This window comes from Frigoribacterium sp. PvP121, assembly GCF_017833115.1.
GTDB lineage: Bacteria > Actinomycetota > Actinomycetes > Actinomycetales > Microbacteriaceae > Frigoribacterium > Frigoribacterium endophyticum.
In genome coordinates, this window is record NZ_JAFIBR010000001.1 from 1477780 (window position 1) to 1533445 (window position 55666).

Here is a 55666-nt window from a genome sequence, read left to right on the forward strand (position 1 = left end):
CCTCGGCGGCTTCGGCGAGGACCGCATCGAGACCGCCGAGAACGGCGAGTACGTCTCGCCCCGCGACGGCGACAGCCACGGCTCGCACACGGCCAGCACGGCTGCTGGCAACGCCGACGTGCCCGTGACCATCAACGGCCGTGACTTCGGCGTCATCTCCGGCGTCGCCCCCGACGCCAAGGTCGCTGCCTACAAGGTCTGCTGGACGGGCAAGGTCTCGGCGAACGTCGCCGACGGCTGCGCCACGGCCGACCTGCTGAGCGCCATCGACGCGGCCACGGCCGACAACGTCGACGTCATCAACTACTCGATCGGCGGCGGCAGCGCCACGTCGACGAACTCGCTGACCGACCAGGCCTTCTACAACGCGGCCGCCGCGGGCATCTTCGTGGCCGCCTCGGCCGGCAACTCCGGCCCCGGCGCGTCGACCCTCGACAACGCCGCCCCGTGGATCACCACCGTCGCCGCCAGCACCATCCCGAGCTACGACGCCACCGCACAGGTGACCGGCCCCGACGGCGTCGTCACGAACTACCTCGGCGGCTCGACCTCGCTCTCGACCGACCCGGCCGGCGTGACCGGCCGCTTCGTCGACGCGCTGTCGTCCGGCCTGCCCGGCGTCGACCAGACCGCCCTGTCGTACTGCACCGGCGGCACCCTCGACCCGGCGCTCGTCACGGGCACCGTCGTGCTCTGCGACCGCGGCGTCACCGACCGCACGGCCAAGTCGGCCGAGGTGCAGCGCGCCGGCGGCATCGGCATGGTCCTGGTCAACAAGACCCCGAGCTCGGTCGACGTCGACGCCCACGTCGTCCCGACCGTGCACGTCGACGCCGGCGCCGGCAACGTGAACTACACCGCGCTGCACGCCGCCGCCGCCCCCGGCACCTCGACCGTCACGCTCCTCGACGGCAACCCGACCGGCCAGCCCGAGCCCGCCACCCCGCAGGTCGCCGGCTTCTCGTCGCGCGGCCCGGTCGAGGCCGACGGCGGCAACGTGCTGAAGCCCGACGTGGCCGCCCCCGGCGTCGCCATCCTCGCCGCCGGCGCGAACGCGGAGGGCGCCGCGGCGACCTACGAGTTCCTCTCCGGCACGTCGATGTCGTCGCCCCACGTGGCCGGCCTCGCGGCGCTCTACCTCTCGGTGACGCCCACCGCGACTCCCATGGAGGTGAAGTCGGCCATGATGACCACCGCCGGCGACACCGTCGACACCACGGGTGCGCCCTCGCAGGACGTCTTCGCCCAGGGCGCCGGCCAGGTGCAGCCCGCCGACATGTTCGACGCCGGCCTGCTCTACCTGAGCGGCGTGGCCGAGTGGGACAGCTACATCGCCACCCTCGGCAGCGCCGAGGGCTCGCAGCTCAACCAGGCCTCCATCGCCGTCGGCGCGCTGCTCAACTCCACGACGGTGACCCGCACCGTGACGTCGACCGGGGCGGGCACGTACACCGCCCAGCCCGTGTCGCTGCCCGGCGTGGCCACCACCGTGTCGCCCTCGACCCTGTCGTTCACGGGCGCCGGCCAGACCGCCTCGTACGAGGTGACCTTCTCCCGCACCACCGCCGCGTACGACCAGTACACGACGGGCTACCTGACCTGGACGGACGGAGGCGCCCACACGGTGCGCAGCCCGCTCGCGGTCCGCCCCGTGGCCGTCGACGTGCCGAGCGACATCACCGGCACCGGCGTCACCGGCAGCGCCGAGGCGCCCATCACCTCGGGCGGCGACCAGACCCTGGCCCTGTCGGCCGAGGGCCTGGTGAAGGGCGAGCGGACGAGCGGCAGCGGCACGGTCGGCGACTTCGACTACGTCGACGTCACGGTCCCGGCCGACACGCAGTTCGTGCGCTACCAGCTGACGGCCGGCGGAGCGGACGCCCCCGCGGTCGACGAGCCCGTCGACTTCGACCTGACGCTCTACGAGCTCGACGCGACGGGCACCCCCGTGGCGATCACCGCGACCTCCGCGACCTCGGCCGCGGACGAGCAGATCGACATCACGGAGCCCGAGGCCGGCAGCTACCTGCTCGAGGTCGCGTACTACTCGGGCGGCGAGACGATGACCTACGACCTCGACGCGTACACGCTGATCCCGTCGGCGTACACCGGGTCGTTCGCGGTCTCGCCGACCACCCTGACGCTGGCCTCGAACCAGGAGGCCGTCGTGACGGCGTCGTGGACGGGCCTCGAGCCGGAGTCGCAGTACCTCGGCCGCATCGTCTACGGGGCCACCGGGCGCGTCACCTACGTGACGGTCGACTCCGGCCCCGCGGTCACCGCGCCCGTCGACCCGGGCACGCCCGCCCCGGCGCCCGGCGACCCCGGTGCCGGTGCCCCCGGCACGGGTGCTCCCGGCGCCGGCGGAGCGGGCGGCACGGGCGGCGGGAACGCCGCGCCGGCCGCCAGCGACCTCGCCTTCACCGGCCAGGACGTCGCCCCGATGATCGCCGCGGGCGTGGCCCTGCTGCTCGCCGGCCTCGCCGCCGCCGTGATCGGCCGACGCCGCCTCCGCAGCGTCGCCGTGACGGAGCGCACGCCGGAGGCGTAGCGGCCCGACGGCCGACGGCCTGAGGGCCTGACGGCCGACGCGACCGGAGGCGGTCCGCAGCTCCCTGGGGGAGGTGCGGGCCGCCTCCGTCGTGTGTCGGGCCGACCACGCTGTCCTCCGCGCGCAGCCTGCACCTGGTGGAAACATCGAGGGACTAGGTTCGTCACTCGTGGACGACGAGACCGGCAACACGATGCGCGTGGTGAGCTACAACCTGCGCGAGCACACCGCCAAGCACGAGATCCAGGCCCTCGCGGAGGACCACACGGCCGACGTGCTGTGCCTCCAGGAAGCCGACACGAACGACATCCCCGAGTCGTTCGGCGCGTACACGCTGGCCGCGTCGACGCGCAACAACCGGCTGGGCCTCGCGGCCTACTACCGCGCCGAGCGCTTCGAGCTGCTCGGCACCAACGTCTACGCGTTGAAGAAGTCGATGCACGACCGCGTCATGTCGCCCGCGCACGAGCGCCTGCTGGCCATGCACCTGCACGACCGCCTGTCGGGGCAGGACGTCCTGATCGGCTCGTTCCACGCGGCGCCGCTCACCGCGACGAACGGCCTCCGCAAGAAGCAGGTCGAGTCGGCGCACCAGCTGATGCGGGCGCTCGCCCCGGGCGTGCCGATGCTCATGGTCGGCGACTTCAACTACCCGTGGTTCCACGGCGGGCTGAAGAAGCGCATCGAGCGCGACGGCTTCACGCTGACCCGCAGCAGCACCCCCACGTACCTGGGCTACCGCTACGTGAAGGGCCACTTCGACTTCGCGACGAGCTACGACCTCACCATCGAGGACGTCGTCACGCTGCCGGCCGGGGTCAGCGACCACCGGCCGATCCTCGTCCGCGCGCGGGGGCTGGCGACCGCCTGACCGCCGCGCCCGCACGCACGACGCCGCCCGCCCCGATCTCGTCGGGGCGGGCGGCGTCGTGTCGGCCGGGGGCCGTGGTCGGTGCCCCCTCGGGGGCGCGACCGGCGTGCGGGAGGCGCGGGGCGACTCCCGCAGGAGCGGCTAGGCCGCCAGCGCGAGCGCGCCGGTGCTCACGGCGTACGCCTGCACGATGGTGCGGCTCGGCTCGCGGCGCCAGCTGCGGCCGGGGATGACCCAGCCCTGGGCGCCCTCGACCGTGACGGCCGAGCCGACGCGGACGGCGTCGGTGACGACGTCGGCCCAGGCGCGGACGACGAACTCGGCGCCGCGGTCGTCGACGACGACGAACTCGACGAGGCGGGGGGTGGACGGGGAGGGCTCGGTGGTGACCGTGCCCGAGACGGTGATGATGTTCTCGTTCATGATGTGTTTCTCTCGGTGCTCTTGCTCTGTGGCACGCAGCGCGGGGCGTGCGTGGTCCGCCGTTCTCGGCGGGTCGGACGGTGCGTCCGCAGGTCGGTGACCTGGTCGGGCCTCGCTCTCGAGCGACGGACCGGTGAGTAGGCGAGCTGGTGAGGCCCGGACCGGTGGTGCTCGTGAGGCTGTTCGATCCGGCCTGCGTGTGGACGACAGGCCGTGGATCGGGGACGATCTGAGAGGATCATCGCCAAGCGACTCATGACTGTACCACGACGCGGCCGAGAGAACCAGGGGCGTTGGCCGGGACGCCGTCGGGCGCGAGTGGTTGCCTGGTGTGCATGACCACGATCCCCACCATCACCCTGAACAACGGCGTCGAGATCCCCCAGCTCGGCTTCGGCGTCTACCAGATCGAGCCCGACGAGACGAAGGACGCGACGCTCGCCGCCCTCGAGGTCGGCTACCGCCACATCGACACCGCCGAGATGTACGGCAACGAGGCCGGCGTCGGCGAGGCCCTCCGCGCCTCCGGCCTCGACCGCTCCGAGGTGTTCGTCACCTCGAAGCTCAACAACGGCTTCCACCGCCGCGACGACGCGCTGAAGGCGTTCGACGGAACGCTCGACGCCCTCGGCAGCGACTACGTCGACCTCTTCCTGATCCACTGGCCCCTGCCGACCACCGACGTCGACTACCTCGAGACCTGGAAGGCCCTCGAGGAGATCCACGCGACCGGCCGTGCCAAGGCCATCGGCGTCTCGAACTTCCAGCAGGCGCACCTGCAGCGACTGCTCGACGAGTCCGACGTCGTGCCCGCCGTCAACCAGATCGAGGTGCACCCCTACCTCACGAACGACTCGCTGCGCCTCTTCGGCGTCGAGCACGGCATCCACACCGAGGCCTGGTCGCCCATCGCCCAGGGCAAGGTGCTCGACGACCCGACCCTCGTCGAGATCGCGGAGCGCGTCGGCAAGTCGACCGCGCAGGTCACCCTGCGCTGGCACGTGCAGCGCGGCGACATCGTCTTCCCGAAGTCGGTCACGCGCAAGCGCGTGGAGGAGAACTTCGCCCTCTTCGACTTCGAGCTGAGCGACGCCGACGTGGCCGCGATCACCGACCTCGACAAGGGCGAGCGCACGGGCCCCGACCCCGACACGTTCGACTACATCCCGTCCTGATCCCGCCCGGGGCCCGCGACCGCGGGCCCCTCGCGGCGTCGATCGCACCAGCGCCGACCGGGCGCGGCACCCGTGCCGCACCCGGTCGGCGCTAGTACGCTCGTCGTCTCCGCCGCTGCCGGACCGGGCCGCGGCAGGTCGCCGAAGGAGAACCGTCGAAGTGCGTCACGTCGTGGGGGGCCTGCGCCTCCTGGCCGCCGCCGTGGGCCTCGTCGCGCTCGTGGGCAACTTCGTCTACGTGCTCGGCTTCTCGACCTTCACGTCGTTCAACTACTTCAGCTACTTCACGCAGCAGAGCAACATGTCGAACGTCGTGGTGCTCGTCGGCTCGGGCGTGGCGGCCCTCCGCGGCCGGTCGGAGTCGCCGCTCTTCGTCTCCGTCCACGCGCTCGTCACGACCTACGTGATCGTCTCGGGCATCGTCTACGGCATCATCGTCGCCGAGTCGCTGGCCAACGGCTACGCGATCGGCGTGCCCTGGTCGAGCCAGGTGCTGCACTTCTGGATCCCCACCTACGTGCTGGTCGACTGGGTGCTGGCCCCGGGGCGCAGCCGCATCAGCTGGAAGGTGCTCGGCGTCGTCCTCGTCTACCCGGTGGTCTGGGGCGTGGCCACGATCGTGCGCGGCGCCGACGTCGGCTGGTACCCCTACTTCTTCCTCGACCCGGCGCAGGTCTCGTGGCCCGGCGAGTTCCTGATGTACAACGCGATCGCGCTCGGCACGATCGTCGGCGTGCTGACCGGCCTGATCGCGCTCAGCCACCTGCGGCCCCGGGGCCCGCTGGCCGGCACCGCGCCTCCGCCCGGGCACGCCGACAAGCCCGGGGGCGGGTCAACGGTCGGGGCGGCCGGGCCGGCCGGGGCGGTCGGGCCTCAGGAGGCGGGGGTCGCGCCGGGCGCGGAGCCCTCGTCCGGCTCGGTGCCGGCACCGTCGTCGCCCGGGTCGTCGAGCAGGTCGAGGTAGGGCTGCAGGCTCGCCATCGCCTGGGCGACGGCCTCGTCGTCGTCGAGCTCCAGGGTCGCCAGGGCCGCGTCGCCGCCCGTGAGGGCGACGAGCACCGGCTCGCCCGTGACCGGCTCGAGGTTGAGGAAGACGCGCCAGCGGGCCGTGTCGTCGGCGACGACCCAGACCGTGGCCGTGGTCGACCAGAACGCCCGCTCGAAGCGCAGCCAGAGCACCTCCTGGTGGCCGACGCCGAGGGCGTCGATCGCGTCGAGGTGCTGCTGCGGGAGCCCCGGCGAGAACTCGACCGACGCCTCCTTCAGCACCCCCAGCGGGACGGTGACGACGGCGCGGTCGGCGGAGAGCGACTCGCCGGTCGCCGTCCGCAGGCCGACGCCCTCGTCGCCGTGGCGGATGCGCACGACGTTGCTGTCGCGCAGCACGTCGAGGCCGCGCAGCTGGGCGGTGACGAACGACGAGAAGCCGCCGGTGACGAGCGCGGCGTCGGCCGGCAGGACGAGGTCCGAGACGCCGGAGGCGCCGCCGGCGTCGAGCTCGCGGGCGGCCAGGGCCGAGGCGCCCGCGCCGAATCGGACCGGCAGCACCTCGTCGACCACGACGGCGAGCCGGTCGGCGTCGGAGACCCCCGAGGCGTCGGGCTCGGCCGACACCTGGTCGGCCCCGGAGCCGGCCAGCGCCTCGGCGAGGGTGGGGGAGCCGGCGCGGCCGAGCGCCCACTCGGCGGCCCGGGCGAGGGCGGAGGCGGTCGTCGCGTCGAGCACGGGCCCGTCGGTGACGAGGGCGGCCCCCTCGGCGGCCCGGGCCTCGACGGTGGGCTCCAGCCGGGTCAGGGCGACCCCGCCGAGGGCCAGGGCCGCGCGGAGGGCGACGGCCGCGTCGCCGAGGGGGACGCCGGCGCCGAGCTCGACCGGGAAGGGCCAGTCGTCGCCGTCGACGCTGTGGACGCGGCCCCCGACGCGGTCCCTGGCCTCGATCACGACGACCTCGAAACCGCGGTCGGCCAGGCTGCGCGCGGCCGTGGCCCCGGCGACGCCGGCGCCGACGACAGCGATGCGCTCGCCCGGCTGTGCGACGTCGGCCACGGCGTCGGCCACCTCGAACCCGCTCGCGCGTGCGCCGGAGACGGTGCCGGGCGACACCGACGCCGTGGCCTCCCCGGCGAGGAAGACGCGGTCGCCGAGGGGCTCGCGGAGCGTCCGCCGGCTGTCGGGCCCGGCGTCGGGGGTGAGGTGGCTCGTGGCGCCGAGGGCGTACGGGTCGCGGGCCCAGTCGCTGCGCCGGAAGGCCACCGGGGCCACGCCCTCGGGCAGCGGGGTCGGCGTGGGCGTCGGGGTCGCCGTGGGGGTGGGGGTCGCAGTCGGCGGCGGGGCGTCGGTCGTGCAGGCGGCCAGCAGGAGCACGGCCCCGGAGACCGAGCCCGTCAGGAACGCGCGACGACTGATGCCCATGGTGCGTCCATCATCGCAGCGACGGGCGGCCGTGTCGCGCTCCGCGGGCGCGTCGCGTCCGTCGAGCGCGTCGAGCGTTCAGGAGCGGCCGGCGCGAGCGGCCCGTCGCGGGGCGCCCCGCGCGGCTGCCTCCTGAACCGTCGACGCCGGGGCGGCGCGCTGACGCGCCGGGGCGCTCAGGCGTCGACGGCCTCGAGGAAGGTCCGCAGCAGGTCGGTCACCTGGTCGACCGGCTGCAGCGACGACGCGTGGTCCTGGCCGACGAGCTCGTAGAACGCGGCCTCGGGCATGCGGCGTGCGGCGTCCTGCGACTCGCGGTGCCGCTCGACGTCGCGGGTGCCCGCGAGCAGCAGCGTCGGCACCGTCACCGAGTCGAGCTGCTCGGCCGTGAGGCCGCCGCCCGTCTCGGCGGCGGTGAAGAACGCCGCCAGCGCCTCCGGGTCGTCCTGGCGGAAGGCGAGCCGCGTGCCGGGGTCGAGCGGGCGGCCCATCGCGAGCTCCCACCCGGCGATGAACGAGTCCATGCCCCCGGTCGTGAGCCGCTCGTGCCAGTCGGGCGTGAAGGTCGCGCCGATGTTGCCGTTCATCGGCGCCCAGCTGCCCCCGATCGTCGTCAGGGTGCGGAGCAGCTCGGGCTCGTGGGCCGCGATCGACAGGCCGACGCGGGCGCCGAACGAGTACCCGACGTAGTGCACCGGCGCGAGCCCGGTGGCGTCGAGCACGGCGGCGACGTCGCCGCGGTGGTGGGCCATCGAGTACGCGGCAGGGTCGTGGGGGCCGCCGCTCCGGCCGTGGCCCCGCAGGTCGAGGGCGACGACGGTGAAGTCGCGCTCGAGGTCGCGGAGGTAGCCGAGCCCGCGCCAGCTGCCCTTCGACAGGCCCGAACCGTGCACGAGCAGCAGCGGGGCGCCGTCGCCGGCCACCTCGTAGGCGATCGCGGTGCCGTCGACGGGGTTGTGGGCCTCAGAACGCATCCGGCCAGTCTGGCAGGGAGGCGCGCCCGCGTGCCCGGACCGGTCCGTTCGTGCCCGGATCGCCCCGGTCTCGGTCTCCTCCCCTCGGAACGAGCGCGGGAGGCGCGGGTCGGCCACGATGGACGCCATGGTCCACGGATGGTCGGCAGAGCAGGTCAGGGCGGCCGAGGCGCCGCACCTCGAGGCGGGCGAGCCGCTGATGCAGCGCGCGAGCGACGGGCTGGCGGAGGCGGTGCGCGGTCTGCTCCGCGACTCCGGCCGGTGGCCCGCCCCCGTGGTGTTGCTCGTCGGCAGCGGCTTGAACGGCGGTGACGCGCTCTTCGCCGGGGCGGCGCTCGCGGCCGACGGCTGCCCGGTGACCGTGGTGCCGACCGGCTCCCGCGTGCACGAGGCCGGCCTCGCCGCGGCGACCGCGGCCGGCGCGGCGACCGACGACGGCCCCGCATGGGCCACGCCCCACGGAGCGCGTCGACGGCTCGACGAGACCGGCGCGGCCGTGCTGCTCGACGGCCTCGTCGGCACGGGCACGAGCGCCGACCCCGCCCTGCGCGGCCGGGCACGCGACGTCGTCGAGGCCCTGCTGCCCGCCCTGCGCGAGCCGGGCGCGCCCGCCGTGGTCGCGGTCGACGTGCCCAGCGGCATCGGCCCCGACGACGGCAGCGTGCCCGACCCCGCCGTGCTCCCGGCGACCCTGACGGTCACCTTCGGAGGGCACAAGGCCGGGCTGCTGCTCGAGCCGGCGGCCGGCCTCGCGGGCGAGGTCGTGCTGGTCGACATCGGCCTGCTGCCCGACCTCGCCCGGATGACGCCGCTCGTCACGCGCTGACGAGCGGCGCCGGGCGCTCAGGACCGGGGCTTGACCACCGACAGCGGGCTGGTGATCGCCTCGAGCGACTTCCGCTCGGCGGCCACGCCGAAGACGAACGCGATCACGCCGCCGACCAGCATGATGCCCGCGCCGAGGAAGTAGCCGAAGGTCAGCGGCCCCCGGTCGGTGCCGTCGCCGATGAGGGCGCCGTAGAGCGTCGGGGCGACCGCGCCCGCGATCTGGCCGAGGGCGAAGAAGTAGCCGATGACCTGCCCGCGCAGCTCGAGCGGGAAGATCTCGCTCACCGTGAGGTACGCCGAGGAGGCGCCCGCGGACGCGAAGAAGAACGACACGCACCAGAAGATCGTCTGGGTCGTCGCGCTCAGCACGTCCATGTGGAAGAGCACGGCCGACACGGCCAGCACCACGGCCGAGACGCCGTAGGTCAGGAAGATCATCTGCCGGCGGCCCCAGGTGTCGAAGAGGTGGCCGAGCAGCAGCGGGCCGAGCAGGTTCCCGATCGCGAACGGGAAGAAGAAGTACTGCGTCGACGCGGGGTCGGTGCCGTAGAAGTTCTGCAGCACGAGGGCGTAGGTGAAGAAGATCGCGTTGTAGAGGAACGACTGCGTGATCATCATCGTCGCGGCGACGAGGGTGCGCTTCGGGTAGTCCTTCACCAGGGTGCGGAAGATGACGCTGAACGGGATCCGGCCGTCACCGGCGATCTCGAGCGCCTGGTCGTCGTCGACGGGCTCCAGGTGCCGGCCCTCCGCCTCCACCCTCTTCTCGATGTCGGTGACGGTGGCCTCGGCCTCCTCCTCACGGCCGTGGGTCATCAGCCAGCGGGGGCTCTCGGGGATGTGCCGGCGCAGGTAGATGATGATCAGCCCGAGCACCGGGCCGATGAAGAAGCCGATGCGCCAGCCGACGTCCTCGGCGAAGTAGTCGGTGTTCAGCAGGAAGAGGTTGGCGGCCGAGCCGAGGGCCGCACCGCCCCAGTACGTGCCGTTGATCGCGATGTCGACGCGGCCGCGGTAGCGCGACGGGATGATCTCGTCGATGGCCGAGTTGATCGCGGCGTACTCGCCGCCGATGCCCATGCCGGCGATGAATCGGAACACGGCCAGGAAGGCGAAGTTCGGCGAGAGCCCGGCGAGGCCGCTGGCGACGAGGTAGATGGCCAGCGTGAGGATGAAGAGCTTCTTGCGGCCGAGCGTGTCGCTCATGCGCCCGAAGATCAGGGCACCGGCGACCTGGCCGAGCAGGTAGATCGTGCCGAGGTAGCCCACCTGCGCGGCCGTGAGGCCCAGGTCGGCCTGGAACCCGGCGGAGGCGACGATCTGGATCTCGAGGCCGTCGAGCACCCACGAGAAGCCGAGGCCGACGACGATCGTCCAGTGGAAGCGGGTCCACGGCAGCCGGTCCATCCGGGCCGGGACGAGGCTGCGCCGGGGTGCCCCGGTCGCCCCCTCGGCGGTGGTGGGCGTGTTCGACATGGGTGCCTCCCCGGGTGCTGCGCTCGACGTGCGGAGCGGCCGCGGCGCAGGTGCCGTCGGCCGGTCGAGGAGTGCAGGCGCTGCAGGAGTGCAGCCTCTGCACGGGCCGCGACCGGTCGAAGCTACTCCCCGCCCGGGGCCGGCGACCGGTGCCTCGGAAGGGCTCGCGGGGAGGCGTCGAGCGTTCAGGCAGGACCGGCGCGGCGGGGCGCCCCCGGCCCCCGGACGCGGCTGACGCCTGAACGCTCGACACGAGGTCGGGCGCGCAGGCGTCAGGGGGGCGGGGCGGGCCGGCAGCGGCCCTGGGGCGGTGCACGGGGAGGCGGCGCACCGAGGAGGCGCGGGCCGGGGAGGCGGCGGGGCGCCTCGAGGAGTGTCGCCTAGTGCGCGACCACCTTCTCGGCGCCCTCGACCACCGGCGGGCGGCGGACGAAGAACGAGCCGACCACGGCGAACACCGAGATGACCGCACCGACGAGGAAGGCGGCCCGCACGCCGCTGCTGGCGGCCGCGACGTCGCCCGCGCCGCCGGAGGCTGCCGTGGTCGCGGCGAGGGTCATCACGGTGACGAAGACCGCCGTGCCGGCGGCGCCGGCGACCTGCTGCACCGTGCCGACGACGGCGCTGCCGTGCGAGTAGAGGCGGCCGGGCAGCGAGCCGAGGCCCGACGTGAAGAGCGGCGTGAACATCAGGGCGAGGCCGATGCTCAGCGCGACGTGCGCCCCGAGCACCATCGGGATCGGCGTCGACTCGGAGACCGTCGACAGGAACCACAGCACGGCGCTGACCAGGGCAGTGCCGGGCACGAGCAGGACGGTGGGTCCGTACTTGTCGAAGAGGCGCCCGACGATCGGCGACAGGAGGCCCTGGACGAGCCCGCCGGGCAGGAGCAGCAGGCCGGTCGCGAGCGGGTCGAGGCCGTGCACGTTCTGCAGGTAGATCGGCAGGACGATCAGCGTGCCGAACAGGGCGATCATGCCGATGCCGAGCACGAGGGTCGACATCGTGAAGGTGCGGGAGGCGAAGGTGCGGAGGTCGAGGAGCGCCGTGTCGGTGCGCTGCAGCGCCCGCTGGCGCAGCACGAACGCGACGAGCGCCACGACGCCGACGGCGAGCGGGACCCACGCCGGCACGGCGGCCTCGGCGCCCTCGCCGAAGGTGCTGAGGCCGTAGACGACGCCGCCGAAGGCGAACGCGGAGAGGATGACCGACAGCACGTCGAGCGGCACCTTGGTGGGCGTGGTCACGTTCTTCACGCGGACGGCCCCGAGGGCGAGCGCCGCGAGGGCGATCGGCAGCACCAGGATGAACATGAAGCGCCACTCGAGGACGCTGAGGATGAGGCCGGAGATGGTCGGGCCGATGGCCGGGGCCACCGAGATGACGATCGAGATGTTGCCCATCGTGCGGCCACGGGTCGCGGGCGGCACGAGGGTCAGGACGGTGGTCATGAGCAGCGGCATCATGATGGCCGTGCCCGACGCCTGCACCACGCGGCCGATCAGCAGCACGCTGAAGCCGGGCGCGATCGCCGAGATCGCCGTGCCGAGGCTGAACAGGCTCATCGCGGTGATGAAGACCGGGCGCGTGTCGAAGCGCTGGAGCAGGAAGCCCGTGATCGGGATGACGACGGCCATCGTCAGCATGAAGCCGGTGGTCAGCCACTGGCCGGCCGTGACCGTGATGTCGAGGTCGCGGGTCAGGCTCGGCAGGGCGACGCCCATGATCGTCTCGTTGAGGATGACGACGAAGGCCGAGACGAGCAGCAGGCCGATGACCAGCTTGTTGCGGGCGGCGGTCGCCGCGTCGGGGCCGTCGTCGGCGCCGGCCGCGACGGCGGGGGCGGCGGTCGTGGGGCGGGCGGTGTCGCTCGTCATGGCGGTGCTCCTGGGGAACGAGGGCGGATGGCGGGAGGCGACCTCACCGTCGAGACGCTCCAGGGAGAAGGCCGCGCCCGCCTGGATCATTCCCGCGGATCGCCCCTGGATGTGCCGGGAGCCCGCGAGCCGCCCCGAGGGGCGGCCGACGGGCTCCGTGGCCGAGCGGTGACGACGGCGGCGTCAGACGTCGCGGCGCTTCACCGCGGCGACGGCGACGACGAACAGGGCGACGACCCAGCCGGCGAGGACGCCGAGGGCCTGCCACGGCGTGAGCACCACCGCGTCGTCGACCGTCGGCGGGGTCAGCATCGACGACCCCTCGACCTGGTACTCGAAGACGCGGGTGGCGGCCTGCGGCGGCGTGAACTCGTAGAGCGTGTAGATCCACGGCTCGGAGATGACGGCCATGCCGATCGTGAAGATGATCGGCAGCACGAAGACCAGGCCGATCGAGGCCGCGATGCCGCCGGCCCCGTTGCGGATGACCGCGCCCAGCCCGAACGAGATCATCGCGATCATCGCGACGCTGGCGGCGGCGCCGACGAGCGACCACCACAGGCCGGTGTCGCCCAGGTCGAGCTCGATGCCCGTCGACGACGAGAGCAGCGGCGTGCAGACGAGCGCGGCGACGACCAGGGCGAGGCCGGAGACGACGAAGGTGCTGACGCCGACGATGAGCACCTTGGCGACGAGCGCCGGCGTGCGCCGGGGGACGGCGGTGAAGGTGGAGCGGATCATGCCGGTGCCGTACTCGCCCGTGATGACGAGGGCGCCGAGCACCGCGGCGACGAGCTGGGCGAAGGCGACGCCGATCGTGATGACCTGCACGCCGAGCGCCTGCTGCTGCTCGGCCGTCGCCTCCATGCCCTCGAAGCCGCTGGCGACGGAGGCGAACAGCGCGCCGAACCCGACGACGATCGCGACGATGACGGCGAAGCACCACGCGGTCGAGCGCAGGCTGCGGAGCTTGATCCACTCGGAGGCGACGACGTGGGCGAAGGTCACGCCGGGCCCGACCGAGTGGCCGTGGGCGGAGCGTCGGGTGGGGGCGGCGGCGGTCATCGCGAGGCTCCGGGGGTCGTGGCGGCCTTCTCGGCCGCGGCGGGGGAGGCGGGGGTCGCGGCGGCGGCGCCGCCCGCGTGGTACTCGACGGAGTCCTGGGTCAGCGACATGTAGGCCTCCTCGAGCGAGCGCACCACCGGGGTCAGCTCGTGCAGGACGATGCCGCGCGAGGCGGCGAGCTCGCCGACCCGAGCCGCGGTGACGCCCGGCAGCTCGAGCGAGCCGTCGTCGGCCGTGAGCGGCTCGACGCCGTGCTCGGCCCGGACCAGCTCGACGAGCTGGGGCAGGTGCGGGCTGCGCACGCGCACCCCGTCGCCCGAGGCCTGGGCGATCACCTCGCTGACGGGGGCGTCGGCGAGCACGCGGCCGCGCCCGAGCACGATCAGGTGGTCGGCGGTCTGGGCCATCTCGCTCATCAGGTGCGACGACAGGAACACCGTGCGCCCCTCGGCGGCGAGGTGGCGGGCCAGGGTGCGGACCCAGACGACGCCCTCGGGGTCGAGGCCGTTGACCGGCTCGTCGAAGATCAGCGTCGCCGGGTCGCCGAGCAGCGCGGCGGCGATGCCGAGGCGCTGGCCCATGCCGAGCGAGAACCCGCCGACGCGCTTCTTCGCGACGGGCTCGAGCCCCGTGAGGGCGATGACCTCGGCGACGCGCGAGCGGCCGATGCCGTGGGTCGCCGCCATCGCGTGGAGGTGCTCGGAGGCGCTGCGCCCGCGGTGCACGGCCTTCGCGTCGAGCAGCACGCCCACCTCGCGGAGGGGGGCCCGGTGCTCGGCGTAGGGGCGGCCGTTCACCGTCACCGAGCCGGAGCTGGGGCGGTCGAGGCCGACCACCATGCGCATCGTCGTCGACTTGCCCGCGCCGTTCGGGCCGAGGAAGCCGGTCACGATGCCCGGCCTCACGGTGAACGACACGTCGTCGAGGGCGACCTTCTGGCCGTACCTCTTGGTCAGGTGCCGAGCTTCGATCATGTGGTGGGTTCCTCCCCGGGGCCGTCCGGCGCCGCAGCGCCGCCCCCGCGCGGTCGCACGGCGGTCCTCGACCGACGATAGGGCCGCGGGCGCCCCGGCGGCATCCGCCGACCGGACGAGGCGGTGCGGGCCGGGCTGCGCTGCGCGGGGGAGGACCGGTCGTGCCCACCGACCTTGTTACAGTCCTCCGGTGACGACCGACGTGCTCCTCGCCTCCCTGCCCGCCGCCTCCGGGGGGTTCCTCCTCTTCGACCCCGAGGCGCTGCTGCCCGCGCTCGGGCCGTGGGCGCTCGCCGGCATCTCGCTGATGATCTTCATCGAGTCGGGCGTGCTCTTCCCCTTCCTGCCGGGCGACTCCCTCCTCTTCACGGCCGGACTGCTGCACGAGCCGCTCGGCCTCGAGGTGTGGGTGATCGCGCTCTGCGCCTTCGTCGCGGCCTTCCTCGGCGACCAGGTCGGCTTCTTCCTCGGCCACACCTTCGGGCGGCGGTGGTTCCGCCCCGACGCGCGCGTGCTGAAGACCGCGCACCTCGAGAAGGCCGAGGCGTTCTTCGCCAAGTACGGCGGGGTCTCGCTCATCCTCGGCCGGTTCGTGCCGATCGTGCGGACCTACGTGCCCCTGGCCGCCGGCACCGCGGGCTACACCTACCGCAAGTTCGTCGTGTTCAACGTGGTCGGCGCCTTCCTCTGGGCGGTCGGCATGGTGGTGCTCGGCTCGCTGCTCGGCGGGGTGCCGATCATCCGCGACCACGTCGACGTCTGGGCGATCGTGCTCGTCGTCGTCTCGGTGATGCCCATCGTCGTCACCGTGCTGCGCAAGGCCCTGGCCGGGCGGCGCGACCGGGCCGCCGCCGCGAAGGGCCTCTGAGGCCGTGACGGCGGGCGCGACGGGGGCGAGCGAGGCCGCGACCGGCCTCGTCGACCGGCACCGCGCCTCCGGCCGGCGCCGCACCGTCGTCGGGCTGGCGGGCGAGCCGGGCGCGGGCAAGAGCACCCTCGCCGCCCGGCTCGTCGTCGCGCTCGGGGCCGCGGGGCTAAGCGCCGTCGTCGTGCCAATGGACGGCTTCCACCTGGCGAACGCCGAGCTCGACCGCCTCGGGCGCCGCGACCGCAAGGGCGCCCCCGACACCTTCGACGCCGACGGCTACGTCGCGCTGCTGCGGCGTCTCGCGGCGCCGGGGCCGCGCCCGGTCTGGGCGCCCGACTTCGACCGCGACCTCGAGGAGGCGGTGGCCGGCTCGATCGCGGTCGCGCCCGAGGTCGAGGTGGTCGTCACCGAGGGCAACTACCTCCTCGTGGACGCCGAGCCGTGGACGGCGGCCCGCGCCGCCCTCCACGAGGCGTGGTTCGTCGAGGTCGAGCCGGCCGAGCGCCTTCGCCGGCTCGTCGCCCGGCACGTGCGCTTCGGCAAGGACGAGGAGGCGGCGCTCGCGTGGGCGACCGGCCCCGACGAGGGCAACGCCCGGCTGGTGCGCGCCGGGCGGGCGTCGGCCGACCTGGTCGTCGTCGCGGACGCGGACGCGGACGCCCGCGCGGGTGCGGGCCCGCGCCCGGAGCCCGGCGTCGGGGGCCCCTCGTAGGCTGGGGGCATCATGCGACTGCTCCTGATCCGACACGGCCAGACCCCCGACAACGTCATCGGCGCCCTCGGCACCACCGCGCCCGGCGCCCGCCTGACCGACCTGGGCCTGCGCCAGGCGGCGGCCCTGCCCGCGGCGCTCGCCGCGGAGACGATCGGCGCGCTGTTCGTCAGCACGCTCGTCCGCACCCAGCTGACGGCGGCGCCCCTGGCCGCTGCGCGGGGCCTGGAGCCCGTCGTGCTCGACGGTCTCCGCGAGGTCGTGGCGGGCGACCTCGAGATGCGCGCCGACCGCGAGGCCGGCGCCGCCTACATGGGCACCGTCGCCCGGTGGGTCGTCGGCGACCGCGACGCGCGGATGCCCGGGGCCGAGAGCGGCCACGAGTTCCTGGCCCGCTACGACGCGGCGATCGAGCGCGCGACGGCCGACGGCCACGACACGGTGGCCGTGGTGAGCCACGGTGCTGCCGTGCGGGGCTGGGTCGGCTGCCGCGTGGCGGGCGCCGGCGGCACGTTCGTCCGCGACCACGACCTGTCGAACACGGGCGTGGTCGTCGTCGAGGGCAGCAGGGCTGACGGCTTCCGCCTCGTCTCGTGGGAGGGCACGCCCCTCGGCGGCTCCGAGCTCGACGACCCGACGGCCGACGACCCGACGGGCGAGGCTCCGGCCGACGTGGTCGCCGACTCCGACCGGGCGGGCGCCGAGCGTGCCGACGCCGCGGCCCGGCCCTAGGGCGGCCGCCGTCTAGGCGGCGACGACCTCGTCCTCCTCCGTCACGGGCGCCAGCTCGTCGGCGAGCCGCGTGCGGCGGACGCTGCCGAGGTGCACGAGCCCCGCGACGAGCAGACCGGCCGCGAGCCAGAGGGCGAGCACCAGCACGTCGCGGCCGATGCCCTGCCCCGCGAAGTAGACGACCGTCTGCGTCGCGTGCAGCCAGGCGGCCCCGTTCCAGAAGCTGCTCAGCGCGGCGAAGAACGGCGGCACGAGGCCGGCGGCGAAGACCCCGCCCGAGCTGGTGAAGTTGAGCATCACGAAGAGCATCGTGAGCACGGGGGTCGTCCAGTGCCGCAGCAGCGGGTGCAGGCCGACGCCGATCACGACGATCGTCGACACGTAGAGCCAGCTGAGCAGCCACAGCTGACCGAGGGCGTGGTCGACGATGCCGTAGACCGGCCCGACGACGAGGGTGCCGATCGCGGCCACGACGGCGGCGGTGACGACGGCGACGCCGAGGCGGGCGGCCAGGCGCGTGCGGGCCGGAGCGACGACCGCCGAGATCGCGGCCGCGCTCGCGTACCCGCCGACGCTGAGCGCGACGAGCAGGAAGAAGAGGCCCTGGCCCGTGGGGTCGCCCTCGCCCGAGGGCACGACGTCCTCGACCTGCAGCGGCAGCTGCTGCTGGTACGCCACGGGCAGGAAGACCTTCTGCACGACGGACGCCGTCGTGTCGCTCGCGGCGCTCGAGACGAAGAGGGTGGCGTCGTCGGCGGTCGCCTCGTAGGCGGCCACGACCTCACGGTCGGCGACGAGGCCCCGGGCGGCGCCCTCGTCGGCGACCGTGCGGACGTCGAGGGCGTCGGGCGCCCGGTCGTTGAGGGTCTGGGCGAAGACCTCCGCCTCGGCGGTGGTGCCCACGACGGCGACCGGCAGGTGGTGGGGCGCGGGGTGGCCGAACGCGCCGAGGTACGCCAGCGCCATCCCCGCGGCGAGGAAGAGGGGGATGAGGAGGTGCAGGCCGAGCCCTCGCCAGAACCGGGGGTCGAGCCGCGGGCGGCGGCCCGCCGTCGGGGCGGCGGTCGCGGTCGCGGTCGGAGCGGTCGTGGTCGAGGGGGAGTGTTTGTGTTGCACCATGCAACACACTGTAGCCCTTGAGTCCGTGCGGTGCCAGCTCGTCGAGCTCGGGCTCGCCCTCGTAGGCTCGGGGGCGTGCAAGCCGACGACCAGACCACCGGCATCGACGCCGTCTACGCCGAGCTCGAGCGGGTCTCCCGCCGGGCGGTGGCGCGAGCCCGTGCCCGGAGCGCCCCCCTCTCGTTCGTCGAGCACTCGCTCGTGACCTTCATCGCCTCGCACCCGGGCTGTCGGGCGATCGACATCGCCGCCGACTTCTCGCTGAACCGGTCCACCGTCTCGCGTCAGCTCGCGGGCCTCGTCGAGCTCGGGCTCGTGACGACGGTGGGCGAGGAGGCGCCGGCCGGGTCGGCGGAGACGCGCCGCGGCCAGGTGCTCGCGCTCACCCCCCGCGGCGACGAGCTGCTCGCGCGGTCCGTCGACGCCAACCGCGCCGCCCTCGCCGAGCGCCTGGACGGCTGGCGGGCGGACGAGGTGGAGCAGCTCGCCGCGTCGCTGCACCGTCTCAACAGCGCCTTCGGCGACGGCGCCCCCGGGGGACACGACACGGTGCCGGTGTGACTCGTGTGACTGGTGAGGCCCGCTGTGCACCCTCAACTGGGGACAGATCCATCCACAGGCATCGGGCCCGACGGGTTTACCCTCGCCGGTCGCGCACCTAGGGTGGAGGAGTTCCCCGGCCGGGAGGACGCGCCCACGAGGCGCCGAGACCGGCGTCCCTCCTCCAGTTAGGTACCGCCTCCGTGAGCCACGCCGTCTCCGTCCCGTCCGCCCGCAGCGCACTCGTCGCTGTCTCGACGCTCCTGGTGGCCCTCGCCATCGTCGTCGCGGGCGTGGTGGTCGGTGGCTCGCCCGCCCGCGCGGCGTCGTACCCCAGCTGGGACGACGTGACGGCGGCCCGCGCGAACGAGAGCACGAAGCAGGCGCAGATCACCGAGCTCCAGGGCCTGCTGACCGGGCTCCAGACCGCCGCCGCCGACGCGCAGGCCGAGGCCGACCGCCTGGGCGCCGCCTTCCAGGCCGCGCAGGAGTCCGTCGACGCCGAGGCCGCCAAGCTCGCCGAGCTCGAGGCCCAGGTCGCCGAGAAGAAGACCATCGCCGACGAGAGCCAGAAGCGTGCCGGCCAGGTCGCCGCGCAGCTCGCCCGGACGGGCGGCGGCGACGTCTCGACCCAGCTCGCCGCCGACGCCCAGGGCGCCGACGACCTCCTCTACCGCCTCGGCGCGATGAGCAAGATCACCGAGCAGGCCGAGGGCATCCGGGCCCAGGCCGTGTCCGACCGCAACGTCGTGCAGTCGCTGACCGACCAGGCCGGCGTCGCCAAGGAGGCGCTCGACGGCCTCCGAGACGCCGCCGAGGCCTCCATGTCGGAGGCACAGACCGCGTCCGACGCCGCCGCCGCGGCCGTCACCGCGCAGCAGGAGAACGAGGGCCGTCTCCAGGCCCAGCTCGCCGCGCTGCAGTCGGAGACAGCGGTCACCGAGCAGCAGTACCAGGCCGGGGTCGAGGCCGAGAAGGCCCGCCTCGCCGCCGAGGAGGCCGCCCGCCAGGCGGAGGCCGCGCGCCAGGCCGAGGCCCTCCGTCAGCAGCGCGCCGCTGCGGCGGCTGCGGCGGCCGCCGCCGCGGCGGCCCGGCCGGCTCCCTCCGCTCCGGCGCCCGCGCCGAGCTCGCCCGGGGTCGTCGCCCCGGCCCCCTCCCCGTCCGGCGCGGCCTGGGTGCGCCCGAGCGGCGGCGGCATCTCGAGCGGGTACGGCATGCGCGTCAACCCCGTCACCGGCATCTACACGAACCACGACGGCGTCGACCTCGCCCCGGGCTGCGGCTCGCCCATCTACGCGGCCTCGTCCGGCACGGTCGACTACGCCGGCTCGTACGGCGGCTACGGCAACTACGTGCGGGTCGCCCACGCCGGCGGGCTGAGCACGGCCTACGGCCACATCGTCAACGGCGGCATCCGGGTCTCGAAGGGCCAGTCGGTCGTCGCCGGCCAGTTGATCGCGCTCGTCGGCTCGACCGGCAACTCGACCGGCTGCCACCTGCACTTCGAGACCCGCGTCTCCGGCGCCTCGACGAACCCGGTGCCCTTCATGGCGGCGAGGGGCGTCAGCCTCCGCTAGCGGGGCCCGAGCCCGGCCGCTGCCGAGGGTCTCGGCCACCGCGACGACCGGGCCGCCGACAGGCGGCGCGGAGCGGACCCCGGGCGGGGTGGCAAGATCGACGGGTGTCGAACGTTCCCGCCCTGCCCCCCGTCCACCTCGAGCACGTCGACTGGCACGACCCCCGGGCGGTCGAGCTCCGTGCCCGCATGGACGCCGAGATGTCCGCGGTCTACAGCGCGGGCCGCGAACCCGACCCCGACGACGTCGTGGCCGCGCGGGACGCCGCGCTCCTCGTGCACCCCGAGAAGGTCCGCGCCACCCTCCTCGTGGTCGACCCCGAGGGCACGGCCCTCGGCCACGCCGCCCTCTACGACCGGAGCGGCGAGTGGGAGGTCAAGCGCGTCATCGTCGACCGTGAGCAGCGGGGCCGGGGCATCGGGCGCCTCCTGATGGCCGGCGTCGAGGCCGACGCCCGCGCGGCGGGCGCGCCGCGGATGATCCTGCAGACCGGTGACCGCCAGCCCGACGCGGTGGCGCTCTACGAGAAGACCGGCTGGACGGGGATCCCCACCTACGAGCCCTACGTGACCACCATCCCGCAGTCGATCTGCTTCGAGAAGGTGCTCGTCGGGGCGGGGCAGCACGCCGGTTAGGGTGGGCACCGTGATCACGCGACGCGACGCCGCCCTCCGCCTCGACATCCCGCTCGAGATGGCCGTCCGGCACGGCATCCCCGCCCGCCTCACGGTCGACGAGCTGCTCGAGCTCGAGAAGACCCCGCCGGCCTGGCTGGTGCAGTCCCGTGCGAACCGGACGGGCAAGCCCGTCTGGGTCGACCTGTCGTGCGTCGTCTGCGGCTACCACGAGGCCGCGCGCCCGAAGAAGTGGTGGCCCGAGTGGACGCACCTCAGCTGTGACGACCACCACGCCGACGAGCTGCCGGCCCCGGCCGACGGCGTCGTGCGCACCGAGGTCGACGGCATCGGCAGCCGCTTCGTCGCGGTCGTCGACGTCGACCTGAGCCGCTAGGCGCCGTAGCCGACCGACGTCGGAGGGGCGATCCCCGCCACGACGTGCACGGCCGCCTGGCGGGCGTCGTCGGCGAGCAGCAGCCGCTGCAGGTGCTGGTCGTGCCACCGGGCGAGCTCGCGCGGGGTCACGTCGTCGACCCCGTCGGCGACCGTGTAGCGGAAGGCCGTGGCCTCGCCGTCGACGGCGACGGTCCGTCGCTCGCCCAGCTCGGTGCCGTCCGCCGCGTCGACGAAGACCTCACGGCCCGGGTCGTCGGAGGCGGGCAGCACGACGTCGACCCGGGGGTGCGCCGCCCCGGCGGCGGGACCCTCGACCCCCGTGCCGAGCCGCGCCTCCACGAGCCGGGCCGATCCCGCGGCGGCGGGGCGGGTCTCGTCGTGCCCCGCGGCGACGTCGTCGACGACCCGTCGCACGTCGTCGTCGATGCGGTCGCCCTGCTGCTGCAGCGCCGCGGCGGCGGCGCGCAGCCAGGCCTCGACGGCGCGGGTCTCGTCGGCCGACCAGCCGGTGGGCTCGAGCGAGCTGACGGAGAAGTCCGCTGCGTCGATCGACCACTCCCAGGTGAGCAGCGCCCGCGTGAAGGCGGCGGGGGAGGGCAGCACGGCGAGGGTGCCCCGCCGGAGGCCGGGAGCCCAGTGCAGCTCGGGGTCGGTGAACAGGTGCTGCACGGCGGCGGCCTCGGGCACGGTCGCCGCGGCGGGCACCGCGAACCAGGCTCGGATCGCCCGCCACGACGACGACCGCCGGGGGAGGGCGTCGTGCTCTCGCGGTACGAGCACGGTCAGCGGTCGCCCGCCCCCGTCACCCCCCGCGGGGTCGCGCACGGCGGGGTCGGGGTCAGCGGGGTCGCGGTCGGGCACGGAGGACGATGATGCCACGCGGGGCCCGGAGGCGCGGGTCGGTCAGAAGGTCAGCTGGTCGACCGAGGTGAGCGGCACCCAGCCCGGGCGCAGCCCCTCCGGCGGCTGGACGGTCGGCACGGTCTGCAGGGAGTCGGCCTCGGCGAGCTGTGCGATCTCGAGCCCCGTGAGCGCGGCGATGTCACGCACCGGCACCTGGAAGGTGCGGTACTCGCCCAGCGGCGGCGGGTCGCCGGCCTGGTGGGCCCGGGCGAACGCGGCCTCGAGGTCGACGCCGTCGAGCTCGGGCCCCTGGTCGAGCAGGTAGCCCGCGGTGCGGAGCGCGGCACCGCCCCGGGTCGCCCAGGCCACGATCTTGAAGAAGCTGCGGGGGATGCGCACCCCGCGGTAGGGCGCGTCGTCGTCGAGCAGCACCGGCCCGGTGAAGACGGTCAGGCGCTGCCGGTGCACCTGGGCGTACTGCAGCACCTGGTCCTCCAGGCCGAGCCAGAGCTCGGCCGACTGGTTGAAGTCGGCGGCCTGGGGCGCGGCGTTCGTGTACGAGAACGTGTCGCGGTTCGCCCGGGAGGCGACGGCGGGCGAGCCCCAGACCGGGTCGCGTCGGCGGACGAGGTGGCCGCGGTCGAGGTCGTTGCGGGCGTAGACCTCGGGGCCGCACTGCTCGTCGGCGGGCACGCGCTCGTCGAGGTGCCAGTCGTCGCCCCGCTCGAGGTCGATGAGCGACGCGCCGTCGACGTTGACCGCGGTCAGCGCCGCAAGGCGCCGTGACGGGTCGAGCAGCACGGTGAAGTGCGCGTAGGGCAGCTCGCGGACGACCCGGCCGCCGGTGTCGGGCAGCGGGACGCCCACGGCCAGGAAGTCGGGGTCGTAGCCCGTGGCCGAGGCGGCCTCGGGCCCGTCCGGGTCGAGGCCGGCGAGGTCGGTCTCGACGGGCCCTGCGGCGTCGCCGGTGCCGGTGCCGGTGCCGTCAGCTCCGTCCAGCCCTGCACGTGCGTCCTGGTCGCCTGTGGTCGTCATCCGCGCCTCCTGCCGGTGGGGCCGTCGGCCCCTCGCGGGTCATGGTGCACCCGGCCGCCGACAACCGCCCGGGGGCCGCAGCGCCCGGGCGGACGACGGAGGAGGCGCGGCGCAGCGGCTGCTGCACCGCGCCTCCCCGGGGCGGCGCGTGCCCGGCACCGGCCGGGCCGCCGCCGCTAGTCGGCCAGGATGGCGTACAGGGCGCGACGGGTCTCGTCGAGCTTCGCCGTCGCGGCCGTCCGCTGGGCGTCGGTGACGCCGGTGCGGAACTGCTGGACCGCGCCGAAGAGCTTGCCGAGGCTCTCGCGGAACTCGTCCGAGCCCTCGGCGTCGCCGGCCGTGGCAGCCCAGGCCGCCTCGATGGCGTCGGCCTGCTCCGCGACGTACGCGCGGCCGGCCTCGGTCAGCGAGTACTCGCCCTTGGCGTCGGTCGCGGTCTCGACGCCGTCGACGATGAAGCCCTCGTCGACGAGCTGCTGCAGGGTCGGGTACACCGAGCCGGGGCTCGGCTTCCAGACGCCGTCGGTGCGCTCGGCGATGGCCTTGATCAGGCCGTAGCCGTTCGACGGGGCGTCGGCCAGGAGCGACAGGATCGCGAGGCGGACGTCGCCGCGACGGGCGCGCCCCCGGCCGCCGCGGTGCGGGCCGCCGGGGCCGGGGAAGCCCGGACCGCCGAAGCCGGGGAACCCGAAGCCGGGGAAGCCCGGCCCGGGGCGGCCGGAGCGGCCGAAGGGGCGGCCGAAGCGCGCCCCGCCCGCGAGCGGGTCGTGCGAGCGGCGGTCGTGGTCGTGGTGCTGGTCGTGGTCGTGGTGCTGTGCCATGGGGGCACGTCCTTCCGGTCAGGGGTCTCGACCGGGCGGAGGCCGCGGGCGGTGTCGCCGGGCGGCTCGGGGTCGAGTGTCGCGGACCATTCCGCGATGTGTCGAAGATATGTCGCTGACAGTCGTTCGTCAACCCCTGACGACACATCCGCAGGCCGGAGCACGACGGAGGCGCGCCCCCGGTGCGGGGACGCGCCTCCTCGGGTGCTGCGCCGGGCTCAGCTCGCGGGAGCGACGCCGAACGCCGTGGCGAGCTTCTCGATCTTCTGCGCCCGGCCGAGGCGGGGCAGGTCGCTGCCGTCGCGGATGACTCGGCCACGGCCCTCGAAGTCAGCGAGGAAGTCCTGGGCCCAGGCGACGTCGGAGGGCGTCGGGCTGATCACCTCGTTGATCACCGGGAGCTGCTCGACGTCGAGGCAGAGCTTGCCGGTGAGGCCGAGCGCGACCGCCACGCCCGCCTGCTCGCGGAGCACCGGGTGGCTGCTGCCGACGGTGGGCCCGTCGATGGGGCCGGGCAGGCCGCCGATGCGGCTCGCGACCACGAGGCGCGAGCGCGGGTAGGCCATGGCGAGGTCGTCGGCGCTGGTGCCGGTGTCGCGGCGGTAGTCGCCGCTGCCGAAGGCGAGGCGGAAGGCGCCGCGGGCCTTGGCGATCGACGGGCTCTCCTCGATGCCGAGGGCCGACTCGACCAGGGCGAGCACCCGCACCGCGCCTCCCAGCCGGTCGAAGGTCTCGGTGACGTGCTCGGGCGCCTCCGTCTTGGCGAGCATGACGCCCTGCAGGCCGGGCAGGCCGAGGAGCGCGTCGACGTCGTCCGACCAGAAGTCGGTGGAGCGGTCGTTGATGCGCACCCAGGCGCTGCCGCCGTCGGTGAGCCAGGCGACGACGTCGTCGCGGGCGGCGGGCTTGCGGGCGGGGTCGACGGCGTCCTCGATGTCGAGCACCATCTGGTCGGCCCGCGACGCCGCCGCGGGGGTGAACCGGTCGGGCGCCGTGCCGGGCACGAGCAGCCAGCTGCGGGCGATGTCGGCCGGGGGCTTCGGGCGACGTCGCCCGTCGGGGCGGGAGGACGGCTCGCCGCCGGGGGTCGGTGCTGCGGTCGCGGCGTCTGCGGGCGCGGTGTCTGCGGTCTCGGTCATGGGACGTCCTCGTCTCGGTCGGCGGCCGGTGGTCGCGTCAGGCGGTCGCCCCCACGGTACCGGTCCGCCCCCCGAGGGCGGGGCGTCCCGGCTTCTGGGAGGAGACGGGCGTACCGTTCAGCGAGATCACAGGCGTCCGACGCCCGCACCCCCGCGGCGTCGTCGATGCCGGCACCTGAGCACGAGTCCCCGAACACGAGGAGCGCACCATGACCGACGAACGATCCCCCCGGGCCGACGGCACCGACGACCACGCCGAGGGACGCGTCGACGAGGGCCGCCCCGAGGCCGGGGCCCCCGCCGTCGACTTCGGCGGCCCGGCCGAGCCGGCCCGCGACCCCGCCGACGACCAGCGCGGCGAGCAGCACGGCGAGCACGCGTCGGCCCCCGCCGTCGACTTCGGCGGCCCCGCCGAGCCCGCCCGCGACCCCGCCGACGACGAACGCGACAGCTCCGACTCCGCGACGCGCGCCCTGCCGGTCACCGGTGACGAGCCCGGCCGCCACGACGACGGCGTCGAGCCGCGGGGCGAGCTCTTCCCGCCCGCCGCGTCGCTCGCCGACGACCAGGCCACCCCGACGACCGCCGACGGCTCCGTCGCGGCCGCCGAGGTGCCGGGAGGCGACCAGGGTCGCCGCGTCGACGCCGGCGACGGCCGTGGCACGACCATCGACGGCGACGCGAGCGTCGACCCCGACCAGATCGACCGCGAGCGCCGTGACGGCGTCGACCGCGACGGCGAGACGGAGGTCATCGCGCCGCTGAGCAGCGACGACCGCGACCATGACCACGACGCTCGCCACGACGGCGACGGCGACGGCGACGCCGACCGCCGCGACGACGCGACCGTCCCCCCGGTCGTGGCCCCCGTCGCCCCGGGCGCGCGCGCCTGGTCGGCCGGGTCGTCCTCCGACGACGACGGCCCGCGTCGTCCGCTCCACGACGACGAGGCTCTCCGTGCCGCCGAGGCCGCCCGCGCCGAGCCCGTCCGCGACTCCTCCGAGCGCGACGGCGACCGCGACCGCGACGCCGACCGCGACCGCGACTCCCGCGACGGCGCCGTGGCCGTCGGTGCCGGAGCCGCCGCCGCGGCGGGCGCCGGTGCCGCCGCCGCCCACGCCCGCTCCGACGACGGCCGGATCGGCGACGCCCGCACGGCCGCCACCCCCGCCGCCGGCCGCACCCCGACCGGGGCGGTCGAGCGCGACCGCACCGGCGGCTACCCGACCACCGACGACGGCGACATCGACCGCGTCGGCCTCCGCCGCGACCTCCTCGCCGAGCAGAAGGAGGAGTTCGGCGGCATGCGCTTCGGCGCCGGCCTGCTGGGCTGGTTCGCCGCGACCGGCCTCGGCGTGGTGCTCTTCTCGATCCTCGCGTCGATCACGGCGGCCGTCGTCGTCGGCTCGTCGCCCAGCGCCTCGCCGCTGGCGCTCCAGCAGACGATGGCCGACCAGGGCCCGGTGCTCTCGCTCGTCGTCGGCATCGGCGTGCTCGTCATCGTCTTCGTGGGCTACCTCGTCGGCGGCTACACGGCCTCTCGCGTGGCCCGCTTCTCGGGTCTCAAGCAGGGGCTCGCGACCTGGCTCTGGGGCCTCGTCATCACGATCGTCACCTCGGTCGTCGTCGGCGTCGTCGCCGTCCAGGCGGGCGACCAGAGCTCTCCGAACTCCATGGTGCCGACGGTCGACGACCTGACCTCGATGTCGGTCGAGAGCCTGATCTTCCTCGGCCTGGTGCTCGTCCTCAGCCTCCTGGGTGCGCTCCTCGGCGGCGTCCTCGGGCAGCGCTGGCACCGCCGCGTCGACCGCTTCATCCCCGAGCACCAGGTCTGACCGACCGGTGCCCCGCACGACCCCACCACAGAGACAAGGAACCACCATGCGCCACCTCGACCGCTCCTCCCTCGTCCGGACGACGCTCGGCGTCGTCGCCGCCGGGGCCCTGGCGTTCACGCTCGTCGCGTGCTCGTCGACCTCCGACTCGGAGAGCAACAACACGGCCCCGACCCACCCCGTCAACGAGCCCGACGAGCGCGAGGGCTCGTCGGTCGCCGAGACCCCGGCCGCGAGCGTGCCGAGCCTCGCGGGCGGCGTCGACACGCAGGTCGCCGTCGACGCGTCGTTCGTCGACGCGCTCGGCACGCTGGGCCTCACGCCCGGCGTCGTCGGCACGGCGACCTTCACCGGCGGCACGTTCTCGTTCCCGATCACGGGCGGCAACGTCGACTACTACGGCCCCGACAGCGAGGTGCGCCCGTACGTGCAGGGCTTCATCGAGCACGACGGCTCGGGCCTCAGCCTCACCGCGGCCGACGGCACCGTCGTCGAGCTGACGGACTTCGACATCGACCCCGGCGAGTCGAAGCTCTACGGCGACGTGACGGTCGACGGCACAGTCGCGGCCGAGCACGCGTACCTGTTCAACCTCTGGGGCGGCACGCTCGAGCCGCTCCGCACCGAGGGCTCGAACGCCGTGCTCGAGGGCACGACGGTGCACGTCAGCCCGGCCGCCGCCTCGCTGCTGAACGAGACCTTCGGCACCGAGGCCGTCGAGGACGAGATGCTCGTCGGCGTCGCCACGATCACGGTCGCCACGCAGTAGCCCCGACCCCTCTGCCACGCCGAGACCGCCCGCTCCCTCTTCGGGGGCGGGCGGTCTCGGCGTCGCGGTGGCCTGGTCCGCTCAGCGTCGGTGACGGCGGCGACCCATCGTGACGGCGGCGGTGACCAGCGCCGAGGCGAGGAGTGCACCCGTGGCTCCCCAGCCGAGGGGACCCCAGTGGAAGATGGTCGTGAGAGCGAGGGACAGTGCGGCCAGCCCTGACTGGATGCTCACGACGAACCTGGCTGGGACGCGGGCCCGCTGCCGCGTCGCCTCGGTCATCCGCGTGCCCACGCGATGCAGAAGCTGACCGTACCGCTGAAGCCCGCCGCCGCGGCGCCGAGGCACACGGCGCATCTGCTGATGGTCATCTCATCTCCGTTCACGTCCGGTCAGGCCGTTCTACAGTGATATTCCGGTGTCGTGCAAGCCTGATGGCGGCACGTGACGGTCTTCGGTCCGGTGGCTCGAGCTCCGGTCTCGTCAGCTCGTGCGAGGCGCAGGTCTGCCGTCCTGGATCGGTTCCGAAGTCCTCCTCGCAGGCGGCCGTACTGCGCTCGAGTCGCCCGGCGCAAGACCCTGAACAAAGAAGTTCGGCATCCCGAAACCTGTGTAGGGTCGAGCGCATGCCGACGATCGACGCCCGCCGCCGTGACGACGACGCCCCCGGGGAGGCGCGGGTAGACCAGCCCTCCGCGGTCGCCCTCCCGAGGCCCCGCGGCACCCTGCTCGGCCCCGCGTTCGTCGCGGCCATCGCCTACGTCGACCCCGGCAACGTCGCCGCCAACCTCACCGCCGGCGCGCAGTACCAGTACCTGCTGCTCTGGGTGCTCGTCGCGGCGAACGCCATCGCCGTGCTCGTGCAGTACCTGTCGGCGAAGCTCGGCATCGTCACCGGCCGGTCGCTGCCCGAGGTGCTCGGCGACCGGCTCGGCCGGAAGCGCCGGCTCGCCTTCTGGGGCCAGGCCGAGATCGTCGCGGCGGCGACCGACGTCGCCGAGATCATCGGCGGGGCGCTGGCCCTGCAGCTGCTCTTCGGCGTTCCGCTCGTCGTCGGCGGCCTGATCACCGGGGCCGTGTCGCTCGGCCTGCTGATGCTGACGCGCTACCGCCGCGGCCACGTCTTCCAGACGATCGTCATCGCGCTCCTGGCCGTCCTCACGATCGGGTTCTGCGCCGGCCTGCTCTTCTCGCCCCCGTCGGCGGGCGACATGCTCGCCGGCCTCGTGCCGCGGTTCGAGGGCAGCCAGTCGGTGCTGCTCGCCGCGTCGATGCTCGGGGCGACGGTCATGCCGCACGCGGTGTACCTGCACTCCGCGCTCGTGCGCGACCACCACGGCACGGTGACCGAGGGCGCCGACCGCCGTCGCGTGCTCCGGGCCACCCGGTGGGACGTCGTCTTCGCCCTCGTCATCGCCGGCGGCGTGAACATCGCCATGCTCGTCCTGGCCGCGTCGACCCTGCCCGGCCGCACCGGCACCGACACCATCCCCGGCGCCCACGACGCGATCGCCGACGCCCTCGGGCCGGTCGTCGGCGTCCTGTTCGCCGTCGGCCTGCTGGCCTCGGGCCTCGCGTCGACGTCGATCGGCGCGATGGCGGGCGCCGAGATCATGCGCGGCCTGCTGCACGTGCGCCTGCCGCTGTTCGTCCGCCGGGTGGTCACGCTGGTGCCGGCGCTCGTGCTGCTCGCGACGGGCATCAGCCCGACCTGGCTGCTCGTGCTCAGCCAGGTCGTGCTGAGCTTCGGCATCGCGTTCGCGCTGATCCCGCTCGTGGTCGCCACGAGCGACGCCCGCCTCATGGGCACGGGCGTCAACGCGAGGCCCACGCGCGTCGCGGCCTGGGCGTGCGCGGTCGTCGTCGTGGCCCTCAACGTCGCGCTCATCTGGCTGACCGTCACGGGCTCGTAGGAGTCGCCCCGCGCCTCCCGCAGGCCGGTCAGCCCCGCTCGGTGCGGCCCTGCTGCTCGCCCGCGTCGTGCTCGGCGCTCCGGGGGTCGGCGCCCGCGTCGCCGCCCCCGTCGTGCTCGGCGCCCGAGTGGTCGTCGTGGTCGTGCCGGCGGTCGTGGTCGCGCTCGGCCCGGTCGAAGGCGGCCTGCATCGCCTCGGCGTGGTCGGTCTTCGCCTCGGCGATGCCCGCGTCGTCGCCGCGGGCGATCGCGAGGCCCTCGCGGAGGCTCGCGCCGGCCGCGGCCAGCGACTCGCCGAGGGTGGGCCGGAAGTCCCGGCGTTCGTCTCCGTCGCCCGCGTCGACGTACTCGTGCAGGACGCTGCCCTCGTCGCGGTGCACGGGCTTCTCGGCGTGCTCGACGCAGAGCCGCGCGACCTCCTGGGCGTGGGCGTGCATCACGGAGTGCGCGGCGCCCGGCATCTCCCAGAGCCGCGACGACGGCAGCAGCTCGCCGACGCGCTCCACCCACGCGCGCGGCGCCACCGCGTCGTGCTCGCCACGGATGACGAGGGTGTCGGCCCGGACCCTGGGCAGGACGTCCTCGATCGGGTAGGTCATCATCTTCGGCAGCACCTGCGAGAACCAGTGCACGCCGCAGGCGAGGTACGCGCGCAGGGCGAGCACCTTCACCCGGCCGGGCTCGTGCCACGCGGCCTGGACGAAGCGCCGCCCCGCCGTCAGCACGCGGCGCTCGGCGGGGTTGATCACCGGCCCGATCAGCACGAGCGTCGACAGCCCGGGCCGACGGGCCGCCAGGTCGGTGACGATCTGCGTGCCCATCGAGTGCCCGACCAGGACGGGGTCGGTCAGGCCGAGGTCGTCGATGACGGCGCCCACGAGGTCGGCGAACTCCGAGATCTCGAGGGCCTTCCCCGGGTGCGTGACCCCGGCGAACCCGGGCAGGTCGAGGGCGTGCACCGGGCCGAAGCGGTTCAGGTCGGGCGCGAGTCGCTCGAAGTAGTCCGACGAGACGCCGATGCCCGGCACGAGCACGAACGGGCGGTCACCCGTCGCGCCGATCGTGCTGACGCGGACGGAGAGGTCGCCGCGCTCGACGCGCTGCACGGTGACGTGCGTGCTCGACTCGTCACGGTCGCGCTCCTGGCTGTCGGCCACGCGCCTCCTCGGGGTCGTCACCGCGCCGAGGACCGACGCGGACTGCCCAGTCTGGCACCGCCGCCGCGGACGCCGCTGAGCGCGCCCCGGTCAGTCGACGAGCGTGTAGAGGCTCAGGTGGTTGCCGTCGGGGTCGGGGAAGTCGACCACGTCGAGCACCCCGGGCACGTGGACGACCTCGGGCAGGTCGAGGCCGAGCTCGACCAGCCGGGCCCGCTCGGCGTGGACGTCGTCGACGCCGAGACGCAGCACCGCCGTGGCGGAGCCGGTCGGGGCCTCCTCGCCGAGCTGCAGCCAGCAGCCGCCGAGGTCGTACTCGACGATGCCCTCGACCGGGTCGAGCTGGGGGCCGTCGACGTCGAGCACCGACTCGTACCAGCACCGGGCCGCGACGAGGTCGCTGACCGAGAGTCCGACGGTGACGCTGCTGATGCGCATGCGGCGAGTCTGGCAGGGGCGGCGGCCGCGGCGCGACGCCACGCCCGCCCGGGGCGACGGTGACCGGGGCCCCGGGGCGACGCGCGGGGGCGTCGCGACGGCCCGTCAGCCCGCGATCACCGGGTCGAGCGCCCGAAGGTTGCGGTGCAGGACGGCCCCGAGCGCCAGGCGGGCCGCCGGCCCCGCGGCCCGCATGTACCAGGCGGCCGGGCGCCAGACGACGCGGATGTCGAGGGTCACGCGCCCGTCGTGGTGCAGGGTGACGAGGTAGCTCTCCCAGCCGCGCTGCGGATGGCCGACGAGGGCCGCGTGGCCGAAGCCAGCGGTGCGCTCGTCGTCCACGACCGCGAAGACGCGGCAGGCGACGCGCGAGCGCAGCGGCCCGACCGGGATCGCCCAGACGTTCACCTCGCCGACGACGGCCCGCTCGGGCACCTGCTCGGGCACGAAGCCCGACCCGCGGTGCACCTCGAACCGCAGCACCGCGTCGGCGGCACGGCGGAAGTCCGCGTCGCCGTGCCCGACGACGCGGCTCGCGGTCGTGAGCCGGAACCCGGGAGGCGCGTGGCGGGTGAGCGTGGGCCGGCCGTCGAACGCGTAGCCGGGCCCGAAGCCCTCGGGGGTGGTCGGTGACGTCATGCGTCGAGCCTGGCACGCGCGCCTGCACGCTCGGGCAGGATCGGAGCGTGACCGACCCCACGAGCTACCTCGTCCTGCACGGCTGGCAGAACCGGCGACCGGCCGACCACTGGCAGCACCGGCTCGCCGACGACCTCGAGGGGCGGGGCCTCGTCGTCCGCTACCCGCAGCTGCCCGACCCCGACCGGCCGCAGCTGGCCGAGTGGGAGGCCGTGGTGCGCGCCGAGCTCGCCGCCCTGCCGGAGGGACCGGTGACGGTGGTCTGCCACAGCCTCGCCTGCCTCGTCTGGCTGCGGCTGCAGGCTGGCGACGCTCCTCCGCGGGCGGACCGCGTGGCGCTGGTGGCGCCTCCCTCGCCCGAGCTGATCGCGGGGCAGGAGGCCGTCCGGGAGTTCGCCGGGGGAGACGTGCTCGACGGGCGGCGCCTCTCGCTCGGTGCCCGCGGCCGCCCGGGCTCGGCACCCGCCGACGACGCCGTCCTCGTGGCGGGCGACGACGACCCGTGGCTGCCCCTCGGCCTGGTCGACACGTGGGAGTCGCGGGTCGAGGCCGCCCTGCACGTCGTGCCCCGAGGTGGTCACCTGACCCCCGACTCCGGCTACGGCGCCTGGCCCGCGATGCTCGACTGGGCCTTCGGCGGCCGGCTCGAGGTCGGCCAGGACGTCGCGACCGGCTAGGCGGCCGCGACCGGCTAGGCGGCCGCGACCGGCGCGAGGAACGCCGCCGCGGCGCGGGCGAGGTAGCCCGGGTCGTCGACGCCGCAGAGCTCGCGGGCGGAGTGCATGCTGAGCAGCGGCACGCCCACGTCGATGGTGCGGACGCCGAGCCGGGTCGCGGTGATCGGCCCGATGGTGGAGCCGCAGGGCACCGCGTTGTTCGAGACGAACTCCTGGTACGGCACGCCGGCCTGCTCGCACGAGCGCGCCCACTCGGCCGCGCCGGGCCCGTCGGTGGCGTAGCGCTGCTTCGCGTTGATCTTCAGCAGCGGCCCCCGGTTGACGACGGGCTGGTTCACCGGGTCGTGGCGCTCGGGGTAGTTCGGGTGCACGGCGTGGCCGGCGTCGGCGGAGAGGCACCACGAGCCGGCGAGGGCGCGGAGCCGGTCGACCTCGGTGCCGCCGAGCCCGGCCGTGACGCGGGTCACCACGTCGGAGAGCATCGGGCCGGCCGCGCCCGAGGGCGTCTCGGAGCCGACCTCCTCGTGGTCGAACGCCGCGAACACGGCGACGTCGGCGAGCTCGACGCCCGACGCCGCGACGTCGAGCAGCGCGACGAGGCCGGCGTGCGTCGACGTGAGGTTGTCCATGCGGCCCGCGGCGAAGAGGTCGCCGGCGAGGCCGATGACGGCGGGAGGCGCGGTGTCGGCCACCGAGATGTCGTACCCGGCGACGTCGTCGCCGGTCAGGCCGGCGAGCCCCGCGAGGTGCCCGAGCACGTCGGCGTCGGCGAGGGGGCCGACCCCGACCACGGGGTCGAGGTGACGCTGCGGGTCGAGCGCGAGGCCGTCGTTGACGCCGCGGTCGAGGTGGACGGCCAGCTGCGGGAAGCGCAGCACCGGCCCCGTGCGGACGAGGTGCACCTCGCCGGTGCGCGTCACGAGCCGGCCGGCGAACTCGAGGTCGCGGTCGAGCCACGAGTTGTAGAGCGGGCCGCCGTAGACCTCGACGCCGGCCTGCAGCCAGCCGCGGGTGCCGGTCGTGCTCCTCGGCTTCAGCTTGAAGCCGGGGGAGTCGGTGTGCGCGCCGACGATGCGGTACGGCGTGGTCGCGGTGGCTCCTTCGGGCTGGATCCAGGCGATCACGGCGCCGTCGCGGAGGACGTAGCGGCGGCCGGGCCCCGTCGGCCACTCGGCCCGCTCGTCGAGCCGGTCGAAGCCCGCCGCGTCGAGCCGACGGGCGGCCTCGGCCGCGGCGTGGAAGGAGGAGGGCGAGGCCTGGATGAAGGAGGCGAGGTCGTCGAGGTGCGCGCGCGAGGAGGTCATCCCCACCAGCATGCCACCCGGCCCCGCCCGGCGGGGGTCAGCGCCCGGCGCTGCCGCCGACCTGGGCGCCGGGCTCGGGGCCGCTCTCGCCGCGGCCGTCCTCGTCCTCGGCGACGAGGCCCGCGGTCGCCTCGCCCGAGTAGCCGGCGGGGTCGACGGCGACGTAGTCCTCCTCGCCGGAGGTGGTGCCGCCGAGCGGCGAGACGAGGTCGTCGTCGGCCGTCGTGTCGTCGCTGCTCGCGGGGGCGCCCTGCGGGTCGTCGCGGAACGTCGCGAGTGCCGCCGCCTCGACGGCGTCCTGGTCGTGGTCGCTCTGGTCGCTCATGGGGCGTCCTCTCTCGGTCGTGACCCCGACCCTAGGCGCGGCCCGCTCCGCCCGCCCGCCTCCCTCGGCGCCCCGGCCCCGTCGACGAATCAGGAGGGACACGCGCCGCGGGCCGCGACCGACGCCTGCGGCGCGTCCTCTCCCTGAGTCCTCGACGGCGCGAGTCCGCCCGCGCCCCGGCCGACACCTGTCGTCACGAGCTGTTGACACCGGTTCACGCTCGTGTACAGTCTCGAACACCTAGCGCAGCTAGGTTTTGACTCGAGGAGGCGTCAATGGCCCTGTCCGGACCGTGCGGTGAGACCGTGCTCACCCAACCCGTCAGCACGATCCGAGTGGGCAGGGGCTACCTGGCCGCCCTCGGGTTCGCCCAGTTCGGCCTCTTCGTGGCCCTGCTCTCGCCGGTCTTCGTGAGCATGCAGCTCAAGGCCCAGCAGCTCGCGCCCGACAGCCCCGAGACCCTCGTCGGCCAGGTGCTCCCGATCGGCGCCCTCGGCGCCCTGATCGCCAACCCGCTGATCGGTGCCCTGAGCGACCGCACCCGCACCCGCTGGGGCCGTCGTCGCCCCTACCTCGTCGGCGGCGTGGTGCTGCTCACGGTCGCCCTCGGCCTCGTGGCGGCGGCGCCCGACCAGCTCACGCTGACCCTCGCCTGGCTGCTCGCGCAGATCGCCGCCAACGCCGTGCTCGCCACCCTGATCGCGAGCTTCGCCGACAACGTGCCCGAGGTGCAGCGCGGCCGGGCGTCGAGCATCATCGCCCTGGCGCAGAACGTCGCCATCCTCGCCGGCCTCTACCTGGCCGTGTACCTCGTCGGCAACCTGCCGCTGCTGTTCGTCCTGCCGGGCGTGCTGGCCGTCGTCCTGGTGCTCGTCTACGCCGTGGTGGCCCGCGACGAGCTGCCCGCCTACGAGCTCAAGAAGTTCACGGTCGTGAACCTGGTCAGCTCGTTCTGGACCAACCCGATCAAGAACCCCGACTTCGGCCTCGCCTGGTGGTCGCGGTTCCTGATCACGCTCGGCACGTTCATGTTCACGACGTACCGCCTGCTCTACATGGAGCGCCACCTCGGCATCGAGGACGTCGCCGAGGCCACGGCCGCCGTCGCCTTCGGCGTGCTGCTCTACACGATCGCCCTGCTCGTCAGCGCCGCGGTCTCCGGCTGGCTGAGCGACCGCACCGGTCGTCGCAAGGTCTTCGTCGCCGGCTCGACGCTCGTCTTCGCGGTCGGCCTCGTGATGCTGGCCCACGCCGAGACGGTCACCGGGTTCTACGTCGCCGAGGTCGTCATGGGCTTCGCCTTCGGCATCTACGCGGCCGTCGACACCGCCCTGATCGTCGACGTGCTGCCGAACGCCGACCGCCCCGGCAAGGACCTCGGCGTCATCAACATCGCCAACGCCCTGCCGCAGTCGCTCGCCCCGGCGCTCGCCCTGGCCCTGCTCGGCATCGGCAGCGCGACGAACGACAACTACGTCGTCATGCTCTGGGGCGCGGGCATCGTCACCGTGATCGGCGCGCTCGTCATCATCCCGATCCGTCGGGTGCGCTGACGCCCCGCCCCTCGAGCCGCACGGAGGCGGTGGTCGCCCGGTCAGGCCGGCGCGGCCACCGTCGCGGTGCGGAGGGCCAGCTCCCAGACGAGCCGCACGTGCTCGGCCATGTCGGTGCGGGGGTCGAGCATCCACTGCAGCTGCATGCCGTCGCTGACGGCGACCAGCACGCCCGCGAGCGTGACGGCGTCGACGTCGGGGGCGATCTGCCCGGCGACCTGGCGTCGCTCGATCGCCGTCGTGAAGTCGACGCGCAGCCGGGCGTACCGCTCGACGAAGTAGTCGCGGGCGGCGTGCCCGGGGTCGCTCGTCGCGGCCGTCGACAGGCTCGCGAAGAGCTGCACGAGCCCGGGGGTCTCGGAGTTGTGCCGGATCACCGCGAGCAGCAGGTCGACGATGTCGTCGAGCTCGGCCCAGCGGGCCGAGTCGGCCTCGTCACGGGCGCGGAGGATGGCGGTGAAGAGCCCCTCCTTGCTGTCGAAGTAGTGCAGCAGGCCGGCCTGGGTGAGCCCGACCGCGTCGGCCAGCTCCTTCACCGAGGTGGCCCGGAACCCGTTGCGGGCCACCACCTCGAGCGCGACCCGCAAGATCTCCTCGCGCTTCGCGATCCCCTTCGCGTACGAACCCCGTTGTGCCATGTGCGCCAGGCTACCCACCCCCCGGTCGGCTCTGCCGCCACCGACGCCACGAAAACCCACCGCTGTTCGGTTTTGTCGAGTAGCGTTCTCTCCACCGCGGTGCTGCGCCGGCCGCGACCGATCTCCGACCACCACCGGAAGGCCCCTCGTGACCCCCTCCTCCGCCGGCGACGACGCCGTCACCGCCCGCCTCACCGAGCTGCTCGGCCAGCTGTCGCTCGAGCAGGAGGTCCAGCTGCTCACCGGCCGCGACTTCTGGACGAGCTGGCCGATCGAGCAGATCGGCCTCCGCCGCATGCTGTTCTCCGACGGGCCATCCGGCGTGCGGGGCGAGTTCTGGGACGAGCGCGACCCGTCGCTCAACCTCCCGAGCGGCACGGCGCTCGCCGCCACCTGGGATCTCCAGGTGGCCCGTCGCTACGGCCACGCCTCCGCCGTCGAGGCCCGCCGCAAGGGCGTCGACGTCGTGCTCGGCCCGACCATCAACCTGCACCGCTCCCCGCTCGGCGGCCGTCACTTCGAGGCCTTCAGCGAAGACCCCGTGCTGACCGCCGACCTCGCGGCCGCCTACGTCGCCGGCGTCCAGGAGAACGGCGTCGGGGCCACCCCCAAGCACTACGTCGCCAACGACTTCGAGACGGAGCGCTTCACCGCCGACGTCGTCGTCGGCGACCGCGCCCTCCGCGAGCTGTACCTGCTCGCCTTCGAGAAGAGCGTGACGGAGGCCCGGGCCTGGCTGGTGATGAGCGCCTACAACTCCGTCAACGGCACCACCGCCACGGAGAACGACCTGCTCGAGACGCCGCTGAACAGCGAGTGGGGCTTCGACGGCGTCGTCATCAGCGACTGGACGGCGGTGCGCTCCGTCGACAGCGCCCGCGCCTCCCAGGACCTCGTCATGCCCGGCCCGGTCGGGCCCTGGGGCGGCGCCCTGGTCGCCGCCGTCCGCGACGGCTCGGTCGACCGGGCCGACGTCGACCGCAAGGTGCTCCGCCTGCTCCGCCTCGCCGCCCGCGTCGGCGCCCTCGAGGGGTTCGAGGGCACCGACCCGGTGCACGTCGAGGACGGCGTCGCCTTCGCCCGGGAGGCCGAGGCCGCCGGTGCCGTGCTCGTGGCCAACGACGGGCTGCTGCCCGTCGCCGCTGGCAGCGTGCGCCGCATCGCGGTGATCGGCGACAACGCCGACCGTGCCCGCACGCAGGGCGGCGGCAGCGCGACCGTGGTGCCCGAGAGCGTGGTCAGCCCCGTCGAGGGCGTCCGTGCCGCCTTCCCCGACGCCGAGGTCACCTGGTCGGTCGGCGCGGTCGTGCAGGAGGGCGTCGCCGAGCTGCCCCTCGCCGAGCTGACGAACCCGGCGACGGGCGAGCCCGGCGTGCACGTGCGCTTCCTCGACGAGTCGGGCGACGAGATCTTCGCGGAGGAGCGACGGGCCACCGCCCTCGTCTACCTGGGCGGCGACGCACCCGTCGAGCGCCTGCACGAGCTGGAGGTCAGCACCACCTGGACCCCCGCCTCCTCGGGCCGGGTCCGGCTCGGCTTCGCCTCGATCGGCGAGGCCACCTTCGTGGTCGACGGCGACGAGCTCTTCACCGCCCGGACCGAGGCCGACGGCGACGAGCTGGGCGCGGCGCTGCTCGCCCCGCCGAGCGAGTCGCACCCGCTCGACGTCGAGGCGGGCCGCCCGGTCGAGCTCGTCATCCGCTACCGGCGGGCGGAGACGAGCGGCGAGGCCTTCGCCGGCACGATGATGTTCACCGCCGGGCTCGACGCCGACGACACCGACCCGCAGCAGCTCATCGACGAGGCGGCCGCCGCGGCCGCCGACGCCGACCTGGTCGTGCTCGTCGTGGGCACGAACAGCAAGGTCGAGTCGGAGGGCTTCGACCGCTCCACGCTCGCGCTGCCCGGCCGCCAGGACGACCTCGCCCGCGCCGTGCTCGCCGCGAACCCGCGCACCGTCGCGGTCGTCAACGCCGGCTCGCCCGTCGAGCTGCCCTGGCGCGACGAGGCCGCCGCCGTGCTGCTCACCTGGTTCGGCGGGCAGGAGTACGGCCACGCCCTCGGCGACCTCCTGGTCGGCGACGCTGAGCCCGGCGGCCGCCTGCCCACGACCTGGCCCGCGGCCACGGCCGACGTGCCCGTGCTCGACGTCACTCCGGTCGACGGCACCGTCCGCTACGACGAAGGCATCCACGTGGGGTACCGCGCCTGGCTGCGCGCCGGCGTCGAGCCGGCCTGGCCCTTCGGCCACGGCCTCGGCTACACGACCTGGCGGCAGTCGGGCCTCGAGGTCTCCGACGCGGTGGCCGAGGGAGGCGCGGTGACCGTCACCGTCCGGGTCGAGAACACGGGCGCCCGCGCGGGCAAGCACGTGGTGCAGGTCTACGCGTCGCGCCCCGACTCGGTCGTGGAGCGCCCCGCGCTCTGGCTCGTCGGCTTCCGGCCCGTCGAGCTCGCGGCGGGGGAGTCGGACGTGGTGACGGTCGAGGTGCCGGCGCGGGCCCTCGCCGACTGGCGCGACGGCGCGTGGGCGCACGAGCCCGGCGAGTTCACGCTGCACGTCGGCACCTCGGTGGCCGAGCTGCCCCTGACGGCGACGACGGTGCTCACCGCCTGACCCGTCGGCCCGGTCGGGGCGCTGCGGCGCTCCCGGGTGCTGCCGGCCCCGCTCAGGGCGCGGTCGGCAGCACCGCGGCCCAGAGGTGGAACAGGGCGTAGGCGCGGAAGGGCGACCACGGGGCCGAGGCCGCCTCCGCCTCCTTCGTGCTGACCCCGCCGAGCACCCGCCGCAGCACCAGGTCGCCGGCCGGCCACGCGTCGCGGTCGGCGAGGGCGCGCACGGCGAGGTACTCGACCGTCCAGGGCCCGATGCCCGGCACGGCGAGCAGCCGTCGTCGGGCGTCGGCGAGGTCGACGTCGGGCGAGATCACGAGGCCGTCGGCGACGACCGCCGCGAGGGCCGAGAGCGTGCGCGCCCGGGCGTTCGTCACGCCGACCGCGGCGCGCAGCTCGTCGACGTCGACGGCGGCCAGCGCGTCCGCGCGGGGGAAGCGCCGGAGCCCCGTGCCGGGCACGTCGACGCCGTGCGCCGCGACGAGCCGCCCCGTGAACGTGCGAGCGGCGGCGAGCGAGACCTGCTGCCCGAGCACGGTCATCACCGCCGTCTCGAAGCCGTCGGGGCTGCCCGTGACGCGGATGCCCGGCCGGGCCCGCACGAGCGGGCCCAGCACCGGGTCGGCGCCGAGGGCGGCCTGCACCGCGGCGGTGTCGCCGTCGAGGTCGAGCCAGCGGCGGGTCAGCGCCCCGGCCCGGTCGAGGTCGGCCGGGCCGAGGTCGAGGCCGTGGGCGGGCACGACGTCGACCTCGACGACGTCGGCGCCGAAGTGCACGTCGAGCCGTGCGAGCCGAGCGGCCCCGTCGGCCCCGGCCCCGCCGAGGTCGACGACCCGGGAGTGGGTCGAGGCCGCCACGTCGGTCAGCTCGGCCCCCGGCACGCTGTGCGCGGCGAGCAGGCCGACCGCGTGGGCCGGGTCGTAGTCGCCGTCGACGGCGAGCGACAGGCGACGAGCGCGGGAGTCGCGGGTCGGCTCGGCCGCGGAGCCTGCCGGAGGAGCGCTCCCGGCCCTCACGGCGTCTCCGCCCACACCCCGGACGACCCGCGCCGGTGGCTGTCGACGAGGTGGGTGTCGACGATGCCCGTCGCCTCCATCAGGGCGTGCATGGTCGTCGGGCCCACGAAGCGGAACCCCACGGCCTTCAGGGCGCGCGAGAGGGCGACGCTCTCGGGCGAGGTCGTCGGCACCTCGGCCGCGGTGGCGGGACGGGGCGTCTCGGCGGGCCGGAACGACCAGACGAGGTCGACGAGCCCGCCCGCCTCGCGCAGGGCCACGGTGGCACGGGCGTTGGCGACCGTCGCGTCGACCTTGAGCCGGTTGCGGACGATGCCCGCGTCGGCCATCAGCCGTGCCCGGTCGTCGTCGTCGAACGCGGCCACGACGTCGGGGTCGAAGTCGCGGAACGCCGCCCGGAAGGCGGGCCGCTTGCGGAGGATGGTCGCCCACGAGAGCCCCGACTGGAAGGCCTCGAGGCTCAGCCGCTCGAAGAGCCCCCGCTCGTCGCGGACGGGCATGCCCCACTCGGTGTCGTAGTACTCGCGCAGGAGGGGGTCGACGGCCGCCCAGGCGGGGCGGGCGAGCCCGTCGTCGCCGATCACCACGTCGCTCACGATGTCGCCTCCAGGTCGATCAGCAGGGCCTTGGCCTCGGGGCCGCCACGGTAGCGGCCGACCGTGCCGTCGCTCCGCACCACGCGGTGGCACGGCACGACGAGCGGCAGCGGGTTGGTCGCGCAGGCCGTGCCGACGGCCCGCACCGCGCGGGGGCTGCCCGCCCCCGCGGCCACGGCGGCGTAGCTCGCCGTCCGACCGTAGGGGATCTCGGGCAGGTGCTCGAGCACGGCGAGCTGGAACGCGCGCGAGAGACGACGGTCGAGCGGCAGGTCGAAGCGCCGACGACGGCCGGCGAAGTACTCGTCGAGCTCGCGGGCCGCCGCGTCGAGCCGGGCCGGCGCCCGCAGCACGCGGGGGCTGACCGTCGTCGCGAGTCGGTCGAGCACGGCGTCGTGCCCCTCGACCTCGAAGGCGACCCGCACGAGGCCGACCTCCGTCGCGGCGAGCAGGAGGCGGCCGACGGGGGAGTCGAGGGTGGTCCAGGCCACGTCGAGCACGCCGGAGTCGGCCGCGCTGACCGCGAGCCGGGCGCGCAGCACGGCGAGGTCGACCTGCTCGGCGGTGGTCGGGTCGGTCACGAGGGTCCTCCGGGTCGACGACGGCGGGGTGCGGGCGGGAGCGCCGGGGGCGGCTCCGAGGCCGTGGGCGGGGGCCCCAGCGCCGTCCGCAGCGCGGCGACCCCGTCGCTCGCGGCCCGACGGGCGGCGTCGTGGCTGACCCCGGTGGCCTCGGCGACCTCGCGGTGGCTGAGCCCCGCGAGGTGGTGCCCGACGACGGCGACGCGCTGCCGGTGCGGCAGCCCGCGGACGGCGCCGAGCAGCTCGTCGTCACGGGCGAGCACCTCGTCGAAGGGCCGGGGCGCGGGCGGCTCGGGCAGCGTCTCGACCGGGAGCGCGCGGCGGGCCTGCCCGCGCAGAACGTCGAGGGCCTTGCGGCGCGCGACGGTCACGAGCCAGGCCTCGACGTTCGTCCCCGGCGGCAGCCCGGGCCAGGCGACGAGCGCGGCGAGGAAGGTCTCCGACCAGGCGTCGTCGGCGTCGGCCGGCGGCAGCAGGGCACGGCAGACGCGCAGCACGGTGACCCCGTGCTGCTCGACGGCGCGGTCGAACGGGCCCACGTCAGAACAGCCGGCTCTCGCGCCGCTCGGCGGGCTCCTCGAGGGCCAGCAGGAACCTCTTGCGCTCCAGCCCGCCGGCGTAGCCGGTGAGGGCCCCGCCGGCGCCGACCACCCGGTGGCACGGCACGACGATGCTCAGCGGGTTCAGCGCGTTCGCGGCGCCGACGGCCCGGGCCAGCCCGACCCCGCCGAGGCTCGCGGCGAGCTGGCCGTAGGTGCGGGTCTCGCCGTGGGGGATCGTGCGGAGGGCCGCCCAGACCCGCTGGCGGAAGTCGTCGCCGCGCGGCGCGAGCGGCAGGTCGAAGGCCGTCCGCTCGCCGGCGAAGTACTGCCCGAGCTGCCGGGCCACCTCGCCGAAGTCGCTCGCGCCGGTGCCGACGTCGGAGCGCGGGCCCAGGGAGTCGCGGGTCGGCCCGCGCCGGTGGCCCTCGAACCACAGGCCCACGAGCCCGTCGACGCCCCCGGCGACGGTGAGCACGCCGACGGGCGTGCTCGTGGTGGTGTGCACGACCGTCGCGTCGGGGGCCGCGGTCGGGGCTGCGTGGCCCGTGCCCGTGCCCGTGCCCCTGCCTGTGCCCGTGGTGCCCGCTCCGCGTGCCCTGTCGGTCTCCGTCACGGTCGTCTCCTCGCCTCCGCCGATGCTACCCACGCTGGAGACGCGCGAGAGGGGGCGGATGTGAGGTGGTCGCCCCGAGTTCGTCCCCCGACCGGTGGGCGAGCGCACCGGCCGACCTGGTAGACAGGCTGGTGCACCCTCGGGTGCGCCCGGTCCGGGGACTCCACGCTGTCGGGTGCGTGCGAGCTCCCGGGCCGGGTCCCGGCACGTCGGCGCTCGCCGACGCCGCCGCCCGCCGATGCCTCCGGCTCGCGCCGCCGCTCAGTGCCGCGTCTCGAAGCCGCCCTCGCCGATCGGCGACAGCTCGCTCACGTCGACCCCGTCGACGCGGGAGCCCTGCGGGCCCTCCGTGAGCCACTCCAGCAGCTGGCCGACCGCCTCCGGCGTGCCCTCGGCCTCCGTCTCGACGGTGCCGTCAGGCAGGTTGCGCACGAACCCGGCGACGCCGAGGCGGTCGGCCTCGCCCTCGGTCGAGAAGCGGAAGCCCACGCCCTGCACCAGGCCGCGGACCACCGCGCGCCGTCTGATCACGTCGTCCATGCTGCGACCGTACCCGCGCCTCCCGCGCTCGGGCCCGCCCTATCCCGGTCGCCCTGCCCGGTCGCACTGCCCCGTCACGACGACGGGCGGGTGCGAGCCGGGCGGTCCGTCGTCGACGCCCGCCCGGCTCGCACCCGCCCGCCGTGGGCCGTCCGCGCTAGCGGTCGACCGTCGACATGTCGGCGTACCGGTCGCCCTGGGGCGCGGCGACCGCGTCGAGCTGCTCGACCTGCGCGGCCGTGAGCACGACGTCGTCGGCGGCGACGTTTTCGTCGAGGTACGTGCGGCGCTTCGTGCCGGGGATCGGCACGACGCCCTCGCCCTTGGCGAGCAGCCAGGCCAGCGCGACCTGGCCGGGCGTGGCCCCGACCTCGCGGGCCACGGCGTCGACCTGCTCGACGATGCGGACGTTCGCGGCGAGGGCGTCGCCGCTGAACCGCGGCGCGAAGCGGCGGAAGTCGTCGTCGGCGAGCTCGTCGACCGAGCGCAGGGCACCGGTGAGGAACCCGCGGCCGAGCGGCGAGTACGGCACGAAGCCGATGCCGAGCTCGCGCACGAGCGGCACGATCTCGGCCTCGGGGTCGCGGCTCCAGAGCGACCACTCGGTCTGCAGGGCGGTGATCGGGTGGGTGGCGTGGGCCCGGCGGATGGTCTCGGGAGCCGCCTCGGACAGGCCGAGGTGGCGGACCTTGCCCGCCGTGACGAGCTCGGCCATGGCGCCGACCGTCTCCTCGATCGGCACCTGCGGGTCGACGCGGTGCTGGTAGTAGAGGTCGACGTGGTCGAGCCCGAGCCGCTGCAGCGAGCCGTCGATCGAGCGGCGCACGTACTCGGGCCGGCCGTCGACCGCGCGCTCCCTCCGCGCCTCGGGGTCGGTGACGTTGCCGAACTTGGTCGCGACGACGACGCCGTCGCGCCGGCCGCGCAGGGCGCGCCCCAGCAGCTGCTCGTTCGTGTGCGGGCCGTACATGTCGGCGGTGTCGAGCAGGGTCACGCCGTGGTCGAGCGCGGCGTGGATCACCCGCACCGACTCGTCGTCGTCGGTGCCGCTGCCGGTGTAGAACGCGGACATGCCCATCAGGCCGAGGCCGAGGCGGCCCACGTCGAGTCCGCCGTCGACGCTGCCGAGTGTCGTGTGCTTCATGCAGACCACGCAACACCCGCTGTCGGGGTGCCCGCTGGGAGGGGGACACCCCGCGCCGACGGGTCTTGACACGGTCACCGGCGCCTCGCCATCATGCGGGGGACGACCGGCGGCGACGGGCCGCCGGCGCCCCGCAGAGAGGCGGCGCACCGATGCCCACCATGATCTTCGTCAACCTGGCCGTCGACGACGTCGCCCGGTCGCGCACCTTCTTCGAGGCCCTGGGGTACTCGATCAACGAGGGGTTCAGCGACGAGAACGCTGTCAGCGTCGTGATCAGCGACACGATCACCGCGATGCTGCTCACGAGGGCGTTCTTCGCGGAGTTCACCCGGAAGACGATCATCGACGCCACCACCTCGACCGAGGTGCAGCTCGCCCTCAGCGCCGAGAGCAAGGAGGAGGTCGACGCGGTGCACGCCGCCGCCCTCGCCGCGGGGGCGACGCCGGCCGGCGAGCAGGACCACGGCTTCATGTACTCGAAGAGCTTCGACGACCTCGACGGTCACCACTGGGACTTCGTCTGGATGGACCCCGCCGCGGCCGCGGGCGGTGCCCCGGAGCTCAGCGTCGACGAGATGCGCGCGGGCACGACGGTCGCCTGACCACCCGGGGAGGCGCGGTGCCGGCCCCGCCCGCACCGCGCCTCCCGCAGGCCCCGCGTCGCGGCCCGGCTACGAGCCCGTCGTCAGCTCGACCTTGAGCCACCCCGGCTCGCGCCGGTCGAACGCCTCGTACGCGGCGATCGCGTCGGCCACGGGCTCGCGCTCGGTGATCAGCGCGGTCGGGTCGAACAGCCCGGCGGCGACGCGCTCGATGAGCGGCGGCGTGACGGAGTGGTGGTCGCAGTTGCCCATCCGCACCGTGAGGTTCTTGAGCATCGCGGCGCCGATCGGGTACGTCTCGACCGTGGGGGCGTAGACGCCGATGATGCCGATGCGGCCGTACTTGGCGACCATCTCGACGGCCCAGCGGGCGGCCTGCGACGGCGCGTTGCCCGGCACCCACTGGTGGCCCTGCGGGGCGGCGTCGGGCGCGACCTGCGCGACCTCCGCCTCGAACGCGGCGGCCTGCTCGGCGTCGGGAGCGGCCGGGCCGTGCGCGGCGTGCTGTGCGTCGACCCCGACCGCGTCGATGACGGCGTCGACGCCGATGCCGTTCGTGAGCTCCTTGACGACCGCGACGGGGTCCTCCCGGCTGAAGTCGACGACCTCCGCGTTCTGGGCCAGGGCCTGGGCGAGGCGGTCCTCGAGGTGGTCGATCGCGATCACGCGGGCGGCGCCCTGCTGGAACGCCGACGCGATCGCGAACTGGCCGACGACGCCGGCGCCGAGCACGGCCACGGTGTCGCCGCGGCGGACTCCGGCGAGCTCGGCCCCGAACCAGCCGGTGGGGTAGATGTCGCTGAGCAGGATCGCCTGGTCGTCGCTGACCGTGTCGGGGAGCGGGTGCAGGGTGTTGCGCGCCCACGGCACCCGCACGTACTCGGCCTGCAGCCCGTTCACGGGGCCGGTCGAGGCGGGCCCGCCGAAGAAGCTCGTGCCGGCGTCGGGGCCGTTCGGGTTCGCGACGTCGCACTGCGCGGTGTGGCCCTCGCGGCAGTGGCGGCAGGCGCCGCACGAGACCGTGCTGTCGATGATCACCCGGTCGCCCGGGCTGAAGCCGCGCACGGCGTCGCCGACCTCGGTGACGACGCCGACGGCCTCGTGGCCGAGGATCGTGCCCTCGACCATCGGCGCCATCGTGCCGCGCACGAAGTGCAGGTCGGTGCCGCAGATCGCGCTGCGGGTGACGCGCACGATCGCGTCGTTCGGGTCGGTGATGGTGGGCTGCTCGACGTCGTCGAGACGGATGTCTCCGACGCCGTGCCAGACGACTGCCTTCACGGGGTTCCTCCTGGGGTCTGCGGGTCCGCGGGCGGGGTGGCCCGCGGGAACGCGCGGCCGTGCCGCGTGCCCGGCCGACGGTAGGCCGGGCACCGCCCCGCCACCCGCCGAGTCCCCTCCGTGAACGGGGTACGTCCGTCGGGGCACGGCCTGACCCTCAGCACGGCGGCCCCGGCGCCGGTCGGGCGACCGGCGGCGGGGCCGCGGCGTGCGGGAGGCGCGGTGTCAGTCCTCCGACCCGCTCACGACGGCCCGCTGCCGGCGTCGCAGCACGGCTCGGCCCGTCACGAGGCCGAGGCCCGCGACCAGCAGCGCCGCCCCGAGGCCGAGCGGCCAGGCCGCGTCGGCGCCGGTCAAGGCGAGGTCGCCGGGTCTCCCGGCGGGACGGACCGTCGGGGTCGCGCCCGGGGCCACGGGGGCTGCGCTCGCCGTCGGCGTCGGTCCGGCGGTGGGGCCGGGGGAGGGCTCGGGCGACGGGTCGGGCGTCGGGCCGGGCGTCGGGTCCGGCGCGACGACGGTCACGGCGACCGTGCCCAGCCCGGCGTCCGCGAACCCGGTCGTGAAGGGCACCGCCCCGGCGACGTCGCCGTCGACGACGAGGCGGTAGTCGGTGCCGGGGTCGAGGCCGTCGAGCACGAAGCGCCCGTCGGCGTCGGTCGTGGTCTCGGCCACCGGGGCGTCGCCGGTGGCGGGCAGCACCGCGACCGGCGCGTCGGCGACGGGCTCGCCGTCCTGGTCGACGATCGTGCCGTCGACGCTGACCGTCTCGGGCGCGGGCACCTCGAGCACGAGCGGCGTCGCGGGGGCGCCGGCGGCCGGGGTCGTGAACGGGACCGCCGCCTCCGCCTGCTCGTCCACCACGATCACGTAGTCGGTCTCGGGCAGCAGCCCGTCGACCTCGAAGCCGCCCGCGGCGTCGGTCTCGACGGTCGCGACCGTCTCGGTGGGCTCGCCGCCGTCGGCCGGCACGAGCACGACGTCGAGCGTCGCGCCCGCGGCGGGCGCACCGTCGGGGCCGGTGATCGTGCCGCTCACGTCGACGGTGGGCTCGGGGGCCGGCGCGGGCACCGGGCGGAAGAACCCGACCGGCAGCACGCCGCCGCTGTTGGGCACGAGCGTGCCGAGCGACTCGCCCGTGTCGGCGCGGAAGAGCTCGTACGACGTCGTCGGGGCGAGGTCGGCGACGGTCGCCGTGCCGTCGCCGGCCGTGGTCACCTCGGCCACCGTGGCGCCCGAGGCGCGCTCGACGAGCCGGAGCGGCAGGTCAGGCACGGGCGTGCCCTCGGTGTCGACGATCGTCGCGGTGACCGCGACCGACGTCGGCGCGGGCGCCGGAGCGGTCGGGAAGGCGACGTCGGCGACCCCGTCGGCCGACGTCAGGTCCACGACGACGTCCTCGGCGGCGGGGGTCCCCGCCGGCGGCTCGACGGTGACGCGCCAGCCCGGCGCGGCGGTGAGGGCCGGCACGACGTACTCGCCGCGGGCGTTCGTGGTGGTCTCCGCGACGACGGTGCCGGAGGCGTCGCGGACGGTGACGGCCGCTGCCGGGAAGGCCGCGCCTCCCTCGGTCACGGTGCCGGTCAGCGACTGGGTGCGCGTCGCGAACCAGGTCTGGAAGACCGGGAAGCCCGAGCGCTGCTGGAAGGTCAGCGTCAGGGAGCCGAGCGGCACGGTCGGGCTGAACCAGGCCGCGGCGCCCTCGGTGTCGAGGGCGCCGGCGTTGCCGAGCAGCACGCCGGTCGAGGAGTCCCAGGTGGGCACGTCGCCGAGGCCGGCCGCGTCGCACGAGGGGCCGCCGGCGACGCGGCAGTAGTTGTAGGCCGAGCCGAAGCCGAGCGCAGAGGCGGACACGGCCGCTCCGGCCGGGTCGGTCGCGGTGACGGTCACCTGGTCGGCGTCGACGTCGCCGAGCACGAACGACCAGCCGGCCGACGGGGTCGCGGAGGCGAACGTGTAGGTGGTGACCGAGGCGGCGGAGGCGACGGGCCGGTCGAGCTGCGGCCGCAGGTTGAGGTACGGCAGGCCCCGGCTCGACCCGTAGCGCTCGCCGGGTGCGGTGGCGGCGGCCTGCCAGGTGCTCGAGCCGCTCGGCACCGTGGCCTGGCGCGAGGTCGAGGTGAAGGTCGTCTCGGGGAAGCCGCCGGGCAGCGACATCGTGCCGGACCACTCGCGGGCGCTCCCGGTGAGCGTGAAGCTGCCCCAGGCGCCGGCCTGGGCGGCGGAGGCGGTGGTCGCCCCCGCGAGGGCGAGCCCGAGCGCGACGACGGCGACGGTGCCGGCCGCGGCGCCGCGGCGGAGCGCGGCCCTCACGCGGCGGCGGGGGTCGGAGCAGGCGCCGTGTGCGAGGCGGCCGGGACGGGCCGCGGGCCGGGCCCGGGCTTCGGGGCGGGGCCGGGCGTGGGCGTGGCGGTGACGGTCATGACGTTCCCCTCGTGCTGGTCCCCTGATGGGCCCGCCCGTCGAGGCTAGCCGCGAGCTGAGCGTCTGTCACCGACGGATCGGCGACCGGGGACGAGAACGGCACCGCCGCCTCCCGGGGTGACGGGGGCTGACGGTGCCGGGGCGCTGCCGCCGACGCGGCGCTCGGAGGGAGCTAGCGCTTCTTGACGTTCGAGACGGCGTCCTCGGAGTGGGAGGCGGTGCCGCGCTTGTCCTTCTTGTCGGCCCGCTTCTCCTTGAGCGACCGCGTCGCGGTCGTCTTGGTGGACTTCTTCGTCGATTTCTCTGCCATGGTGGTGCCTTCGTCGCCCGTCCACGATGGACCGGTGCGCCGGAGCCTACGGTGCGGCGCCCCGAGACTCGCTACCCTCGTCGATGTTCACGGCTGGCGCACGGCAGGGCGTGTCGAGGACGCCCCACCCGACAGCGCCCGAGAGGCACCATGACCGACGACGTCGCCACTGACGCACCACCCACGCGCACCGAGCGCCTGGACGAGCTGCCCTTCACCCGCGAGCACGGCCGACTGCTCGCCGGCAGCGGCGTCGGCTGGGCCCTCGACGCCCTCGACGTCGGCCTCGTCTCGTTCGTCATCGCCCAGCTGGCCGTCGTCTGGAGCTCCGACCGCGGCGCCCTGGCGTTCGTCGCCTCGGCGGGCTTCGCGGGCATGGCGATCGGCGCGGCCCTCGGCGGCACGCTGTCCGACCGCCTCGGGCGCAGGACGGTCTTCGCCCTCACCCTCCTCGTCTACGGCCTGGCGACCGGCGTCTCCGCGCTCAGCTGGTCGGTCGGGGCGCTGCTCGTGCTGCGCTTCGTCGTGGGGCTGGGCCTCGGCTCCGAGCTGCCGGTGGCCTCGACGCTCGTCTCCGAGTTCTCGCCGCGGCGCATCCGCGGGCGCGTCGTCGTGCTGCTCGAGGCGTTCTGGGCGGTCGGCTCGATCGCGGCGGCGCTGGTCGGCTACCTGGTGGTCCCGACCAGCGACGACGGCTGGCGCTGGGCGCTGCTGATCGGGGCCCTCCCGGCGGCGTACGCCGTGTTCGTGCGGCTGCGCATGCCCGAGTCGGTGCGGTACCTCGAGTCGCGCGGGCGCCACGACGAGGCCGAGCGCACCGTCCGCGCCTTCGAACGGGCCGCCGGGGTGCCCGCCCCCGCCCCGGCCGACGTCGCGGCCGCGTCGGCCAGGGCGACGGGCCTCGAGGAGGCGCGGGTCGCGTCGGGCACCCGCCGCGCCTCCGTCTCCGCCCTCCTGCACGACGGGCTCCGCCGGCGGACGGTCGCCCTGTGGCTCGTCTGGGCGGCGACGAACTTCTCGTACTACGGCGCCTTCGTCTGGCTGCCGACCCTGCTCGTCGAGGCCGGCTTCCCGCTCGTCAAGTCGTTCGAGTACACGCTGCTCATCACGCTGGCGCAGCTGCCCGGCTACGCCGTCTCGGCCTGGCTGATCGAGCGCTGGGGCCGTCGGGCCACACTGGCGGCCTTCCTGCTGGGCTCCGCGGTGGCCGCCGCCGCCTTCGGGGCCGGCGTCGTCAGCGGGAGCGCGACGCACATCGTGGTGTCGGGCGCGGCCCTGTCGTTCGCGAACCTCGGAGCGTGGGGCGCCCTGTACGCGGTCACCCCCGAGCTCTACCCGACGCGGCTGCGCGGCACGGGGTCGGGCTGGGCCGCGGGGGTCGGGCGCGTCGCCTCGATCGTCGCGCCCCTGTCGGTGCCGCCGCTGCTCGTGCTGGGCGGCGCACCCCTGCTCTTCGTCGTGTTCGGCGCGGTGTTCCTCGTCGCGGCCGCCGCGGCCCTCGCCCTGCCCGAGCTCCGCGGCACGAGGCTCGCCGAGTGAGCGCCGGTCGCGGTCGGGGCCGTCGTCGTCGGTCGTCGCTGCTCGGCGTCGTGGTCGTCGTCGTGGCCGCCGTGGCCGTGGTGGCGTTCCCGCAGCTGCTCGACGGCTCGGGCGACGGGTCAGGCCCGGGCGGCGGCTCGGGTCCGGTCACCGGTTCGTCGCCCGAGGTCGCGGTGCCCGCCGCCGTCCCCGCGGGGGCCGCGCAGGCCACGGTCGAGCGCGTGGTGGACGGCGACACCGTGATCGTCGTGCTCGCCGACGGCGGTGCGCGCGAGCGCGTCCGCCTCATCGGCGTCGACACCCCCGAGACGGTGCAGCCCGACGCCCCCGTCGACTGCTACGGGCCCGAGGCGAGCGCCTTCACGACGACGAGCCTGCCGACGGGGTCGACCGTCTGGCTCGAGGCCGACGCCTCGCAGGGCGACGCCGACCGGTACGACCGCCTGCTGCGCTACGTCTGGACGCCCGCCGGGGTCATGCTTAACCACGACCTCGTCGCCCAGGGGTACGGCCGCGAGGACACCTACGACGACCCGTACCGCTACCGCGACGCCTTCGTCGCCGCCGAGGCCACGGCCGAGGGCTCGGGCGCAGGCCTCTGGTCCGCCTGCGGCTGACCACGGCGCCGGCTCGGCCACCAGAACGCGTCGCCGGTGAGGAAGACCAGGGCCGGCACGAGCACGGTCCGCACGACGAGGGTGTCGAGCAGCACGCCGATGCAGACGACGACGCCGACCTGGGTGAGGGCGACGACCGGCAGCACGCCGAGCACGGCGAACACGGCCGCGAGCAGCACGCCCGCGCTCGTGATGACGGCGCCCGTCGAGGCGAGCGCGCGCACCATGCCCTCGCGGGTGCCGTGCCGCTCGCGCTCCTCCCTCGCCCGGGTGGTGAGGAAGATGTTGTAGTCCACCCCGAGCGCCACGAGGAAGAGGAAGGCGTAGAGGGTCACCGCCGTGTCGAGGGCGGGGAACCCCAGCACGTGCTGGAACAGCCAGGTCGACGCCCCCAGGCTCGCCGCGAACGTGGCGAGCACCGAGGCGATGAGCAGCACCGGCGCGACCAGCGACCGGAGCAGCAGGGCCAGGACGGCGAAGACGACGGCGAGGATGATCGGGGCGATCAGGCGGAGGTCGGCCTGCGCGGCGGTGCGCTCGTCGTACGCCGTCGCGTCGCTGCCGCCGACGAGGGCCTCCGACACCGCGCCTCCGGCCCCGGCGTAGGCGTCGCGGAGCGCCTGCACGGCGACGAACGCGTCGTCGCTCTCCGGCTCGGCCGCGAGCTGGACGTCGACGCGGGTCAGCCCGGAGGCCTCCTCGCCGGCGGTCGCGGTGTCGACGCCGTCGACGCCCTCCGCCACGGCCACGGCGTCGGCGGCCGCCGCGGACGGCATGAGCACCGTCGTCTGGCTGGTGAGGCCGGCCGAGAACGAGTCGTCGACGATGCGCTGGGCGGTGACCGAGTCGGGGTCGCCGAGCAGCTGGTCGGTCTGCGAGAGCCCGACCGCGTAGCCGCCGAGGCCCAGGCAGAGCACCCCGAGCCCGGCGACCGCGGCGACGCTCACGAGCACGGGCCGGCGCTGCACGCCGCGGCCGAGGCGCTCCCAGGCGCCCTGCTTCCGGGCCGCGTGGTGGTGGGGCTCGTCGGCGGGGGCGGAGCCGGGGGCGGAGGCGCGGGGCACGAAGGGCCAGAACAGCCCGCGACCGCAGACCACGAGGGCGGCCGGCAGCACGACGAGGGCGAAGACGACCGCGACCACGACGCCCAGGGCACAGGCCACGCCGAGGGCGCGGTTGCCCGCGAGGGAGGCGAGCACGAGGGTGGCGAGGCTGAGCGCGACCGTGCCGCCGCTCGCCGCGATCGCGGGCCCGGCGCTCGTCACGGCGGTGCGCATCGCCCGGTGCCGGTCGTCGTCGCGCAGCAGCTCCTCGCGGTAGCGGGCGACCAGCAGGAGCGCGTAGTTCGTGCCCGCGCCGAAGACGAGCACCGAGAGGATCCCGGAGATCGAGGCATCGACGGTCACCCCGAGCGGCTCGGCCAGGGCCGCCACGACCCGACCCGCGAGGCCGTCGGCGACGCCGACGACGGCGAGCGGCACGATCCACAGCACGGGGCTGCGGTAGGTGACGATCAGCAGCACGGCGACGACGACCACGGTGACGAGCAGGAGGCGGAGGTCCGCCCCCGCGAACGAGTTCGAGACGTCGTCCTGGAAGCCGACGGGCCCGGTCAGGTACGCCGAGAGGTCGTCGGGCAGCCCCTCCGAGGCGGCGGCGCGCAGCTCTCCGGCCACGCCCGACAGGTCGGCGTCGACGTCGGCCCGGGCGAGCGGCACGGCGACGAGCACCGCGGCGCCGTCGTCGCTGACCTGCGGGCGGACGGCCTGCGGGGTGGTCGACAGGGCCGCGAGGGCGTCGGCGCGGGCGGAGACCGACGCGACGTCCGCGTCGGAGAGGGCGGCGCCTCCTCGGCTCCAGACGACGATGCCGACCGTCGTGTCGGACGACGGGAACGTCTCGAGCAGGGCCGTCACCTCCGCCGCCTGGCTGTCGTCGGGCAGCCCGGAGGGCGGGAACGCGTCGTCGCCGCCCGAGGGCAGGAACGCGAAGAGCAGGGCGACGGCGACGAGGGTGCCGCCGAGGACGGCCCAGGCCGACCGGTGGCCGCTGACGAGGCGGGCGAGTGCGCGCACGAGTGTCCTTCAGTTGGTGGAAGTCTTAGTTGCTGAGAGTATTGCACGGCGACGGCCCGACGTCGACGAGAATCAGTGCACAGGAGGCGCGATGACCGACCCAGACCCGGCTCACCCCGACGTGCGAGACGCGGCGGGCGCGCCCGCCCGCGCCGGGGCCCGCCGCGACGTCGTCACGGCGATGCAGCAGCTCACCACCGAGTCGCAGCGGGTCGCCCAGGCGTTCGCGGCCCAGCAGGGGCTCGGCCACATCGACCTCGAGGCGCTGCTGCACGTCATGCAGGCGGAGCAGCGGGGCGACCCGGTCACCTCGGGCCGCCTCGGCGACGTGCTCGGCGTGACGTCCGGCGCCGCCACGGGCGTCATCGACCGCCTCGAACGCGCGGGCCACGTGCACCGCACGCGGGACGACGTCGACCGGCGCCGCGTCATCGTGCGCTACGACGAGGCGGCCCGCGCCGTCGCCGGCCGCTTCTTCGGGCCCCTCGGCGCGCTGAGCGACCGCGTGATGGCGGGCTACGACGACGCCGAGCTGCAGACCGTCCGGAGGTTCCTCGGCGAGATGGCGGCGGCCATGGGCGAGCACGCCCGCACCGTCGGGCGCCCCGACCCCGACCCCGACCCCGACCCGACGACCCCCGCCCCGGAGGCACCATGACCGACCACGTCTCGGCCCTCGACCTCTTCTCGGTCGGCATCGGGCCCTCCAGCTCGCACACCGTGGGCCCGATGAGGGCCGCCCGCCTCTTCCTCGACGGGGTCGCCGCCGCGGGCCTGCTCGACCACGTCGCCCGGGTGGAGGTCGTCCTCTACGGCTCGCTCGCCGCCACCGGCCTCGGCCACGGCACCCCGTCGGCGGTGCTCGCGGGCCTCGCGGGCATGGAGCCCGAGACCTGCGACCCGCTCGTGGTCTCGTCGATGCAGCGCTCCGTCGAGCAGGGCGGCGGCATCCGCCTGCTCGGTCGGCACCAGGTCGCGTTCGCGCCGAACGACCTCCGCATGGCCCCGCTGACGCGCATGCCGCGGCACCCCAACGCGATGAGCCTCGAGGTCCGCGACGCCGACGGCGCCGCCCTCGCGCGGGAGGTCTGGTTCTCGACCGGCGGCGGGTTCGTCGTCCGCGACGGCGACGACGAGCACGTCGTGCCCGCCGCCGAGGCCCCGTTCGCCTTCGTCGACGCCGACGACCTCCTCCGGCTCTGCGACGCCGAGGGCGTCGGCATCGCCGAGCTGGCCTGGCGCAACGAGGTCGCGGTGCACGGCGAGGCCGCCGCCGCGGCCGGCCTCGCCGCCCGCTGGGCCGCGATGGAGGCCTGCGTCGACTCCGGCCTCGCGGCCTCGGGGGTGCTGCCGGGCTGGATGAAGGTGCCGCGCCGGGCCCGCCAGATCGCGGAGATGCTCCGGGCGCAGGAGGAGCGGGCGACCGCGTTCGCGATCGGGGGCTCCGCGGTCGACCAGGGCCGCGCCTCCTCGTTGCTCACCTCCGACCTGCCGGCGCAGTGGCTGCAGGCCTACGCGATGGCCGTGAACGAGGAGAACGCGGGGGGCGGCCGCGTCGTCACCGCGCCGACCAACGGCGCCGCCGGCATCATCCCCGCCGTCGGGTACTACGCGATGCGGTTCCACGGGGTGACGCGTGACGAGCTCGAGCGCGGCTACCTGCTCACGGCCGCCGCCATCGGGTCGCTCTACAAGCGGAACGCCTCGATCTCCGGCGCCGAGGCCGGCTGCCAGGGCGAGGTCGGCTCGGCCGCCTCGATGGCGGCGGGGGCGCTCACCGCGGTGCTCGGCGGCACGCCGCGCCAGGTCGAGAACGCCGCCGAGATCGCGATGGAGCACCACCTCGGCCTCACCTGCGACCCCGTCGGGGGCTTCGTGCAGGTGCCGTGCATCGAGCGCAACGCCATCGCCGCCGGGACGGCCGTCGCCGCCACGCGGATGGCGCTGCTCGGCGACGGCAGCCACGTGGTCAGCCTCGACACCGTCATCGAGACGATGCGCCAGACCGGGCGCGACATGGCCGACAGCTACAAGGAGACCAGCCGGGCGGGCCTCGCGGTCAACGTCGTGGAGTGCTGAGCGGGCGGCTGGGCCGCGGCACGCGGCCGGGCGGGCATGGCCGGGCGGGCGGCCGGGCGGGCACTATGCCCACCTGGCCGCGCCGGGCCGCTCCGCCGGTCAGCGCACGCGCAGCGTGACGCCCGCCGACGTGCTGCCGAGCACGTCGGGCGTGCCCGAGTAGCGCACCGAGATCACCGGGCTGCCGGCCGTGGCGTACCGCGGCAGCGTCACCGTCGCGGTGCCCTGGCCGGTCGAGGTCAGGGCGACCGTCTGCACGGCGCGCCCGTCGGAGAGCACGGTGACCGAGCCGGCCGGCGAGGCGACCCCGGCGACGCGCACGGTGACGGTGGCCGTCGTGGCGGTGTTCCGCGCGGGGCTCGTCGTGGCGGGCGTGATCGCGACCGTCGAGCTCGCGGGCACGACCGTGACCGTCTGGGGTGCGCTGACCGACTTCACGAGCGACGTCGACGAGGGCGCGAACGACGCCGTGAACGACCACTGGCCGGCCGACGTGCTCGCGGGCACGACCCACGACGCCGTGCCCGAGGCCAGCGGCACGACGGCCACCGGCACTCCGGAGCGCGTGAAGGTCACGCTGCCCGCGGGCCAGCTGCCGGCCACCGGGGACACGGTCGCGGTGAGCGTCGTCGTCGTCGAGCCGAAGGTCTGCTGCGGGCCGCTGACGCGGAGCGACGTGGTCGTCGCGCCGGCCGCCACGGTGAGGGTCTGCGGTGCCGAGCTCGACGCCGCGAGGGCCGGGTCGGCGGGCGTGAAGGAGGCGCGCAGCGCGTGGCTCCCCGCCGCCAGCGTCGTCGGCACGGCGATCGTCGTGCGGCCGCC

General features: G+C 75.2%; 54 protein-coding genes (2 of these 54 running past the window's edge). 23 read left to right on the plus strand and 31 right to left on the minus strand.

Going from position 1 to position 55666, the window contains the following annotated elements; translation table 11 throughout:
* Both JOE43_RS06895 and JOE43_RS06900 read left to right on the plus strand, forming a co-directional pair.
* On the plus strand, positions 1-2551 hold the 3' portion of the coding sequence (locus JOE43_RS06895) for a S8 family serine peptidase (RefSeq protein ID WP_209516269.1). The gene continues 746 nt to the left of window position 1, outside the view; the window shows 2551 of its 3297 coding nt (coding positions 747-3297); its start codon lies beyond the left edge, outside the window; it ends in the stop codon at positions 2549-2551.
* A gap of 169 nt (positions 2552-2720) precedes the next feature.
* Positions 2721-3422 carry an endonuclease/exonuclease/phosphatase family protein gene (locus tag JOE43_RS06900; RefSeq protein ID WP_307803270.1) on the plus strand — a complete coding sequence of 234 codons (702 nt, stop codon included), beginning with the start codon at positions 2721-2723 and terminating at the stop codon, positions 3420-3422.
* Positions 3423-3563: 141 nt separating this feature from the next.
* On the opposite strand, the gene JOE43_RS06905 is transcribed toward JOE43_RS06900, so the two are convergent.
* Positions 3564-3845, minus strand: coding sequence for a hypothetical protein (locus tag JOE43_RS06905; RefSeq protein WP_056052773.1), 282 nt, complete (start codon positions 3843-3845; stop codon positions 3564-3566).
* Between the two features lie 335 nt (positions 3846-4180).
* Between JOE43_RS06905 and JOE43_RS06910 the strand changes: the two genes are divergently transcribed.
* Together JOE43_RS06910 and JOE43_RS06915 are read left to right on the plus strand one after the other, a co-directional pair.
* Positions 4181-5020, plus strand: coding sequence for an aldo/keto reductase (locus JOE43_RS06910; RefSeq protein ID WP_056052777.1), 840 nt, complete (start codon positions 4181-4183; stop codon positions 5018-5020).
* Positions 5021-5180: 160 nt separating this feature from the next.
* Positions 5181-5984: a Pr6Pr family membrane protein gene (locus JOE43_RS06915; protein ID WP_209516272.1), complete on the plus strand. Its 804-nt coding sequence runs from the start codon at positions 5181-5183 to the stop codon at positions 5982-5984.
* Here JOE43_RS06915 and JOE43_RS06920 read toward each other — a convergent pair.
* Both JOE43_RS06920 and JOE43_RS06925 read right to left on the minus strand, forming a co-directional pair.
* A complete protein-coding gene (locus tag JOE43_RS06920) occupies positions 5894-7432 on the minus strand; it encodes an FAD-dependent oxidoreductase (protein ID WP_209516284.1) in 1539 nt (512 codons plus the stop codon). The genes JOE43_RS06915 and JOE43_RS06920 overlap by 91 nt on opposite strands.
* Positions 7433-7608: 176 nt before the next feature.
* Complete coding sequence (locus JOE43_RS06925) at positions 7609-8406, minus strand: alpha/beta fold hydrolase (protein ID WP_056052787.1); 798 nt, start codon at positions 8404-8406, stop codon at positions 7609-7611.
* Positions 8407-8533: 127 nt separating this feature from the next.
* On the opposite strand from JOE43_RS06925, the gene JOE43_RS06930 reads away from it, so the two are divergent.
* Positions 8534-9232: an NAD(P)H-hydrate epimerase gene (locus JOE43_RS06930; RefSeq protein WP_245187125.1), complete on the plus strand. Its 699-nt coding sequence runs from the start codon at positions 8534-8536 to the stop codon at positions 9230-9232.
* A 17-nt stretch (positions 9233-9249) separates the two neighbouring features.
* Here JOE43_RS06930 and JOE43_RS06935 read toward each other — a convergent pair whose 3' ends face one another.
* From JOE43_RS06935 to JOE43_RS06950, 4 genes are all read right to left on the minus strand, one after another.
* Positions 9250-10641, minus strand: coding sequence for an MFS transporter (locus tag JOE43_RS06935; RefSeq protein ID WP_209519120.1), 1392 nt, complete (start codon positions 10639-10641; stop codon positions 9250-9252).
* A gap of 449 nt (positions 10642-11090) precedes the next feature.
* Entirely contained in the window at positions 11091-12587 is a 1497-nt protein-coding gene (locus tag JOE43_RS06940; protein ID WP_209516291.1) for an MDR family MFS transporter, read from the minus strand.
* A 183-nt stretch (positions 12588-12770) separates the two neighbouring features.
* The gene (locus JOE43_RS06945) at positions 12771-13652 is read right to left on the minus strand and encodes an ABC transporter permease subunit (protein WP_209516294.1); all 882 of its coding nucleotides are present in this window, start codon (positions 13650-13652) and stop codon (positions 12771-12773) included.
* Positions 13649-14626: an ABC transporter ATP-binding protein gene (locus tag JOE43_RS06950; RefSeq protein ID WP_209516297.1), complete on the minus strand. Its 978-nt coding sequence runs from the start codon at positions 14624-14626 to the stop codon at positions 13649-13651. Before JOE43_RS06950 ends, JOE43_RS06945 begins: the two co-directional genes overlap by 4 nt.
* A gap of 190 nt (positions 14627-14816) precedes the next feature.
* Between JOE43_RS06950 and JOE43_RS15580 the strand changes: the two genes are divergently transcribed.
* Genes JOE43_RS15580 through JOE43_RS06965 form a run of 3 tightly spaced genes read left to right on the plus strand, consistent with a single transcriptional unit; the run spans position 14817 to position 16938 of the window.
* Positions 14817-15494, plus strand: coding sequence for a VTT domain-containing protein (locus JOE43_RS15580; RefSeq protein WP_307803273.1), 678 nt, complete (start codon positions 14817-14819; stop codon positions 15492-15494).
* A 4-nt stretch (positions 15495-15498) separates the two neighbouring features.
* Positions 15499-16206: a nucleoside/nucleotide kinase family protein gene (locus tag JOE43_RS06960; protein ID WP_209516303.1), complete on the plus strand. Its 708-nt coding sequence runs from the start codon at positions 15499-15501 to the stop codon at positions 16204-16206.
* A 12-nt stretch (positions 16207-16218) separates the two neighbouring features.
* Positions 16219-16938: a histidine phosphatase family protein gene (locus tag JOE43_RS06965; RefSeq protein ID WP_209516305.1), complete on the plus strand. Its 720-nt coding sequence runs from the start codon at positions 16219-16221 to the stop codon at positions 16936-16938.
* Between the two features lie 12 nt (positions 16939-16950).
* On the opposite strand, the gene JOE43_RS06970 is transcribed toward JOE43_RS06965, so the two are convergent.
* Positions 16951-18057, minus strand: a complete 1107-nt coding sequence (locus JOE43_RS06970; RefSeq protein WP_209516307.1) for a hypothetical protein — start codon at positions 18055-18057, stop codon at positions 16951-16953.
* A gap of 75 nt (positions 18058-18132) precedes the next feature.
* On the opposite strand from JOE43_RS06970, the gene JOE43_RS15590 reads away from it, so the two are divergent.
* The 4 genes from JOE43_RS15590 to JOE43_RS06990 all read left to right on the plus strand — a co-directional run bounded on the left by JOE43_RS15590 (position 18133) and on the right by JOE43_RS06990 (position 21185).
* Positions 18133-18618 carry a MarR family winged helix-turn-helix transcriptional regulator gene (locus JOE43_RS15590; RefSeq protein WP_209516309.1) on the plus strand — a complete coding sequence of 162 codons (486 nt, stop codon included), beginning with the start codon at positions 18133-18135 and terminating at the stop codon, positions 18616-18618.
* Positions 18619-18800: 182 nt separating this feature from the next.
* Positions 18801-20174: a peptidoglycan DD-metalloendopeptidase family protein gene (locus tag JOE43_RS16155; RefSeq protein ID WP_209516311.1), complete on the plus strand. Its 1374-nt coding sequence runs from the start codon at positions 18801-18803 to the stop codon at positions 20172-20174.
* A gap of 104 nt (positions 20175-20278) precedes the next feature.
* Entirely contained in the window at positions 20279-20809 is a 531-nt protein-coding gene (locus JOE43_RS06985) for a GNAT family N-acetyltransferase (protein ID WP_209516313.1), read from the plus strand.
* Positions 20810-20819: 10 nt separating this feature from the next.
* Complete coding sequence (locus JOE43_RS06990) at positions 20820-21185, plus strand: hypothetical protein (protein ID WP_209516314.1); 366 nt, start codon at positions 20820-20822, stop codon at positions 21183-21185.
* Here JOE43_RS06990 and JOE43_RS06995 read toward each other — a convergent pair.
* From JOE43_RS06995 to JOE43_RS07010, 4 genes are all read right to left on the minus strand, one after another.
* On the minus strand, positions 21182-22048 hold the full coding sequence (locus tag JOE43_RS06995) for a hypothetical protein (RefSeq protein ID WP_209516316.1): 867 nt from the start codon (positions 22046-22048) through the stop codon (positions 21182-21184). The two genes, JOE43_RS06990 and JOE43_RS06995, sit on opposite strands and share 4 nt — an antisense overlap.
* 42 nt (positions 22049-22090) lie before the next feature.
* The gene (locus tag JOE43_RS07000; protein WP_209516318.1) at positions 22091-23065 is read right to left on the minus strand and encodes a DNA/RNA non-specific endonuclease; all 975 of its coding nucleotides are present in this window, start codon (positions 23063-23065) and stop codon (positions 22091-22093) included.
* Positions 23066-23241: 176 nt separating this feature from the next.
* Positions 23242-23886, minus strand: a complete 645-nt coding sequence (locus tag JOE43_RS07005) for a PadR family transcriptional regulator (protein ID WP_209516321.1) — start codon at positions 23884-23886, stop codon at positions 23242-23244.
* 218 nt (positions 23887-24104) lie between these two features.
* Positions 24105-25025, minus strand: coding sequence for a CoA ester lyase (locus JOE43_RS07010; protein ID WP_209516324.1), 921 nt, complete (start codon positions 25023-25025; stop codon positions 24105-24107).
* A 209-nt stretch (positions 25026-25234) separates the two neighbouring features.
* Between JOE43_RS07010 and JOE43_RS07015 the strand changes: the two genes are divergently transcribed.
* Together JOE43_RS07015 and JOE43_RS07020 are read left to right on the plus strand one after the other, a co-directional pair.
* Complete coding sequence (locus JOE43_RS07015; protein WP_209516326.1) at positions 25235-26860, plus strand: hypothetical protein; 1626 nt, start codon at positions 25235-25237, stop codon at positions 26858-26860.
* A gap of 46 nt (positions 26861-26906) precedes the next feature.
* Positions 26907-27629: a hypothetical protein gene (locus JOE43_RS07020; protein ID WP_167258365.1), complete on the plus strand. Its 723-nt coding sequence runs from the start codon at positions 26907-26909 to the stop codon at positions 27627-27629.
* A gap of 81 nt (positions 27630-27710) precedes the next feature.
* Here JOE43_RS07020 and JOE43_RS07025 read toward each other — a convergent pair whose 3' ends face one another.
* The gene (locus JOE43_RS07025) at positions 27711-27863 is read right to left on the minus strand and encodes a hypothetical protein (RefSeq protein ID WP_209516330.1); all 153 of its coding nucleotides are present in this window, start codon (positions 27861-27863) and stop codon (positions 27711-27713) included.
* 392 nt (positions 27864-28255) lie between these two features.
* On the opposite strand from JOE43_RS07025, the gene JOE43_RS07030 reads away from it, so the two are divergent.
* On the plus strand, positions 28256-29542 hold the full coding sequence (locus tag JOE43_RS07030) for an Nramp family divalent metal transporter (RefSeq protein ID WP_209516333.1): 1287 nt from the start codon (positions 28256-28258) through the stop codon (positions 29540-29542).
* A gap of 28 nt (positions 29543-29570) precedes the next feature.
* On the opposite strand, the gene JOE43_RS07035 is transcribed toward JOE43_RS07030, so the two are convergent.
* The 3 genes from JOE43_RS07035 to JOE43_RS07045 form a co-directional block, all read right to left on the minus strand.
* Complete coding sequence (locus JOE43_RS07035) at positions 29571-30698, minus strand: alpha/beta fold hydrolase (protein WP_307803274.1); 1128 nt, start codon at positions 30696-30698, stop codon at positions 29571-29573.
* Positions 30699-30788: 90 nt separating this feature from the next.
* Positions 30789-31136 (minus strand): VOC family protein, encoded by a 348-nt coding sequence (locus tag JOE43_RS07040; protein WP_209516336.1) that lies wholly within the window; start codon positions 31134-31136, stop codon positions 30789-30791.
* A gap of 105 nt (positions 31137-31241) precedes the next feature.
* Complete coding sequence (locus tag JOE43_RS07045; protein WP_209516339.1) at positions 31242-31775, minus strand: DUF1990 family protein; 534 nt, start codon at positions 31773-31775, stop codon at positions 31242-31244.
* 47 nt (positions 31776-31822) lie between these two features.
* On the opposite strand from JOE43_RS07045, the gene JOE43_RS07050 reads away from it, so the two are divergent.
* Complete coding sequence (locus JOE43_RS07050; RefSeq protein ID WP_209516342.1) at positions 31823-32452, plus strand: alpha/beta hydrolase; 630 nt, start codon at positions 31823-31825, stop codon at positions 32450-32452.
* A gap of 14 nt (positions 32453-32466) precedes the next feature.
* Here JOE43_RS07050 and JOE43_RS07055 read toward each other — a convergent pair whose 3' ends face one another.
* Together JOE43_RS07055 and JOE43_RS07060 are read right to left on the minus strand one after the other, a co-directional pair.
* Positions 32467-33756, minus strand: coding sequence for a M18 family aminopeptidase (locus JOE43_RS07055; protein ID WP_209516345.1), 1290 nt, complete (start codon positions 33754-33756; stop codon positions 32467-32469).
* Between the two features lie 37 nt (positions 33757-33793).
* Entirely contained in the window at positions 33794-34081 is a 288-nt protein-coding gene (locus JOE43_RS07060) for a hypothetical protein (RefSeq protein WP_209516348.1), read from the minus strand.
* Between the two features lie 305 nt (positions 34082-34386).
* Here JOE43_RS07060 and JOE43_RS07065 point away from each other — a divergent pair, with 305 nt between their 5' ends.
* Positions 34387-35634, plus strand: coding sequence for an MFS transporter (locus tag JOE43_RS07065; protein WP_307803275.1), 1248 nt, complete (start codon positions 34387-34389; stop codon positions 35632-35634).
* 41 nt (positions 35635-35675) lie between these two features.
* Here JOE43_RS07065 and JOE43_RS07070 read toward each other — a convergent pair whose 3' ends face one another.
* Complete coding sequence (locus JOE43_RS07070; RefSeq protein WP_208380390.1) at positions 35676-36272, minus strand: TetR/AcrR family transcriptional regulator; 597 nt, start codon at positions 36270-36272, stop codon at positions 35676-35678.
* A gap of 295 nt (positions 36273-36567) precedes the next feature.
* Here JOE43_RS07070 and JOE43_RS07075 point away from each other — a divergent pair, with 295 nt between their 5' ends.
* On the plus strand, positions 36568-38889 hold the full coding sequence (locus JOE43_RS07075) for a beta-glucosidase (protein ID WP_245187434.1): 2322 nt from the start codon (positions 36568-36570) through the stop codon (positions 38887-38889).
* Between the two features lie 52 nt (positions 38890-38941).
* Here JOE43_RS07075 and JOE43_RS07080 read toward each other — a convergent pair whose 3' ends face one another.
* From JOE43_RS07080 to JOE43_RS07110, 7 genes are all read right to left on the minus strand, one after another.
* Complete coding sequence (locus JOE43_RS07080; RefSeq protein ID WP_307803276.1) at positions 38942-39901, minus strand: AlkA N-terminal domain-containing protein; 960 nt, start codon at positions 39899-39901, stop codon at positions 38942-38944.
* On the minus strand, positions 39898-40497 hold the full coding sequence (locus tag JOE43_RS07085; protein WP_374072889.1) for a DNA-3-methyladenine glycosylase I: 600 nt from the start codon (positions 40495-40497) through the stop codon (positions 39898-39900). Before JOE43_RS07085 ends, JOE43_RS07080 begins: the two co-directional genes overlap by 4 nt.
* Positions 40494-41078, minus strand: coding sequence for a methylated-DNA--[protein]-cysteine S-methyltransferase (locus JOE43_RS07090; RefSeq protein ID WP_209516383.1), 585 nt, complete (start codon positions 41076-41078; stop codon positions 40494-40496). The genes JOE43_RS07085 and JOE43_RS07090 overlap by 4 nt, the downstream gene beginning before the upstream one ends.
* On the minus strand, positions 41075-41617 hold the full coding sequence (locus JOE43_RS07095; RefSeq protein WP_209516386.1) for an RNA polymerase sigma factor: 543 nt from the start codon (positions 41615-41617) through the stop codon (positions 41075-41077). The genes JOE43_RS07090 and JOE43_RS07095 overlap by 4 nt, the downstream gene beginning before the upstream one ends.
* A 1-nt stretch (position 41618) precedes the next feature.
* Positions 41619-42233 carry a methylated-DNA--[protein]-cysteine S-methyltransferase gene (locus JOE43_RS07100; RefSeq protein WP_307803277.1) on the minus strand — a complete coding sequence of 205 codons (615 nt, stop codon included), beginning with the start codon at positions 42231-42233 and terminating at the stop codon, positions 41619-41621.
* 261 nt (positions 42234-42494) lie between these two features.
* The gene (locus JOE43_RS07105; protein WP_209516390.1) at positions 42495-42773 is read right to left on the minus strand and encodes an acylphosphatase; all 279 of its coding nucleotides are present in this window, start codon (positions 42771-42773) and stop codon (positions 42495-42497) included.
* A gap of 157 nt (positions 42774-42930) precedes the next feature.
* On the minus strand, positions 42931-43917 hold the full coding sequence (locus JOE43_RS07110) for an aldo/keto reductase (RefSeq protein WP_209516393.1): 987 nt from the start codon (positions 43915-43917) through the stop codon (positions 42931-42933).
* Between the two features lie 152 nt (positions 43918-44069).
* Between JOE43_RS07110 and JOE43_RS07115 the strand changes: the two genes are divergently transcribed.
* Entirely contained in the window at positions 44070-44522 is a 453-nt protein-coding gene (locus tag JOE43_RS07115) for a VOC family protein (RefSeq protein ID WP_209516396.1), read from the plus strand.
* Positions 44523-44591: 69 nt separating this feature from the next.
* On the opposite strand, the gene JOE43_RS07120 is transcribed toward JOE43_RS07115, so the two are convergent.
* From JOE43_RS07120 to JOE43_RS07130, 3 genes are all read right to left on the minus strand, one after another.
* Complete coding sequence (locus JOE43_RS07120) at positions 44592-45803, minus strand: alcohol dehydrogenase catalytic domain-containing protein (RefSeq protein ID WP_209516399.1); 1212 nt, start codon at positions 45801-45803, stop codon at positions 44592-44594.
* Positions 45804-46028: 225 nt separating this feature from the next.
* Entirely contained in the window at positions 46029-48113 is a 2085-nt protein-coding gene (locus JOE43_RS07125; protein WP_209516402.1) for a carboxypeptidase-like regulatory domain-containing protein, read from the minus strand.
* A gap of 283 nt (positions 48114-48396) precedes the next feature.
* The gene (locus JOE43_RS07130; RefSeq protein ID WP_167258398.1) at positions 48397-48534 is read right to left on the minus strand and encodes a hypothetical protein; all 138 of its coding nucleotides are present in this window, start codon (positions 48532-48534) and stop codon (positions 48397-48399) included.
* A 150-nt stretch (positions 48535-48684) separates the two neighbouring features.
* On the opposite strand from JOE43_RS07130, the gene JOE43_RS07135 reads away from it, so the two are divergent.
* Positions 48685-50073, plus strand: a complete 1389-nt coding sequence (locus JOE43_RS07135; protein WP_209516405.1) for an MFS transporter — start codon at positions 48685-48687, stop codon at positions 50071-50073.
* Positions 50070-50690: a thermonuclease family protein gene (locus JOE43_RS07140; protein WP_209516407.1), complete on the plus strand. Its 621-nt coding sequence runs from the start codon at positions 50070-50072 to the stop codon at positions 50688-50690. The genes JOE43_RS07135 and JOE43_RS07140 overlap by 4 nt, the downstream gene beginning before the upstream one ends.
* Here JOE43_RS07140 and JOE43_RS07145 read toward each other — a convergent pair.
* Positions 50615-52765 carry an MMPL family transporter gene (locus tag JOE43_RS07145; RefSeq protein WP_209516410.1) on the minus strand — a complete coding sequence of 717 codons (2151 nt, stop codon included), beginning with the start codon at positions 52763-52765 and terminating at the stop codon, positions 50615-50617. The two genes, JOE43_RS07140 and JOE43_RS07145, sit on opposite strands and share 76 nt — an antisense overlap.
* A 91-nt stretch (positions 52766-52856) precedes the next feature.
* Between JOE43_RS07145 and JOE43_RS07150 the strand changes: the two genes are divergently transcribed.
* Both JOE43_RS07150 and JOE43_RS07155 read left to right on the plus strand, forming a co-directional pair.
* Positions 52857-53423 carry a MarR family winged helix-turn-helix transcriptional regulator gene (locus tag JOE43_RS07150; protein ID WP_209516413.1) on the plus strand — a complete coding sequence of 189 codons (567 nt, stop codon included), beginning with the start codon at positions 52857-52859 and terminating at the stop codon, positions 53421-53423.
* Positions 53420-54844: an L-serine ammonia-lyase gene (locus JOE43_RS07155; protein ID WP_209516416.1), complete on the plus strand. Its 1425-nt coding sequence runs from the start codon at positions 53420-53422 to the stop codon at positions 54842-54844. Before JOE43_RS07150 ends, JOE43_RS07155 begins: the two co-directional genes overlap by 4 nt.
* Before the next feature lie 99 nt (positions 54845-54943).
* Here JOE43_RS07155 and JOE43_RS16160 read toward each other — a convergent pair whose 3' ends face one another.
* On the minus strand, positions 54944-55666 hold the end of the coding sequence (locus tag JOE43_RS16160; RefSeq protein ID WP_209516419.1) for an Ig-like domain repeat protein. It continues 1479 nt past the right edge of the window; the window shows 723 of its 2202 coding nt (coding positions 1480-2202); its start codon lies off the right edge, out of view; the stop codon is at positions 54944-54946.

Bases quoted from the DNA above. Each gene is read 5' to 3' on its own strand.
- JOE43_RS06970 (WP_209516307.1), bottom strand. From the start codon at position 18,057: ATGGTGCAACACAAACACTCCCCCTCGACCACGACCGCTCCGACCGCG.
- JOE43_RS07060 (WP_209516348.1), bottom strand. From the start codon at position 34,081: ATGAGCGACCAGAGCGACCACGACCAGGACGCCGTCGAGGCGGCGGCA.
- JOE43_RS07010 (WP_209516324.1), bottom strand. From the start codon at position 25,025: ATGACCGAGACCGCAGACACCGCGCCCGCAGACGCCGCGACCGCAGCA.
- JOE43_RS06945 (WP_209516294.1), bottom strand. From the start codon at position 13,652: ATGACCGCCGCCGCCCCCACCCGACGCTCCGCCCACGGCCACTCGGTC.
- JOE43_RS07075 (WP_245187434.1), top strand. From the start codon at position 36,568: ATGCTGTTCTCCGACGGGCCATCCGGCGTGCGGGGCGAGTTCTGGGAC.
- JOE43_RS07040 (WP_209516336.1), bottom strand. From the start codon at position 31,136: ATGCGCATCAGCAGCGTCACCGTCGGACTCTCGGTCAGCGACCTCGTC.
- JOE43_RS06950 (WP_209516297.1), bottom strand. From the start codon at position 14,626: ATGATCGAAGCTCGGCACCTGACCAAGAGGTACGGCCAGAAGGTCGCC.
- JOE43_RS07135 (WP_209516405.1), top strand. From the start codon at position 48,685: ATGACCGACGACGTCGCCACTGACGCACCACCCACGCGCACCGAGCGC.
- JOE43_RS06925 (WP_056052787.1), bottom strand. From the start codon at position 8,406: ATGCGTTCTGAGGCCCACAACCCCGTCGACGGCACCGCGATCGCCTAC.
- JOE43_RS07045 (WP_209516339.1), bottom strand. From the start codon at position 31,775: ATGACGTCACCGACCACCCCCGAGGGCTTCGGGCCCGGCTACGCGTTC.
- JOE43_RS06930 (WP_245187125.1), top strand. From the start codon at position 8,534: ATGGTCCACGGATGGTCGGCAGAGCAGGTCAGGGCGGCCGAGGCGCCG.
- JOE43_RS07110 (WP_209516393.1), bottom strand. From the start codon at position 43,917: ATGAAGCACACGACACTCGGCAGCGTCGACGGCGGACTCGACGTGGGC.
- JOE43_RS06910 (WP_056052777.1), top strand. From the start codon at position 4,181: ATGACCACGATCCCCACCATCACCCTGAACAACGGCGTCGAGATCCCC.
- JOE43_RS07020 (WP_167258365.1), top strand. From the start codon at position 26,907: ATGCGCCACCTCGACCGCTCCTCCCTCGTCCGGACGACGCTCGGCGTC.
- JOE43_RS07055 (WP_209516345.1), bottom strand. From the start codon at position 33,756: ATGACCTCCTCGCGCGCGCACCTCGACGACCTCGCCTCCTTCATCCAG.
- JOE43_RS07005 (WP_209516321.1), bottom strand. From the start codon at position 23,886: ATGGCACAGCACCACGACCACGACCAGCACCACGACCACGACCGCCGC.
- JOE43_RS07150 (WP_209516413.1), top strand. From the start codon at position 52,857: ATGACCGACCCAGACCCGGCTCACCCCGACGTGCGAGACGCGGCGGGC.
- JOE43_RS07000 (WP_209516318.1), bottom strand. From the start codon at position 23,065: ATGACGACCACAGGCGACCAGGACGCACGTGCAGGGCTGGACGGAGCT.
- JOE43_RS07115 (WP_209516396.1), top strand. From the start codon at position 44,070: ATGCCCACCATGATCTTCGTCAACCTGGCCGTCGACGACGTCGCCCGG.
- JOE43_RS07130 (WP_167258398.1), bottom strand. From the start codon at position 48,534: ATGGCAGAGAAATCGACGAAGAAGTCCACCAAGACGACCGCGACGCGG.
- JOE43_RS07105 (WP_209516390.1), bottom strand. From the start codon at position 42,773: ATGGACGACGTGATCAGACGGCGCGCGGTGGTCCGCGGCCTGGTGCAG.
- JOE43_RS07030 (WP_209516333.1), top strand. From the start codon at position 28,256: ATGCCGACGATCGACGCCCGCCGCCGTGACGACGACGCCCCCGGGGAG.
- JOE43_RS06965 (WP_209516305.1), top strand. From the start codon at position 16,219: ATGCGACTGCTCCTGATCCGACACGGCCAGACCCCCGACAACGTCATC.
- JOE43_RS07015 (WP_209516326.1), top strand. From the start codon at position 25,235: ATGACCGACGAACGATCCCCCCGGGCCGACGGCACCGACGACCACGCC.
- JOE43_RS07155 (WP_209516416.1), top strand. From the start codon at position 53,420: ATGACCGACCACGTCTCGGCCCTCGACCTCTTCTCGGTCGGCATCGGG.
- JOE43_RS06935 (WP_209519120.1), bottom strand. From the start codon at position 10,641: ATGGACCGGCTGCCGTGGACCCGCTTCCACTGGACGATCGTCGTCGGC.
- JOE43_RS06905 (WP_056052773.1), bottom strand. From the start codon at position 3,845: ATGAACGAGAACATCATCACCGTCTCGGGCACGGTCACCACCGAGCCC.
- JOE43_RS06920 (WP_209516284.1), bottom strand. From the start codon at position 7,432: ATGGGCATCAGTCGTCGCGCGTTCCTGACGGGCTCGGTCTCCGGGGCC.
- JOE43_RS06940 (WP_209516291.1), bottom strand. From the start codon at position 12,587: ATGACGAGCGACACCGCCCGCCCCACGACCGCCGCCCCCGCCGTCGCG.
- JOE43_RS07070 (WP_208380390.1), bottom strand. From the start codon at position 36,272: ATGGCACAACGGGGTTCGTACGCGAAGGGGATCGCGAAGCGCGAGGAG.